At 58.1% G+C, this 57,671-nt stretch carries 55 protein-coding genes (2 of these 55 only partly in view); 27 read left to right on the forward strand and 28 right to left on the reverse strand.

The window, feature by feature from the left end; genetic code table 11:
• The 5 genes in view from rng to J122_RS05470 are tightly spaced (at most 29 nt apart) and all read right to left on the reverse strand, a layout consistent with a single transcriptional unit that may run on beyond the window.
• A protein-coding gene (gene rng / locus J122_RS05450; protein ID WP_061331537.1) for a ribonuclease G crosses the window boundary here: on the reverse strand, positions 1-573 show its beginning. It extends 909 nt beyond the left edge of the window; only the first 573 of its 1,482 coding nucleotides appear in the window; it begins with the start codon at positions 571-573; its stop codon lies off the left edge, out of view.
• Positions 570-1,172, reverse strand: coding sequence for a Maf family protein (locus J122_RS05455; protein ID WP_061331538.1), 603 nt, complete (start codon positions 1,170-1,172; stop codon positions 570-572). The genes rng and J122_RS05455 overlap by 4 nt, the downstream gene beginning before the upstream one ends.
• A 4-nt stretch (positions 1,173-1,176) precedes the next feature.
• Entirely contained in the window at positions 1,177-1,653 is a 477-nt protein-coding gene (gene mreD / locus J122_RS05460) for a rod shape-determining protein MreD (RefSeq protein ID WP_061331539.1), read from the reverse strand.
• Positions 1,653-2,519 carry a rod shape-determining protein MreC gene (gene mreC, locus J122_RS05465; RefSeq protein WP_082780525.1) on the reverse strand — a complete coding sequence of 289 codons (867 nt, stop codon included), beginning with the start codon at positions 2,517-2,519 and terminating at the stop codon, positions 1,653-1,655. The genes mreD and mreC overlap by 1 nt, the downstream gene beginning before the upstream one ends.
• Positions 2,520-2,548: 29 nt before the next feature.
• The gene (locus J122_RS05470; protein ID WP_058092032.1) at positions 2,549-3,592 is read right to left on the reverse strand and encodes a rod shape-determining protein; all 1,044 of its coding nucleotides are present in this window, start codon (positions 3,590-3,592) and stop codon (positions 2,549-2,551) included.
• A gap of 398 nt (positions 3,593-3,990) precedes the next feature.
• Here J122_RS05470 and gatC point away from each other — a divergent pair, with 398 nt between their 5' ends.
• From gatC to gatB, 3 genes are all read left to right on the forward strand, one after another.
• Complete coding sequence (gene gatC, locus J122_RS05475; protein WP_058092033.1) at positions 3,991-4,278, forward strand: Asp-tRNA(Asn)/Glu-tRNA(Gln) amidotransferase subunit GatC; 288 nt, start codon at positions 3,991-3,993, stop codon at positions 4,276-4,278.
• Between the two features lie 69 nt (positions 4,279-4,347).
• Complete coding sequence (gene gatA, locus J122_RS05480) at positions 4,348-5,805, forward strand: Asp-tRNA(Asn)/Glu-tRNA(Gln) amidotransferase subunit GatA (RefSeq protein ID WP_058092034.1); 1,458 nt, start codon at positions 4,348-4,350, stop codon at positions 5,803-5,805.
• A 22-nt stretch (positions 5,806-5,827) separates the two neighbouring features.
• Entirely contained in the window at positions 5,828-7,279 is a 1,452-nt protein-coding gene (gatB, locus tag J122_RS05485; protein WP_061331540.1) for an Asp-tRNA(Asn)/Glu-tRNA(Gln) amidotransferase subunit GatB, read from the forward strand.
• A 429-nt stretch (positions 7,280-7,708) separates the two neighbouring features.
• Here the strand turns inward: gatB and rimO are convergent, their stop codons facing one another.
• The gene (rimO, locus tag J122_RS05490; RefSeq protein WP_061331541.1) at positions 7,709-9,049 is read right to left on the reverse strand and encodes a 30S ribosomal protein S12 methylthiotransferase RimO; all 1,341 of its coding nucleotides are present in this window, start codon (positions 9,047-9,049) and stop codon (positions 7,709-7,711) included.
• Between the two features lie 306 nt (positions 9,050-9,355).
• Between rimO and J122_RS05495 the strand changes: the two genes are divergently transcribed.
• The 7 genes from J122_RS05495 (at position 9,356) to J122_RS05530 (ending at position 15,496) form a co-directional block, all read left to right on the forward strand.
• Positions 9,356-9,778 carry a PilZ domain-containing protein gene (locus J122_RS05495; protein WP_061331542.1) on the forward strand — a complete coding sequence of 141 codons (423 nt, stop codon included), beginning with the start codon at positions 9,356-9,358 and terminating at the stop codon, positions 9,776-9,778.
• A 164-nt stretch (positions 9,779-9,942) separates the two neighbouring features.
• Complete coding sequence (gene cysD / locus J122_RS05500; protein ID WP_286250991.1) at positions 9,943-10,857, forward strand: sulfate adenylyltransferase subunit CysD; 915 nt, start codon at positions 9,943-9,945, stop codon at positions 10,855-10,857.
• 1 nt (position 10,858) lies between these two features.
• Positions 10,859-12,517, forward strand: a complete 1,659-nt coding sequence (gene cysN, locus J122_RS05505) for a sulfate adenylyltransferase subunit CysN (protein ID WP_061331544.1) — start codon at positions 10,859-10,861, stop codon at positions 12,515-12,517.
• 75 nt (positions 12,518-12,592) lie between these two features.
• Complete coding sequence (locus J122_RS22625) at positions 12,593-12,919, forward strand: addiction module protein (protein ID WP_197463815.1); 327 nt, start codon at positions 12,593-12,595, stop codon at positions 12,917-12,919.
• A 511-nt stretch (positions 12,920-13,430) separates the two neighbouring features.
• Positions 13,431-14,447: a nucleoid-associated protein gene (locus J122_RS05520; RefSeq protein WP_061331547.1), complete on the forward strand. Its 1,017-nt coding sequence runs from the start codon at positions 13,431-13,433 to the stop codon at positions 14,445-14,447.
• A 270-nt stretch (positions 14,448-14,717) separates the two neighbouring features.
• On the forward strand, positions 14,718-15,017 hold the full coding sequence (locus J122_RS05525) for a nucleotidyltransferase domain-containing protein (RefSeq protein ID WP_061331548.1): 300 nt from the start codon (positions 14,718-14,720) through the stop codon (positions 15,015-15,017).
• The gene (locus J122_RS05530; RefSeq protein ID WP_061331549.1) at positions 15,014-15,496 is read left to right on the forward strand and encodes a hypothetical protein; all 483 of its coding nucleotides are present in this window, start codon (positions 15,014-15,016) and stop codon (positions 15,494-15,496) included. The genes J122_RS05525 and J122_RS05530 overlap by 4 nt, the downstream gene beginning before the upstream one ends.
• On the opposite strand, the gene trmH is transcribed toward J122_RS05530, so the two are convergent.
• Complete coding sequence (gene trmH, locus J122_RS05535) at positions 15,493-16,227, reverse strand: tRNA (guanosine(18)-2'-O)-methyltransferase TrmH (RefSeq protein WP_061331550.1); 735 nt, start codon at positions 16,225-16,227, stop codon at positions 15,493-15,495. The genes J122_RS05530 and trmH overlap by 4 nt on opposite strands.
• Positions 16,228-16,566: 339 nt before the next feature.
• On the opposite strand from trmH, the gene miaB reads away from it, so the two are divergent.
• The 5 genes from miaB (at position 16,567) to lnt (ending at position 22,293) form a co-directional block, all read left to right on the forward strand.
• Entirely contained in the window at positions 16,567-17,913 is a 1,347-nt protein-coding gene (gene miaB, locus J122_RS05540) for a tRNA (N6-isopentenyl adenosine(37)-C2)-methylthiotransferase MiaB (RefSeq protein ID WP_061331551.1), read from the forward strand.
• Positions 17,914-18,448: 535 nt separating this feature from the next.
• Positions 18,449-19,435 carry a PhoH family protein gene (locus J122_RS05545; protein ID WP_061331552.1) on the forward strand — a complete coding sequence of 329 codons (987 nt, stop codon included), beginning with the start codon at positions 18,449-18,451 and terminating at the stop codon, positions 19,433-19,435.
• Positions 19,432-19,905 carry an rRNA maturation RNase YbeY gene (gene ybeY, locus J122_RS05550; protein WP_061331553.1) on the forward strand — a complete coding sequence of 158 codons (474 nt, stop codon included), beginning with the start codon at positions 19,432-19,434 and terminating at the stop codon, positions 19,903-19,905. Before J122_RS05545 ends, ybeY begins: the two co-directional genes overlap by 4 nt.
• Entirely contained in the window at positions 19,902-20,747 is an 846-nt protein-coding gene (locus J122_RS05555; protein ID WP_061331554.1) for an HlyC/CorC family transporter, read from the forward strand. Before ybeY ends, J122_RS05555 begins: the two co-directional genes overlap by 4 nt.
• 19 nt (positions 20,748-20,766) lie before the next feature.
• Entirely contained in the window at positions 20,767-22,293 is a 1,527-nt protein-coding gene (gene lnt / locus J122_RS05560) for an apolipoprotein N-acyltransferase (protein ID WP_061331645.1), read from the forward strand.
• Here lnt and J122_RS05565 read toward each other — a convergent pair.
• Positions 22,283-22,828 (reverse strand): zinc ribbon-containing protein, encoded by a 546-nt coding sequence (locus tag J122_RS05565; protein WP_061331555.1) that lies wholly within the window; start codon positions 22,826-22,828, stop codon positions 22,283-22,285. The two genes, lnt and J122_RS05565, sit on opposite strands and share 11 nt — an antisense overlap.
• A gap of 266 nt (positions 22,829-23,094) precedes the next feature.
• Between J122_RS05565 and leuS the strand changes: the two genes are divergently transcribed.
• From leuS to J122_RS05590, 5 genes are all read left to right on the forward strand, one after another.
• A complete protein-coding gene (gene leuS, locus J122_RS05570) occupies positions 23,095-25,680 on the forward strand; it encodes a leucine--tRNA ligase (RefSeq protein WP_061331646.1) in 2,586 nt (861 codons plus the stop codon).
• 1 nt (position 25,681) lies between these two features.
• Complete coding sequence (gene lptE / locus J122_RS05575; RefSeq protein WP_061331556.1) at positions 25,682-26,260, forward strand: LPS assembly lipoprotein LptE; 579 nt, start codon at positions 25,682-25,684, stop codon at positions 26,258-26,260.
• The gene (holA, locus tag J122_RS05580) at positions 26,257-27,270 is read left to right on the forward strand and encodes a DNA polymerase III subunit delta (protein ID WP_061331557.1); all 1,014 of its coding nucleotides are present in this window, start codon (positions 26,257-26,259) and stop codon (positions 27,268-27,270) included. Before lptE ends, holA begins: the two co-directional genes overlap by 4 nt.
• A 113-nt stretch (positions 27,271-27,383) precedes the next feature.
• Positions 27,384-27,647: a hypothetical protein gene (locus tag J122_RS05585; protein WP_061331558.1), complete on the forward strand. Its 264-nt coding sequence runs from the start codon at positions 27,384-27,386 to the stop codon at positions 27,645-27,647.
• Positions 27,648-27,837: 190 nt separating this feature from the next.
• Positions 27,838-28,473, forward strand: coding sequence for an endonuclease (locus J122_RS05590; RefSeq protein ID WP_061331559.1), 636 nt, complete (start codon positions 27,838-27,840; stop codon positions 28,471-28,473).
• Positions 28,474-28,737: 264 nt separating this feature from the next.
• On the opposite strand, the gene J122_RS05595 is transcribed toward J122_RS05590, so the two are convergent.
• The 8 genes from J122_RS05595 to bioB all read right to left on the reverse strand — a co-directional run bounded on the left by J122_RS05595 (position 28,738) and on the right by bioB (position 38,129).
• Positions 28,738-30,528, reverse strand: a complete 1,791-nt coding sequence (locus J122_RS05595; RefSeq protein WP_061331560.1) for an acyl-CoA dehydrogenase C-terminal domain-containing protein — start codon at positions 30,526-30,528, stop codon at positions 28,738-28,740.
• 220 nt (positions 30,529-30,748) lie between these two features.
• Positions 30,749-32,548, reverse strand: coding sequence for an acyl-CoA dehydrogenase C-terminal domain-containing protein (locus J122_RS05600; protein WP_061331647.1), 1,800 nt, complete (start codon positions 32,546-32,548; stop codon positions 30,749-30,751).
• A 258-nt stretch (positions 32,549-32,806) separates the two neighbouring features.
• Positions 32,807-33,526: a putative metalloprotease CJM1_0395 family protein gene (locus J122_RS05605; RefSeq protein WP_061331561.1), complete on the reverse strand. Its 720-nt coding sequence runs from the start codon at positions 33,524-33,526 to the stop codon at positions 32,807-32,809.
• Positions 33,527-33,542: 16 nt separating this feature from the next.
• Entirely contained in the window at positions 33,543-33,788 is a 246-nt protein-coding gene (locus tag J122_RS05610) for a flagellar basal body rod C-terminal domain-containing protein (RefSeq protein WP_061331562.1), read from the reverse strand.
• 49 nt (positions 33,789-33,837) lie between these two features.
• Complete coding sequence (bioD, locus tag J122_RS05615) at positions 33,838-34,542, reverse strand: dethiobiotin synthase (protein WP_061331563.1); 705 nt, start codon at positions 34,540-34,542, stop codon at positions 33,838-33,840.
• 320 nt (positions 34,543-34,862) lie between these two features.
• Entirely contained in the window at positions 34,863-35,690 is an 828-nt protein-coding gene (gene bioC, locus J122_RS05620; RefSeq protein WP_061331564.1) for a malonyl-ACP O-methyltransferase BioC, read from the reverse strand.
• Positions 35,687-36,874, reverse strand: coding sequence for an 8-amino-7-oxononanoate synthase (gene bioF, locus J122_RS05625; protein ID WP_061331565.1), 1,188 nt, complete (start codon positions 36,872-36,874; stop codon positions 35,687-35,689). The genes bioC and bioF overlap by 4 nt, the downstream gene beginning before the upstream one ends.
• Before the next feature lie 196 nt (positions 36,875-37,070).
• Positions 37,071-38,129: a biotin synthase BioB gene (bioB, locus tag J122_RS05630; RefSeq protein ID WP_061331566.1), complete on the reverse strand. Its 1,059-nt coding sequence runs from the start codon at positions 38,127-38,129 to the stop codon at positions 37,071-37,073.
• Positions 38,130-38,180: 51 nt separating this feature from the next.
• Between bioB and J122_RS05635 the strand changes: the two genes are divergently transcribed.
• Positions 38,181-38,909, forward strand: coding sequence for a ComF family protein (locus tag J122_RS05635; protein ID WP_061331567.1), 729 nt, complete (start codon positions 38,181-38,183; stop codon positions 38,907-38,909).
• 193 nt (positions 38,910-39,102) lie between these two features.
• Here J122_RS05635 and J122_RS05640 read toward each other — a convergent pair whose 3' ends face one another.
• On the reverse strand, positions 39,103-40,227 hold the full coding sequence (locus J122_RS05640; RefSeq protein WP_061331568.1) for an NAD(P)/FAD-dependent oxidoreductase: 1,125 nt from the start codon (positions 40,225-40,227) through the stop codon (positions 39,103-39,105).
• A gap of 125 nt (positions 40,228-40,352) precedes the next feature.
• Between J122_RS05640 and J122_RS05645 the strand changes: the two genes are divergently transcribed.
• Genes J122_RS05645 through cmoB form a run of 5 tightly spaced genes read left to right on the forward strand, consistent with a single transcriptional unit; the run spans position 40,353 to position 43,955 of the window.
• Positions 40,353-40,775 carry a hypothetical protein gene (locus J122_RS05645; RefSeq protein ID WP_058092060.1) on the forward strand — a complete coding sequence of 141 codons (423 nt, stop codon included), beginning with the start codon at positions 40,353-40,355 and terminating at the stop codon, positions 40,773-40,775.
• Between the two features lie 5 nt (positions 40,776-40,780).
• Entirely contained in the window at positions 40,781-41,800 is a 1,020-nt protein-coding gene (locus tag J122_RS05650; protein WP_061331569.1) for a serine/threonine protein kinase, read from the forward strand.
• Positions 41,801-41,821: 21 nt separating this feature from the next.
• Positions 41,822-42,190 (forward strand): hypothetical protein, encoded by a 369-nt coding sequence (locus J122_RS05655; protein ID WP_061331570.1) that lies wholly within the window; start codon positions 41,822-41,824, stop codon positions 42,188-42,190.
• Complete coding sequence (cmoA, locus tag J122_RS05660; RefSeq protein WP_061331571.1) at positions 42,183-42,941, forward strand: carboxy-S-adenosyl-L-methionine synthase CmoA; 759 nt, start codon at positions 42,183-42,185, stop codon at positions 42,939-42,941. The genes J122_RS05655 and cmoA overlap by 8 nt, the downstream gene beginning before the upstream one ends.
• Before the next feature lie 21 nt (positions 42,942-42,962).
• Positions 42,963-43,955 (forward strand): tRNA 5-methoxyuridine(34)/uridine 5-oxyacetic acid(34) synthase CmoB, encoded by a 993-nt coding sequence (gene cmoB / locus J122_RS05665; protein WP_061331572.1) that lies wholly within the window; start codon positions 42,963-42,965, stop codon positions 43,953-43,955.
• Positions 43,956-44,024: 69 nt separating this feature from the next.
• Here cmoB and J122_RS05670 read toward each other — a convergent pair whose 3' ends face one another.
• From J122_RS05670 to J122_RS05720, 11 genes are all read right to left on the reverse strand, one after another.
• Positions 44,025-45,320, reverse strand: a complete 1,296-nt coding sequence (locus J122_RS05670; RefSeq protein WP_061331573.1) for an adenylosuccinate synthase — start codon at positions 45,318-45,320, stop codon at positions 44,025-44,027.
• Between the two features lie 74 nt (positions 45,321-45,394).
• Positions 45,395-46,576 carry an ATP phosphoribosyltransferase regulatory subunit gene (locus J122_RS05675; protein ID WP_061331574.1) on the reverse strand — a complete coding sequence of 394 codons (1,182 nt, stop codon included), beginning with the start codon at positions 46,574-46,576 and terminating at the stop codon, positions 45,395-45,397.
• A 174-nt stretch (positions 46,577-46,750) separates the two neighbouring features.
• Positions 46,751-47,626, reverse strand: a complete 876-nt coding sequence (gene hflC, locus J122_RS05680; RefSeq protein ID WP_061331575.1) for a protease modulator HflC — start codon at positions 47,624-47,626, stop codon at positions 46,751-46,753.
• 3 nt (positions 47,627-47,629) lie between these two features.
• Positions 47,630-48,820 carry an FtsH protease activity modulator HflK gene (hflK, locus tag J122_RS05685; protein WP_061331576.1) on the reverse strand — a complete coding sequence of 397 codons (1,191 nt, stop codon included), beginning with the start codon at positions 48,818-48,820 and terminating at the stop codon, positions 47,630-47,632.
• An 84-nt stretch (positions 48,821-48,904) separates the two neighbouring features.
• Entirely contained in the window at positions 48,905-50,200 is a 1,296-nt protein-coding gene (gene hflX / locus J122_RS05690; protein ID WP_227510115.1) for a ribosome rescue GTPase HflX, read from the reverse strand.
• Positions 50,201-50,292: 92 nt separating this feature from the next.
• A complete protein-coding gene (gene hfq, locus J122_RS05695; RefSeq protein ID WP_058092070.1) occupies positions 50,293-50,544 on the reverse strand; it encodes an RNA chaperone Hfq in 252 nt (83 codons plus the stop codon).
• A 34-nt stretch (positions 50,545-50,578) separates the two neighbouring features.
• Positions 50,579-51,625, reverse strand: a complete 1,047-nt coding sequence (gene miaA, locus J122_RS05700) for a tRNA (adenosine(37)-N6)-dimethylallyltransferase MiaA (protein ID WP_061331578.1) — start codon at positions 51,623-51,625, stop codon at positions 50,579-50,581.
• 7 nt (positions 51,626-51,632) lie between these two features.
• Positions 51,633-53,528 (reverse strand): DNA mismatch repair endonuclease MutL, encoded by a 1,896-nt coding sequence (mutL, locus tag J122_RS05705; protein WP_061331579.1) that lies wholly within the window; start codon positions 53,526-53,528, stop codon positions 51,633-51,635.
• Positions 53,529-53,548: 20 nt separating this feature from the next.
• Positions 53,549-54,880 carry an N-acetylmuramoyl-L-alanine amidase gene (locus J122_RS05710; RefSeq protein WP_061331580.1) on the reverse strand — a complete coding sequence of 444 codons (1,332 nt, stop codon included), beginning with the start codon at positions 54,878-54,880 and terminating at the stop codon, positions 53,549-53,551.
• The gene (gene tsaE / locus J122_RS05715; protein WP_058092074.1) at positions 54,877-55,374 is read right to left on the reverse strand and encodes a tRNA (adenosine(37)-N6)-threonylcarbamoyltransferase complex ATPase subunit type 1 TsaE; all 498 of its coding nucleotides are present in this window, start codon (positions 55,372-55,374) and stop codon (positions 54,877-54,879) included. The genes J122_RS05710 and tsaE overlap by 4 nt, the downstream gene beginning before the upstream one ends.
• The gene (locus J122_RS05720; RefSeq protein ID WP_061331581.1) at positions 55,371-56,933 is read right to left on the reverse strand and encodes a bifunctional ADP-dependent NAD(P)H-hydrate dehydratase/NAD(P)H-hydrate epimerase; all 1,563 of its coding nucleotides are present in this window, start codon (positions 56,931-56,933) and stop codon (positions 55,371-55,373) included. The genes tsaE and J122_RS05720 overlap by 4 nt, the downstream gene beginning before the upstream one ends.
• A 131-nt stretch (positions 56,934-57,064) precedes the next feature.
• Here J122_RS05720 and queG point away from each other — a divergent pair, with 131 nt between their 5' ends.
• Positions 57,065-57,671, forward strand: the 5' portion of a protein-coding gene (queG, locus tag J122_RS05725) for a tRNA epoxyqueuosine(34) reductase QueG (protein ID WP_061331582.1). It continues 488 nt past the right edge of the window; 607 of the gene's 1,095 nt are visible here — the first part of the coding sequence; its start codon is at positions 57,065-57,067; its stop codon lies beyond the right edge, outside the window.

Raw genomic sequence — 57,671 nt, forward strand, 5'->3', positions numbered from 1 at the left:
GGCCATATCGGCGATCAGGTCTTCAGCCGCCGCCGCTTCCGCTGCCGTGCGGATAATATAGCCACCCTGAACGTCGTCGCTCTGTTCAGCCGCCTCTTCAATCAGGGTCTTCAGCCGAGTGCGCTCGTTGTCGTCCTCAATCCGCTGGGAAATACCAATATGGCTGACCCCCGGCATAAACACCAGGTACCGGGAAGGAATAGAAAGCTGGGTCGTCAACCTGGCTCCCTTGGTGCCGATGGGGTCCTTGGTGACCTGAACCACGAGCGATTGCCCCTCACGCAACAGGGTGCGGATATCCGGCACGGTTTTCGGGCCATCCGAAGGCTCCTCCGGCCCGGACTGACTGCAGGCAACATCCGAAGCGTGTATGAATGCGGCCCGCTCCAGGCCAATATCCACAAACGCCGCTTCCATGCCCGGCAACACTCGAACCACCTTACCCTTGTAGATATTGCCAACAATACCCTTGCGGCTGGTCCGCTCGATGTAAGCTTCCTGAAGCATGCCGTTTTCGACCAACGCCACCCGGGTTTCCACCGGCGTAACGTTGATGAGAATTTCTTCGCTCATGTTTGGCTCTCCTTACAACTCGGCCAGTTCTGCCAGACCGGAAAACCGGCCTCTGCCAACAACCCGGCGGTTTCCAGGAGGGGCAAACCCACCACCGCGCTATAGCTGCCCTGCAATTCCTGGACAAAGATACCACCCAGGCCCTGAATGCCGTAGCTACCGGCCTTATCCATGGGCTCGCCACTATCAACGTAGGCCCGGATCTCGGCCTCGGACAGGCTTCGAAAGGTCACGTTAGTGACCGACAGGTGCGATTGGCAGACCTCTCCCCGCGCCAGCGCCACCGCCGTCATCACCTGGTGCTGCTGGCCAGACAACCGGGCCAGTGTGGCTTTTGCCTCCGCCGCATCGACCGGTTTCCCCAGAATCTTACCTTGCAAGACCACCGAGGTATCCGAGCCCAGAACCAGTGCGTCAAGATTCTCACCGGCCACTCTTAACGCCTTCTCACGAGCCAGGCGTTCCACATAATGCTCCGCCGACTCACCCTCGGCCACGGTTTCATCAATATCCGCGGGCTGCACCCGGAACGTCAGCCCGATTTGCTGTAGCAGCTCAGCCCGGCGAGGAGAGGCGGATGCAAGAATCAGTGTCTTCATGGTGCTAGCCCAGCTTCCGGTTCAGGCGGTCCAGCAGGCCACTGACAAAGGGCCAGGCGACCGCACTGGTTAATGCCGGCCACAGGTAACTGAACCCCACCGTATCTGCGCCCAGCAGTTGTTTGATGAAGTGCACCAGCATCTGATTGATGCCCAACAACAGGAAGACCATAAGGCACTGTTGCGGTAACGGGTACATTCTCAAGCGCTGATGGATGGTCAGCACCAGGAAAGCAATGAGTGCCATACCCAACGCGTTGGTGCCCAGGGGGGTGGCCTCAAGCACATCCAGTAATAGCCCGAGACACCAGGCCATCAGAATCCCAAACTGCGCCGGTGCACGGAAGGTCCAGTAAAAAACCACCAAACCCAGCCATTCCGGACGGAATTCAAACCAGCCTACCGGGAACAGGGATATACTCAACACCAGCGCAAGCACAACGGTCACGAAAAACAGCGGGTAGCTAATGACCGACAGCATCAGTTGGCCTCCTCTTCCGTGGTCTGCGGTTCCGCAGACTCGCGGCGCTCCCGGGACTCAGGCTGAAACACCACCAGCACAAGCCGGCTCTGGTTCAGTCTGGCCATGGGCCTGGCCCGAATCGTCACGAAGGGTTCCCCTGGTTCCTTGGTGATCTGGCTGACCTCAGCCACCGGATAGCCCCGGGGGAAACGGCCACCAAGGCCGGAGCTGACCAGGGTATCGCCTTCCCGTATATCGGCAGTATCCGGCACATGCACCAGATCCAGCTGATTGACTTCACCATTGCCCAATAACACCGAACGCAAGCCATTTCTGACCACTTCGACGGGCACCGCATGGCTACTGTCCGACACCAGCAACACACGGGAGGTGAACTGGCTGGTCTGCACTATCTGCCCCATCAAACCTTCGGCATCCAGTACAGCCTGCCCGGTGGTCACACCGTCGCTATGGCCTTTGTTGATGATGATCTCGTGGGAAAACGGATCGGGCGAGACACCCACCACTTCGCCCACGATCACCCGGTCATCCAACACTTCAGAGGAGTTAAGCAGCCGGCGCAACTCGTTATTCTCTGACGCCAACGCCGCATATTTCAGCGCACGCCGCTCGAGTATCAGCATTCGGGCCTTGAGTTCTTCGTTTTCACTCTGGAGGTCTTCACGGCTGACAAAGAGCCCGGAGAACCAGTCACTGAATCGGTAGGGGGCATTACCCAGCCAGTATACCGGAGCCAGGCCGGTGGCGAGAGTACTGCGAACAGGTGTGAGCTTGTCAAAACGGGCATCGGCAGCGATCAACACTGCCGATACCAGAATCACAAGAAAGAGTCTGAAGCCGGGTACCGGCCCCTGGACAAAGATGGTTTTAATGGCTTAGCCCTCCCACGGGATTAACCCTCCTGGGAGAACATTCCGATGCCACCGCGATCAATGACTTCCAGCGCCTTGCCGCCACCACGGGCAACACAGGTCAGGGGGTCTTCGGCGATGATCACCGGCAGACCGGTTTCTTCACTGATAAGTTTGTCGAGGCCTCGCAGAAGTGCACCACCACCGGTAAGCACGATTCCGCGCTCAGCGATATCAGACGCCAGCTCAGGTGGAGACTGCTCAAGCGCGCTTTTGACGGTTTGCACGATCTGGGCAAGTGATTCCTGCAACGCGTCGAGAATCTCTTCGCTGTTCAGGGTGAACGCACGGGGCACACCTTCTGCCAGGTTGCGACCACGCACATCAATCTCGCGGATATCCAGGCCTTCATAGGCGCAACCGATTTCATGTTTGATCCGCTCGGCGGTGGAATCGCCGATCAGGCTGCCATAGTTGCGGCGCACATAGGTAACGATGGCTTCGTCGAACTTGTCGCCGCCAACCCGCACCGATTCAGCGTAAACGATGCCGTTCAGGGAAATAATGGCGATTTCCGTAGTCCCACCACCGATATCGACAATCATGGAGCCGCTGGCTTCTTCAACCGGCAGGCCTGCACCAATGGCCGCGGCCATGGGCTCTTCAATCAGGAACACTTCACGAGCACCCGCGCCCAGGGCAGACTCACGGATGGCCTTGCGCTCCACCTGTGTGGACTTGCTGGGCACACACACCAGTACGCGGGGGCTGGGAGTAATAAAACTGTTTTCGTGCACTTTATGAATGAAGTGCTGGAGCATTTTTTCGGTAACAACGAAATCCGCAATCACACCGTCTTTCATTGGGCGGATGGCGGTTATGTTGCCGGGGGTACGGCCGAGCATGCGCTTGGCTTCGGAACCCACAGCAGCCACCATTTTCTGGGAGCCGCTGGTGCGGATGGCAACAACGGAGGGTTCGTTGAGTACGATTCCGCGTTCACGCACGTAGATTAGGGTGTTGGCGGTGCCCAGGTCGATGGACAGGTCGCTTGAGAAGATGCCTCGGAGTCTTTTGATTAACATTCGTGTTGTTTCAACCTGAGAGTTGCGGTTGCGGATGTAGAAGAATCACGCAACTTTAGCAGTGAGGCCATTCTCAGGCAAGGCAACATCAGGGCTCTCAGCTTACCATTCTCACATTTTCGGTACTGTTTCGGGGCCAATCTTGGTTGTGATTCTGCTAATATGTCGGGCTTGTTTTCTCTGGGTGCAAGGATGCCTTGGGGAGGGGCTTTCCAAAAAACGCTCCTTTGGCACATCCCTGTGGCGCTTCGGCTCCGCCATCCATGGCTCCGCAGATTTTTGGAAAGCCCCTCCCCAAGGCATCCCCGGACAGCTGAAAAGCGCCAAAATCAGCCAGTTAGAGTCGTTCGGGCTCTTTAGGATTAAATTGTTTTCACACACGCTTTAATGGAGGCAACGTGAGCATTTCCCGCGAGGACATCGAGAAAGTTGCCGTGCTCGCCCGCATCAAGGTGGACGGCGAGCAGGTTTCGGCTCTGGAGAAGGATCTGGGCAATATCCTGGATCTGGTGGATCAGTTGAGTGCAGCGGATACCGATTCCGTGGAGCCGATGGCGCATCCACTGGATGCCGTACAGAAGCTGCGGCCGGATGTGGTTACCGAGACCAATCAGCGGGAGGCGTTTCAGGCAATTGCGCCGGCGACCGAGGATGGGTTGTACCTGGTACCCAAGGTCATTGAGTGAGTTTTCGGGCCACTGACATTTCCGTGTAACCGGCAGGTTGTCTGACGATCACATATTTCGGGATTGATGATGCATAACAAATCCGTAGCAGAACTTTCCAGGGAACTGGAGAGCGGCAAGATTTCCAGTGTGGAGCTGACTCAGCAGTTCCTCGACCGTCTGAAACAGGAAGACGGCAAGTACAACAGCTTTATTACCATCTCCGACGAGCATGCATTGGCCGAGGCGAAAGCGGCGGATGAGATGCGGGCGGCGGGTAAGGCCACGGTGTGGACCGGGGTGCCCTTTGCTCACAAGGATATTTTCTGTACTAACGGCATTCGCACTACCTGCGGCTCAAGGATGCTGGAGAACTTTGTGCCACCCTACGACGCCACAGTGACGGCGAACTTCAAGGCGGCCGGTGCGGTGTGTCTGGGCAAGACCAATATGGATGAGTTCGCCATGGGCTCGTCTAACGAGTCCAGTTTCTACGGCGCGGTGACCAACCCCTGGGGCCTGGCCAGCGGTGACAAACGGGTGCCGGGTGGTTCTTCCGGTGGTTCTGCCGCTGCCGTGGCGGCGCGGCTGGTGCCGGCGGCGACGGGTACGGATACCGGTGGTTCTATCCGCCAGCCGGCGGCCCTGTGCGGCATTACTGGCCTGAAGCCGACTTACGGCCGGGTGTCTCGCTATGGAATGATTGCCTTTGCTTCCTCTCTGGACCAGGGCGGGCCGATGGCGCGCACCGCCGAAGATGCGGCGCTGATGTTGAATGTGATGGCGGGGCACGATCCGAAGGATTCCACCGGCATCGACCGGGAAGTTCCGGATTACACCGCTACCCTGAACGAGCCGCTGAAAGGCCTGAAGATTGGCCTGCCGAAGGAATACTTCAGCGACCAGCTGTCTCCGGCCATGGAAGAGCAGGTTCGCAACGCGATTCGCGAGTATGAAAAGCTGGGCGCGACGGTAAAAGAAGTGTCACTGCCCAACGCGAGGCTGGCCATTGCTGCTTATTATGTGATCGCTCCGGCGGAGGCTTCTGCCAACCTGTCCCGGTTTGACGGTGTGCGTTATGGCTACCGCTGCGACGATCCGAAAGACCTGATGGATATGTACACCCGCACCCGGGCGGAAGGTTTCGGGAATGAGGTGAAGCGCCGGATTCTGGTGGGGACCTACGCCCTGTCCGCTGGTTACTTTGATGCCTATTACCTGAAGGCCCAGAAGGTTCGCCGTCTGATCCAGCAGGACTTCATCAATGCGTTTAAGGAAGTGGACGTGCTGATGAGCCCGGTGTCTCCGACACCTGCGTTCAGGCAGGGCGAGAAGAACACCGACCCGGTGTCCATGTACCTGGAAGACGTGTTCACCATCGCCATCAACCTGGCAGGCATTCCGGCCATGTCGGTTCCGGCGGGGTTTGTCGACGGCTTACCGGTGGGGCTGCAGATCATCGGGGATTACTTCTCTGAGGCCCGTTTGCTGAATGCTGCCCATCAGTTCCAGCAGGTGACCGACTGGCACCAGCGTGAACCCCAATAAGCCCGGATTAGGAGACGAACACATGCAGTGGGATATCGTGATCGGGCTGGAAATTCACGTTCAGCTCGCCACCCAGACCAAGATTTTCTCCGGCTCCAGCACCGCCTACGGTGCCGAGCCCAACACCCAGGCCAACGCCGTTGACCTGGCCATGCCCGGTACCCTGCCGGTACCCAATGAACAGGCCTTCCGTTATGCGGTGATGTTCGGCCTGGCCACCAACGCCGAAATCGGCCGCCGCTCGGTCTTCGAGCGCAAAAACTACTTCTACCCGGATCTGCCAAAGGGCTACCAGACCACCCAGCTGGCCCAGCCGATTGTCGGCCCCGGCTATGTGGACATCGACCTGGCCGACGGCAGCACCAAACGGGTACGCATTCACCACGCGCACCTGGAAGAAGACGCCGGTAAATCCCTGCACGAGGATTACCACGGCATGTCCGGCATTGACCTGAACCGGGCCGGCACGCCGCTGATCGAGGTGGTGACAGAGCCTGACATGAACAGCGCCGACGAAGCCGTAGCCTTCGCCAAGAAGCTCCATAGCCTGGTGACTTCGCTGGGGATCTGTGATGGCGATATGTCTCAGGGCTCCATGCGCTTTGATGTGAACATCTCCCTGAAGCCGAAAGGCTCTGACACCCTGGGCACCCGCACGGAAACCAAGAACCTGAACTCCTTCCGGTTCATGGAGCAGGCCATCGCCCATGAAGTAGAGCGGCAGATGGATATCCTGGAGGATGGCGGCCGCATTGTGCAGGAAACCCGCCTGTACAATGGCGACCGGGACGAGTCCCGGTCCATGCGCACCAAGGAAGAAGCCAACGACTACCGCTACTTCCCCTGCCCTGACCTGTTGCCGGTAGAAATTGACGACGCCTTCATCGAAGACGCCCGCGCCCGCCTGCCGGAACTGCCCGATGCCCGCAAGGCCCGCTTCAAGGAGCAATACGGCCTGAACGACTACGATGCCGGCGTGCTGTCTGGCGACGCGAAGTTGTCTGCGTTTTTCGAGGAAACCGTGGAACACGGCAAAGACGCCAAGCTGGCTGCCAACTGGATTCAGGGCGAATTCTCCGCCCGCCTGAATGCCGATGAGAAATCTGTGGCCGAAGCTCCGATTTCAGGCGCACAACTGGGCGCACTGGTCACCCGCATTGCCGACAACACGGTTTCCTCTGCCGGGGCGAAGAAGGTCTTTGAAGCCTTGTGGTCAGGTGAGAACGACGACGTAGATGCGATCATCGACGCCAAGGGGCTGAAGCAGGTCTCCGATACAGGCGCTCTGGAAGCCATGGTCGACGAGGTGCTGGACGGTATGCCAGATCAGGTGGCCCAATATCAGGGCGAGGAAGATCCTAAGAAGCGCAAGAAGATGCTTGGCGGTTTCATGGGGCCTTTGATGAAAGCGTCCAAGGGCCAAGGCAATCCCAAACTGTTCAACGAGATTCTTGTTCGCAAGCTTGGTGGTTAAGTTTTGGCTTTGGTGTGGGCCATTTTGTTTCGGCCCTAGCCTTCGGGATTGGGAGGAACTGCCTTGGCGGGTAGAACCTCCCAAAAAACGCCCGTGAATACGTCCCTGTAGGGCTTCGTCGCGCCATCCCTGGCGCTCCAGATTTTTGGGAGGTTCTACCCGCCAAGGCACCCCAACTGCGGAGGTGTCATCGTGAAGACACACAATCTGCCTGCGACCGCCCCCAAGACAGCAAAAGCACTTCTAGACTATACCCGCCAAGGCTGGGAGGGCGTGTTTGGTGGCCCTTCCCAAAAATCTCGGAGGCCATGGATGGCCGGAGCGAAGCGCACATGGATGTGCTCGTAGCGTTTTTTGGGAAGGGCCACCAAACACGTCCTGCTCCCAAACTGGCAGGCTAGGGCCGAAGCCCAAAAACCGCGACAGAAGTCAGACCAAGCGAGCCCAAAGGTCATGTTCGTCGGCGTGCTCTACAACAGCCTGCACAATCTGGCCAGGGACCAGGTCGGTTTCGTCGTTCAGGTAAACCATGCCATCAATCTCCGGCGCATCCGCCTTCGAACGACCAATCGCACCCTCTTCATCAATCTCGTCGATGAGCACGTCAATCGTCCTGCCGATTTTCGCCTGCAAGCGGGCAGCTGAGATCTCGGCCTGTTTCGCCATAAAGCGGGCCAGCCGCTCTTCCTTGACCTCTTCCGGTACGGCACCTTCCAGCTCATTGGCCCTGGCGCCTTCAACCGGGCTGTAGGTAAAGGCACCCACGCGGTCCAATTGCGCCTCGTCCAGCCAATCCAGCAGATACTGGAAATCTTCCTCAGTTTCACCGGGGAAGCCGACAATAAAGGTCGAGCGAATGGTCAGTTCCGGACAGATTTCACGCCATGTCTTGATGCGCTCCAGGGTCTTGCTGTCGTGGGCCGGGCGCTTCATGGCCTTGAGCACTTTCGGGCTGGCGTGCTGGAACGGGATGTCCAGGTACGGCAGGATCTTGCCTTCAGCCATCAGCGGGATGATGTCGTCCACATGGGGGTACGGATAGACGTAGTGCAAGCGAACCCATACGCCCATCTCACCCAGAGCCTCACATAGGGACTGCATCTTGGTTTTCACCGGGCGGCCCTGCCAGAAACCGGTGCGGTATTTGATATCCACACCGTAGGCGGAGGTGTCCTGGGAGATCACCAGCAGCTCTTTAACGCCAGCGTCTACCAGTCGTTTCGCCTCATCCATCACATCACCGATCGGGCGACTAACCAGTTTGCCGCGCATGTCCGGGATGATGCAGAAGGTACAGCTGTGGTTACAGCCTTCGGATATCTTCAGGTAGGCATAGTGCCTTGGCGTAAGCTTGATGCCCTGCGGGGGTACCAGATCCACGAATGGGTCGTGGTCTTTCTTCGGCGGTACATACTGGTGTACCGCTCCCACAACTTCTTCATAGGCCTGAGGACCAGAGACCGCCAGCACACCTGGATGGGTCTCGCGAATCTTCTCCGCTTCCACGCCCATACAACCGGTCACAATCACCTTGCCGTTTTCGCTGATGGCTTCGCCGATGGCATCCAGGGATTCCTGCTTGGCCGCATCGATAAAACCACAGGTGTTAACCACCACAATGTCGGCATCGTTGTAGGTGGGCACGACCTCGTAACCATCCAGCCGCAATTGAGTCAGGATACGCTCTGAGTCTACCAGGGCTTTGGGGCACCCCAGGCTGATAAAGCCAACTTTTCCGCCCTGAGCAGTGTCTTGTATTTTCTCGGTCATAAAGTTCCGCAGGAATCCCGGAGCCTGGCTCCAAATGTGTGTAGGCGGCGATTTTAACTCACTGGGATATCATCTGCAGCTCTGCACTTCCCACATATGCCACCAAAAAACACGTACAAACGCGAAATGACGCACCAAAATGTGACGCCGTGTTCAGAAAGTTTTAATAAAGCTGCAACAATATACGCACTTACCTTGCTGATCACTTTTTAAGCAGCTACAATTTCAAGCGCTTAAGCGTTCTTCTGGAAGGCAATTATGGGAAAGGCAACGTCGTTCGATACTACTCGCGCCAGAAAAATTAAAATGAAACCTGCACCCGCTAAACAGAATCTCAGAAATCAGCAGCGAGTCGATGTGTCGACCGAGATTACTGTTGAGAAAAGCGACGGCTGCTGCCTGACCTGCAAGGTCTCTAACCTGTCACGTGCCGGTGTTATGATTTCCTGTGATCAGGACGTTGTTCAACAGCTCATTCCCGGCATGCGTGCGCCGGCCCCCGGTCACTGGATTGGCGTGAAAACCCGTTTCACCGTGCCTGTGCTTCCAACGCAACCAGTCACTGTGCTTGCAGATGGCAATATCGTGCATATGCGGCGCATCTCCCGAAATGAATTCCAGATAGGTATCCAGTTCAGTGAATTTGAGGGCAACGGGTTTGATTACATCGACCGCTATGTTGCCAAACTGCTGTCTGACGCCCGAACAGCGAATTACGACACCCACTGAAACCACCGACACCGGCTCAGCACGCCCGGAGTCCCCGGCACGTTGGGTTCGGCGCCATATTATTAGAACTTAAAATTCTTACCAGAAATCTTCTTATACCCTGCCGCCGCCTGATATAGTTGGTCAACCGATTTACAGCCATCACACAGCCCCTGCGGCAATGGATGACCATGACCACATACAACCTCACTCATCTCAAACAGCTGGAAGCCGAAAGCATCCACATAATCCGGGAAGTGGCGGCCGAGTTCGACAACCCGGTCATGCTCTATTCTATCGGCAAAGATTCTGCCGTGATGCTGCACCTTGCCCTGAAGGCCTTCTACCCTGGGAAGCTGCCTTTTCCGTTACTGCATGTTGATACCACATGGAAATTCCGAGAGATGATTTCGTTCCGGGACAACGTGGCGGAGAAGTTTGACCTCGACCTGATTGTGCACATCAACGAAGAAGGCGTGAAGCAGGGTGTCGGACCCTTCACCCACGGCAGCGCCAAGCACACCGACATCATGAAAACCCAGTCCCTGAAGCAGGCCCTGAACAAGTACAAGTTCGACGCCGCATTCGGGGGCGCCCGCCGGGATGAGGAAAAATCCCGCGCCAAGGAGCGGGTATACTCCTTCCGCGACGAGCACCACCGGTGGGACCCGAAGAACCAGCGCCCGGAGCTCTGGAACATCTACAACGGCAAGGTTAACAAAGGCGAGAGCATTCGTGTGTTCCCGCTCTCCAACTGGACCGAGCTGGATATCTGGCAGTACATCTACCTTGAAAACATCGATATCGTACCGCTGTATTACGCGGCGGTGAGACCAGTGGTAGAACGCGATGGCACCCTGATTATGGTGGACGACGACCGCATGCCGCTGAAAGAAGGCGAGAAGCCTATGATGAAGTCAGTGCGCTTCCGTACGCTGGGCTGCTACCCGCTGACCGGCGCCATTGAATCCGAGGCCAACACCCTGCCCGACATCATCCAGGAAATGCTGCTGGCCACCAGCTCAGAGCGGCAAGGAAGGGTCATTGACCACGATTCAGCCGGCTCCATGGAACAGAAAAAGCGGGAAGGGTACTTCTGATATGTCACACCAGTCTGATTTGATCGCCGATGATATTCTGGCTTACCTGAAGCAGCACGAGAACAAGGAACTCCTGCGCCTGCTCACCTGCGGCAGCGTGGATGACGGCAAGAGCACACTGATTGGCCGGCTGCTGCACGACACCAAGATGATCTACGAAGATCATATGGCAAGCCTGAAGACTGACAGCGCCAAGATGGGCACCACCGGTGAGAAGCTGGACCTGGCCCTGCTGGTGGACGGCCTGCAGGCCGAACGGGAACAGGGCATCACCATTGACGTGGCGTACCGCTATTTCAGCACCGACAAGCGCAAATTCATCATCGCCGACACCCCGGGCCATGAGCAGTACACCCGTAACATGGCCACCGGCGCCTCCACCGCGCAACTGGCGATCCTGATGATTGATGCCCGCCACGGCGTGATGACCCAGACCCGCCGGCACTCCTTCATCGCCTCCTTGCTGGGCATTCGCCACATTGTGGTAGCGGTAAACAAGATGGACCTGGTGGACTTCAGTGAAGATCGCTTTAACGAGATCCGTGAAGACTACCTGGCGTTCGCCAACAAATTGGGCCTGAAAGATATCCGTTTTGTGCCGATTTCCGCCCTGGATGGCGACAACGTGGTGAACAAGAGCGACAACACGCCCTGGTTTACCGGCCAGCCGCTGATGGAAATCCTGGAAACTGTGGAAGTTTCCCGGGACAAGAACCTGGAACACTTCCGCTTCCCTGTGCAATATGTCACCCGCCCCAACCTGAACTTCCGGGGCTTCTGTGGCACTATCGCCTCGGGCGTTATTCGCCCGGGCGACACGGTGATGGCCCTGCCCTCACGCCGCACCAGTAAGGTCAAGGAAATCGTCACCTTCGACGGCAACCTGAGCGAGGCCTACATCGACCAGGCGGTCACCCTGACCCTGGAAGATGAAATCGACATCAGTCGCGGGGATATGCTGGTAAAGGCAGAAGACGAGCCCGAGGTGCACAACCGGTTCAATGCCAACATTGTGTGGATGACCGACGCGCCGCTGGAAACCGGCCGCCTCTACGACATCAAGCTGGGGCCCACGTTTACCTCTGGTACGGTGAAGAGCATTCATCACCAAACCGACGTAAACACCCTGGAGCAGAACCCGAACCCAAGCCAGCTTCAGCTGAATGAAATCGGCCTGTGCGAGCTGACCCTGAACCAGCCCATCGCGTTTGACGCCTACCAGCGCAACCACGCCACTGGCAGCTTCATCGTCATCGACCGGCTGACCAACGTAACCGTTGGCGCCGGCATGATTGCAGGCCTGACCGATGGCCTGGATTCCCTGGACCCGGTTACAGTGGAAGAGCGCGAGCGCCGCCTGGCGCAGAAGCCGGCGATCATCGCCTGCACCGGCAAGCAGGCCCCGCAACTGGCCCTGGCCGTGGAGCGGGCGCTGTTTGACCAAGGCAAGACGGCGGTCGTGGTGACTGAAGAAAACACCGGTGACGCCGACGAACGCCGCCGCGTAGCCCAGCTGCTGACCTCCCACGGCCTGGTGGCTGTGGCCGTAAACCTCGGGTCTGACATTGCCAATGCCAGCGTTTCAGCTGATTCGGAGGCGGATATTCCGGCTGCCGTTGCGGGGCTTCTGCAGGAGTTGGCTCGGAGTCAGCGGGTCTGAGGTCTGAGATTGGCCGCTTGCACTGATTCCCCTACCTTGGCGGGCGGGCTTGCCGGGGTGGGGGAGAATTTTTCTTTGGAAAAACAACTCGCTTCGCTCAGACATCTTTTTCCGGCAGAAAAACCCTCCCCCACCCCGGCGCCGACAGAGATTTGGAGTGGTACACTGAAAGATAGTTTTCAGGTATGGAGCGGAAGGATGGCTGCTATTAATCAGATGACCGACCTTGAGAAGGTTCAGGCTATGGAACAGCTTTGGCAATCTTTGACGGTAAACAACTGCATGCCCGAGCCGCCCGAATGGCATGGCAGGGTACTCGCAGAACGCGCCCAAGCCGTTGAAGAAAGTAAAACTCAATACACCTCGCTTGCAGCCTTGAAGGAACGTGGTCCACGGCGATGAAACACAGGGAAGTAAGGCTCACGGACGGAGCACTTCAGGACATCGACAACGCTGTAAGCTTCTACAACCAAATTGAGTACGGACTCGGCAGATATTTCTTCGATTCAATCCTTACTGATATAGAGTCACTCGAATTCTTTGGTGGACTCCATCAGCGGCATTTTGGCCACTACGCGAGCCCCGCAAAACGCTTCCCTTTTGTTATTTATTACAAAGTTGACGAAACATTCGTCGATGTTCGCGCCGTTCTCGACACACGAAAAAATCCTGCAAATACAGCCCAACACCTCAAAAGATAGCCATCGAAACCAGGACAAGGATATGCCGGTCGCGGGGTGGTGGTTTATTTTTCTGCCGGAAAAAGATGTCTGAGCGAAGCGAGTTGTTTTTCCAAAGAAAAATAAACCACCACCCCGCGACCTGCCCCCAATCTGGAAAGCTAAAAATGAATCCCACACCAATCCATGGCAAAATCCCCCGCCACCAGAGTTAACCACAGGAGCTGAACACCATGGCCATCAAACACCTGCGCACCGCCTTCGCCAGCCAGTACCAGCCGGGCCAGCCCGCCCGCCTTGTTGCCGGCGAAGCCCTGCAGGAGCCCGGTGGCGATTACGAAGCCCTGCACAAACAGATGAAGCGCCTGTTCAACAGCAAACCCGGCAAGAAATACGGCCGCTTCTCGGACGACATCGGCGAATGCCCCTTCAGCGCCTGGCTCAAAGACTACCTGGAAGACAAACAAACCTTCGCCGCCATGACCGACCGCCTGTTCGGCCAATGGCAGGAACTACTCAACGGCAGCCAGGAGGAATTCGACGGCCACCTGATGGTGGTGCATGACGCCCTGGCAGATTCGGAAGTGGTGTACCTGTTCATCCTCGAAACCGACGGCGCCATGCGTTTTGACGGCAGCCAGAAACTGGACTCAACGGACGTGTTGAGCCTGTCACGCCTGAACCTGGCGGTTCGAATCGAGCTGGATGAGTGGCGCAACGAGAACACCAGCGATAACTACATGACCGTGGTCCATGCCCGCGGCACCGGAGACCCCGGCGAGCTATTCCTTCGCCTTTGCGCCTTCACCAACAGCGTGGATGTGGAAAAGGAAACCATGACCTTCCTGGACGCGGTGGAAGCCTTCGCCAAATCCAGCGAACCGGAAAAAGCCGGTGAAGTCCGTGCCAAAGCCTACGAGTTCTGCAAAGACCAGCATGCCCTGGGCGAGCCTGTGGCCATCGAGGCCCTGTCCAACTACCTGGACGAAAGCCAGCCCGAGCGTTTCAAGGAATTCGCCAGCAAGAACGCGGAAATGCCCGAAACCGGCGTGCTGCACCCGGACCATCGCAAGGTCAAGAAACTGGTGCGTATTGCCGGCTCTGGTGGAGGTATGAGTGTGTCATTCTCTTCAGATCTGGTGAACCAGGCGGTGTACTACGACCGTGACAAAGATGCCTTGACCATCACCCGACTGCCCAAGGCTTTGCGGGAGCAGTTGCAGCGGTATCTGGAGGCTCGCGAGGACTGAGGAGTTGGCATCGTTTTCGTAGCCTGCCGGTTATGGGGGCGGGTCGCGGGGTGGGTGAAGCTTTTTTCTTTGGAAAAACAACTCGCTTCGCTCAGACATCTTTTTCCGGCAGAAAAAAGCTTCACCCACCCCGCACCGGCATTGCTCCATTCTGAACGCTTAGGTTTCGGCTTCTATGTGGAACACTACGAAGATGGTCAGTCTGATCGGGAAAGTCTATGCTTGTCTCCATGATTAGATATTGACGGAGTTAACAAGGGGCGCATCACGGTGAGGTTAACGTCTGAAGAAGTACTTGTTATCAAGGCCTCGGTCAGGGAGATTTTTGGCCCGGACGCCAGAGTGACCCTGTTTGGATCGCGCGCCGATGACACAGCCAGAGGGGGCGACATCGACCTGCTGGTCACTATCGACGAAGTCGCAGACCACCCTGCCTGGTATGTGGCCAGACTTCAGGCGAAAATCATCAAACAGCTAGGTGACCGAAAGATTGATGTTCTATTGGATGCTCCAAATCTTGAGCGAGCCGTAATTCACCAGATTGCCCGGGCACAAGGAATTGCTCTGTGAAAGTATCACCAGAAACACAGGAAAGGCTCCGATTTTTGAGCCGAGTAATTGAAAAGGAAATCAAGCACCTGAACTACGCTGCGCAACAGGTCTTTGATCCGGGCTTACCCTTTCAATCTGTTGAAAAGCTGGACTCAAACCCGGAGCTGGCCATGAAGGTCGAAGCCTTCACCAGCCGCTTTTGCCGTCTGCAAGACACTCTGGGAGATAAACTACTTCCCGCGTTGTTGATTGCCCTGGGCGAACCAAAACAGGCACTGCTATTCAACCTCGAAAAAGCTGAGAAGTATGGCTGGCTTGGATCTTCTGAACAGTGGATTGCAATCCGGCAATTGCGCAACCAAATGATCCACGAGTACATCGAGAACGCTCAGACATTATTTGATGCACTGACCACGGCGCACTCCAAGATCAGCGTGCTGACACAACTTGCCAGCGAGCTCGAGAAGCAAGTCGGAGTATTGGTCCATAAACACTAGCTGGCGTCAATATTCTCCGGTTGGTCATCCCACCGGGGTCGATTTGCTCTCAGCTTTCTGACTTCCTGCATCCACCCTACCCCGTCGATCAGTTCGCCGGTTTCGTGGTCGATTGGCGGATACGGCAGATTGCGGTCGTCGCAGTAGCGCTTAACCGTCGGCTGGCACCAGCAGAACAGCAGGCGGTTGTATTCCTCATCCGGCATCCGCCGCTGGTCAAACATACCCGCCAGCTTCCGCTGACGCTGGGCCTCGGAAAGGATAATCGAACAGGCTGAAGACACATTCAGCGACTCCACCATCCCCATCATCGGAATCACAATATGCTCATCCGCCTGCTCGGCGGTCACCGGGTTCACACCATCCACTTCGTTACCCATGATAATGGTGCACGGCACGGTGTAATCCACCTCCCGAAAATCCACCGCCCGGTCTGACAACTGCGCGGCATAGAGCTTGTGGCCCTGCGCTTTGAGCTCGGTGACGGCATTATCCATGGTGGGATGGGTGTGGGTTGTTACCCAATGAAAGCTGCCACCGGCTGTCTTACGAAATGCCCGAAAACCCTCCTTGGGCCAGACCACGTGCATATTGGCCAGGCCAAAGGCATCGCAGGACCGGATGATGGCCGACAGGTTTCTGGGTTTGTGCACCTGATCCGTCAACACCCGCAGGTCGGGTTGGCGGGTGTTGAGGACTTGTTTGATTCGGGCGAGGCGTTCGGGGGTCATCGTTTCGTTCACTCTATTGCGATTTCGCCAGACCCACACCATGTCTCACTTTGCGTGGAATCCAGCACTTATGTTCGGGGAGGGTTGTGGCAGTGGCTTTCCAAAACCTTGCGGAGCCATGGATGGCGGAGCAGAGCGTACAGGGAAGTATTCACAGCGTGTTTTGGAAAGCCACTGCCACAACCCTTCTTTCACCCGAACAAAAAGGGCGAAGATGATAACACAGCAAAACCCGAGACAACGGTGGTTGATGTTTAAGCACCCCGTTATAATGTGCAGTCCATTTTTGTCAGCGCCCCACACCACCCCGGCGCCAACACACCAAACTACGTGAGACCCATGGCCAAGAAGCTGTTCATCAAAACCCACGGCTGCCAAATGAACGAGTACGACTCTGCCCGCATGGCAGACCTGCTCAAAACCGGCGAAGCGGTTGAAATGACCGACACCCCGGATGACGCCGACATCCTGCTGCTGAACACCTGCTCCATCCGCGAAAAAGCCCAGGAGAAAGTGTTCCACCAGCTCGGCCGCTGGAAACGTCTCAAAAGCAAAAAGCCCGATATGATCATCGGCGTCGGCGGCTGCGTCGCCAGCCAGGAAGGCCAGGCCATCCTCGACCGGGCCCCTTACGTAGACATGGTCTTCGGCCCGCAAACCCTGCACCGCCTGCCAGACATGATCACCGAAGTGCGCACCAAGGGTAACGGCGTAGGCGTGGTCGACGTCAGCTTCCCGGAAATCGAGAAGTTCGACAACCTGCCCGAGCCCGGCGCCGACGGCCCCTCTGCGTTTGTCTCCATCATGGAAGGCTGCAGCAAGTACTGCACCTTCTGCGTGGTGCCCTACACCCGCGGCGAAGAAGTCAGCCGCCCGGTGGACGATGTCATCGCCGAAGTGGCCCATCTGGCCGCCCAGGGCGTTCGGGAAGTGAACCTGCTGGGCCAGAACGTCAACGCCTACCGCGGCGACACCCACGACGGCGACCAGATGGACCTGGCAGAACTGATCGAAGTGATCGCCACCATCGACGGCATCGACCGCATCCGCTACACCACCTCCCATCCGGTGGAGTTCAGCGACGCCCTGATCGAAGTCTACGAGCGGGTACCGGAACTGGTCAGCCACCTGCACCTGCCGGTACAGAGCGGCTCCGACCGCATCCTCGCGGCCATGAAGCGCGGCCATACAGCGCTGGAGTACAAATCCAAACTCCGCCGCCTGCGCAAGATCCGCCCGGACATCAGCTTCTCCTCCGACTTCATCATCGGCTTCCCGGGTGAAACCGATAAGGATTTTGAGGACACCATGAAGCTGATCAACGACATCGGCTTCGACATGTCCTTCAGCTTCATCTACAGCGCCCGTCCGGGTACGCCGGCCTCTGACCTGCCGGACGATACGCCGATGGAGGTCAAGAAACAGCGCCTGAGCATTCTGCAGGATCGACTGAACCAGAACGTCATGGATATCAGCCGCAAGATGGTGGGCTCTACCCAGCGGATTCTGGTGACCGGACTGTCCAAGAAAGACCCTGGCGAGTACGCTGGCCGCACCGAGAACAACCGCATCGTTAACTTCCGCCACGAGAATCCTGAGGTGGTTGGGCATTTCATCGACGTGGAAATCGTCGAGGCCTACGCCAACTCACTTCGCGGTGTGCCTGTTGGTTCTGAGTTTTACTGAGCTTTGGCTCCCATGGTTTCTGGTTTTGGGGGCTTGGTGACAGGGTGAGGGTGCCTCCCAAAAAACGCCCCGCAAGTACGTCCGTGTAGGGCTTCGTCGCGCCTTCCCTGGCGCTCCAGATTTTTGGGAGGCAACCTCACCCTGTCACCGGCAAACTTCTCGATGGCATGCCGGATAAATGACTATCCACTCCCGATTTTTGTGGGGAACACCTGACTACTCACTTGCTGGCCTTGGCAGTAGCATGCGAACCATTGCTAGTGACTTCCTGGCGCCCTGGCCAAACTTCTTGGGCTACACACTCTTGTTTTTCACACAGCCGGCCTGCACATTAGTCAGACAGGCGAAGGGCTGGTGAGGCTTTCCAAAAATCTGGAGCGCCAGGGACGGCGCGACGAAGCCCTACACGGATGTACTTGCGGGCGTTTTTTGGAAAGCCTCACCAGCCCTTCAGCCAAACACCAGAATCAAGCAGCGAACTCCCCCGAATTCAGCTCCCAAATGAGCGGGGAAGATCCAACGAAACGGAGCAAGATTGAACACTCACGATACCAGACAATTTGACCTGCACCCGGTAAACCAGCGTCGGCTGGCGACCCTGTGCGGCCAGTTTGACGAACACCTGAAGATGATTGAAAAGCGCCTGCAGGTAAAAGTCGGCCGGCGTGGACACCACTTCCGGGTGGAAGGTCACACCGAAAACGTCGCCGCCGCCACCGAAGTCATCCGGCACCTGTACCGGGAAACCGAAGCCAGCGAAGATATTCCACCGGATACCGTGCACCTGTTTATCCGCGAAACCGGCCTGGAGCGCCTGCCGGATGACGTGCCCTACGACGAAGGCCAGATAACGGTTATCAAAACCCCGAAGCTGACCGCCAAACCCCGTGGTCAGAATCAGCAAAAGTATGTGCATAACATCCGCACCCACGATATCAATTTCGGCATTGGGCCGGCAGGTACCGGCAAGACCTGGCTGGCCGTAGCCTGTGCGGTAGAGGCACTGAAAGACGAACAGGTGAAACGCATCCTGCTGGTACGCCCGGCGGTGGAAGCCGGCGAGAAACTGGGCTTTCTGCCCGGCGACCTGGCCCAGAAAGTGGACCCTTACCTTCGGCCTCTGTACGACGCGCTCTATGAAATGCTCGGCTTTGACCAGGTAACCCGACTGATCGAGAAAAGCGTGATCGAGATTGCACCACTGGCGTTCATGCGTGGCCGTACCCTGAATAACTCGTTCATCATTCTGGACGAAAGCCAGAATACCACCCGGGAGCAGATGAAAATGTTCCTCACCCGGATTGGCTTTGGCTCCACGGCGGTGATTACCGGCGACACCACCCAGGTGGACCTGCCGCGCGGGCAGAACTCCGGGCTGATTCATGCCGCCAGCGTGCTCAGCAAGGTCCCCGGTATTGGCTTTACCCGCTTTGAATCAAATGATGTGGTTCGCCATCCGCTGGTTCAGCGCATTGTGGAAGCCTACGACTCGTTCGGTGACGGGGGCTCAACCAACCCATGAGCAAACTGACCGTGGATTTCCAGGTAGCTTATGAAAGCACCGGTGTACCCGACGAAACACAGTTCCAGGTCTGGGCTGAAAAGGCATGGCTGGGCGAGGATCCGTCTGAAGTGACGATCCGTATTGTTGGTAACGAGGAAAGTCAGGACCTGAATCACCAGTACCGGGGCAAGGACAAGCCCACCAATGTTTTGTCCTTCCCATTTGAAGCACCACCGGGTATAACGGTGCCATTGGCCGGAGATCTGGTGATTTGCGCGCCGGTTGTTGAAAAGGAAGCGCAGGAACAGCATAAAGAACCTGTCGCCCACTGGGCCCATATGGTGGTGCACGGTATGTTGCACCTTCAGGGCTACGATCATATTGAAGATAACGAAGCCGAGGCCATGGAAGCCCTCGAAGTCCGGCTGCTTGCGCAGCTTGGATTTGCTAACCCTTATGAAGCAGAGGAAACGGAACCAGACTCATGAGCGACGATCAGTCGAGTCGCAGCCAGGGCGGCAAGTCCTGGCTGGAGCGTATATCACAGGCCTTCTCCAGCGGGCCTGAGTCCGTTGAGGACGTGCTGGAGATACTTCGGGACGCAGAGTCCCAGGAAATTATTGACGTCGATTCCATGAGCATCATCGAAGGTGCCATGCAGGTCATCGACATGCGGGTGGATGAGATCATGATCCCCCGTTCCCAGATGATCACCGTCAAAGCCTCCCAGGATCCGAAAGAATTCCTGCCGGAAATCATGTCATCCGCCCACAGCCGTTTCCCGGTCATCGGCGAAAGCCAGGACGACGTGATTGGCGTACTGCTGGCGAAAGATCTTCTGCCGCTTGCCATCAATAACGAGCTGAACTGGACCAGTATCCGGGAGATCCTGCGGCCACCCACGTTTGTGCCCGAAAGCAAACGGTTGAACCAGTTGCTCAAAGAGTTCAAGGAAAACCGCAACCACATGGCCATTGTGGTGGATGAGTATGGCGGCACCGCCGGCCTGATCACCATCGAGGACGTGCTGGAGCAGATCGTGGGCGAGATCGAAGACGAACACGACTTCGACGAAGAAACCCACATCAAAGCCCGTGGCGACGGCACCTACGCCGTGAAAGCCGTCACACCGATTGAAGACTTCAACGAATTTTTCGAGACCGTAATGGATGAAGAAGAGTTCGACACCATCGGCGGTCTGGTACTCAAAGAGTTTGGTCACCTGCCCAGACGGGGAGAAACGGTTGAATTCGGCGGCTTGCAGTTTACTATTGCCAACGCCGATAACCGAGTCATCCGTTTGTTGCAGGTAACACGAAGTGAATCATGAATCCGGCCTTCGCCACCCCCTGAGCCTCCGATTTATCGACCACCCCTGGTTTGGCCCGACAATCCTGGTGATTGCCGGCGCACTCCAGACCCTCACCTTTTCGCCTTTTCATTTGTGGTGGCTTGGCCCCCTCTCTGTTTTTCTGATTGTCCTGGTAACACTCCACCAGGCCTCAGAAAAACTGTTTCGCGCCGGATGGTTTATCGGCCTTGGCCTGTTCGGTTCGGGCGCAAGCTGGATTTACATCAGCATCAGCGAGCACGGGAACACCTCAGTGCCAGTGGCTGTCCTGCTGATGGTCCTGTTTATAGCAGGGCTGGCGCTGTTCCACGGCCTTGCCTTCTGGTTCTGGGGCAAACTGGCCAAAGAAAGCATGATCCGGCGCCTGCTCCTGTTTCCGGCCATCTGGGTTCTGGGAGACTGGCTACGGGGCTGGTTACTTACAGGCTTTCCCTGGCTATACCTCGGCACTGCCCATACGGACGGACCACTTGGCGGTCTGGCCCCCCTCACAGGCGTACATGGCATCACCTTCTGGATCGCAGTCACGGGTGCGTCTGCCTATGCCATCTGGTGGCTTGTGCTGTCCGGGCACCGCAAATCAGCAGCGGCCACCGCAGTACTCACTCTGCTGCCCTGGTTCCTCGCGCCGGCCATGAAACAAGCCGACTGGACTGACCTGAGCGAACAGCCGGTCACCTTTGCCGCCATGCAAGGCAACATTCCCCAACAGATCAAATGGGACCCGGATTTCCTGCGGGACCAGATTGTGGCGTACCTGGGCATGACCGAGGCCCACTGGCAGCGCGATCTTATTTTATGGCCGGAAACCGCGATACCGATCCCCCAGGACCAGGCAGGCAAGGTGCTTGATCACATCCACGAAGAGCTCGGCGATGAAAGCACGCTGATCACCGGCATTCCCTGGTACGGCTACAGCGATCGTATCGACGACTTCACCTTCCACAACAGCATCATGGCCATTGGCGGCGGTGAAGGCATCTACCACAAGCAGAAGCTGGTGCCATTTGGCGAATACGTACCGCTTCAGGGAATCCTGCGTGGGTTGATTGGCTTTTTCGATCTGCCCATGAGCAGCTTCACCCCCGGGCCAAAATACCAGTCTCCACTGGTGGCCAACGGCATCAACATCATGCCGTACATCTGCTACGAAGTAGCCTATCCGGACTTTGTCGCCTTCAATGCCCGTAACTCCGGCTTGTTGTTAACCATCAGCAACGATGGCTGGTTCGGTGATTCCATTGGCCCGTTGCAACACCTTCAACTGGCCCGTATGCGCGCCCTGGAAACCGGCCGCTATATGCTCAGGGGCACGAATAACGGCGTTACCGCGATCATCAACGAAAAGGGCGAGATCACCGAACGGATTCCGCAGTTCCAACGGGCAGTACTGACCGGTGAGGTCTTCCCCGCCACCGGCAGCACGCCCTACATGCAGACCGGTTCTTGGCCGGTGCTGACCCTGGCGGTGATCCTGATCGTGTTTGTGCGGGAACGGGTAATCCCGAAAAATCCTACTCCTTAGGTGGCCAGCGGCTGGTTACCCGCTCGAAGTAATGGGAACCGCAAGCCTCGCAAGGGTGCAAATGGCTGGTTTTGGTCAGGCACACCATGTGGTTGCAATTCATGCACCGGAACATACCGGCGGTGGCCACTTCGCCCGAGATATAGTGGCTTATGTCCTGGTTCTCCAGTTTCTGTTTGAGTTCCAGGGTGTCCACCAGGGTTTTGTCGGCCACCGAAAGCAGTCGATCCGCCAGGGTGTGCTCCAGTAACGAGATATCCAGCTGCAACCATTCTTTCAGCCCCTCACCGGTTTCCTCGACAAAGTTCAGCAGGTGCTCCAGGTCCCGCTCGAGGTAGGCGCCGAGCAGGTCGGCTTCCTCACGGGTCATTTCCTCCAGTTCGTATTCAAACTCAACCGCTTTCTGAACTTCTTCCTCCAGGGTCTGAAGTGAGGTTTCCTGAAGCTCATGCAAACGGGTTTGTACCCGCTCCAGCATTCTGTCGTAAGCCTCAAGAGCTTTGCCTGAAAGGTGATTGCGTTCTGGTTCTGTCATATTCGTCCCGCCTGTTTTCCAGTTGTGGTGCAAGGGTCAGGATGTGGCATGGATGCTGCGCTCAAGCCCCCAGGGATGGGTTTACGGCGTGTCCCGGGAAGCCATCCCCGGCAGCAACCTGCACCAAACCCACGAATAACCTCCATACCGGAAGTCTGGCACAAGTCTGCGAAATTGGCAGACTACCTGTTAAGCCTTGGGTGCGTTAGAATGTTCGGCCCTTTCGAACCTCATTTTCACACAGGGTACTTTTGGTAATGGCAGGAATGGACGAACAATACAACCCACGTGATGTAGAGCAGACCGCCCGCGACTTCTGGGAAACCAACGAAACCTTCAAAGTGAAGGAAGAGCCCGGCAAGCCCAAGTACTACTGCCTGTCCATGTTCCCCTACCCCAGCGGCAAACTGCACATGGGCCACGTTCGCAACTACACCATCGGCGACGTGATTTCCCGCTACCAGCGCATGCAAGGCAAAAACGTCATGCAACCCATGGGCTGGGACGCCTTCGGCCTGCCCGCCGAGAACGCCGCCATTGCCAACAAATCCGCCCCCGCCAAGTGGACCCGGGCGAACATCGAATACATGAAGAAACAGCTCAAGCAACTGGGCTTTGGTTACGACTGGGGCCGCGAGCTGGCCACCTGCGATCCCGAATACTACCGCTGGGAACAGTGGTTCTTTGCCCGTCTTTACGAAAAGGGCCTGGTGTACAAGAAAATGTCCACCGTAAATTGGGACCCCGTCGATCAGACGGTTCTGGCAAACGAGCAGGTGGTGGATGGCCGCGGCTGGCGCTCCGGCGCCCTGGTTGAGCAGAAGAAGATTCCCCAGTGGTTTATCCGCATTACCGATTACGCCGAGGAACTGCTGAACGACCTGGACCAGCTGGAAGACTGGCCCGAGCAGGTCAAGACCATGCAGCGGAACTGGATCGGCAAGTCTGTAGGTACTGAGCTGACCTTCCCGCTGAAAGACCGGGAAGACGGCCTGACCGTTTACACCACCCGTCCGGATACCCTGATGGGCGTCAGTTACATGGCGGTGGCAGCAGAACACCCGCTGGCCAAGGCTGCGGCTGAACGGCACAGGGATGTCGCTGAGTTTGTCGAGCAGTGCCGCAACAGCAAAGTGGCCGAAGCAGAACTGGCCACCATGGAAAAGAAGGGCATCGACACCGGGTTCAAAGCCATTCATCCGCTGACCCAGGAAGAGGTACCGGTGTGGGTCGCCAACTTTGTACTGATGGACTACGGCACAGGCGCACTGATGGCCGTTCCCGGCCACGATGATCGTGACCACGAGTTTGCCCTGAAGTACAAGCTGGCGATCAAACAAGTGATTGCGCCCAATGACAGCCGCGACATCGATGTACAGGAAAATGCCTTTACCGAGAAAGGTGTGCTTGTATCGTCCGGCAAATACAGTGGACTGACCAGCGAGGAAGCCTTCGACGAGATCGCGAAATACCTTGAAGACAACGGTATCGGCAAGCGCACCGTGAACTACCGCCTGCGTGACTGGGGTGTGTCGCGTCAACGGTACTGGGGCGCGCCCATTCCGATGATGACGCTGGAAGACGGCACGGAGATGCCGGTGCCGGATGACCAGCTACCGGTTCGCCTGCCGGAAGATGTCGAAATGGACGGCGTTCAGTCACCGATCAAGGCCGACCCGGAGTGGTGCAAAACCGAATATAACGGTCAGGCGGCCACCCTGGAGACCGATACCTTCGACACCTTCATGGAGTCGTCCTGGTATTACGCGCGCTTCTGCAGCCCCAACTACGACAAGGGCATGCTGGACCCGGCTGCGGCCAACTACTGGCTGCCGGTGGATCAGTACATCGGTGGTATCGAGCACGCCATCCTGCACCTGTTGTACGCCCGCTTCTTCCACAAACTGCTGCGGGACGTTGGCCTGGTAGACAGCTCGGAGCCGTTCAATCGCCTGCTCTGTCAGGGCATGGTGCTGGCTGAGACCTACTATCGGGAAGATGATTCCGGCAAGATTACCTGGATTGCCCCGGCCGATGTCACGGTCGAACGGGACAACAAAGGACAAGTGGTGAAGGCGGTCCACAATGAAGACGGCCAGCCAGTTCAGATCGGCGGCGTCACCAAGATGTCCAAGTCCAAGAACAACGGCATCGACCCTCAGGCCATCATTGACCAGCATGGCGCCGACACCGTTCGTCTGTTCATGATGTTTGCTGCGCCGCCAGAGCAGTCCCTCGAATGGTCTGACAGCGGCGTGGAAGGCGCACACCGCTTCCTCAAGCGGCTGTGGCGCCTGGTCAATGAGCAAACCGCTGGTGGTGAAGTACCCGCCCTTGAGACTGGCAGCCTGAACAGCGCCCAGAAGGATCTGCGTCGCAAGACCCACGAAACCATTGCCAAGGTCAGTGACGACATCAGTCGTCGCCTTACCTTCAATACGGCGATCGCCGCTGTGATGGAACTGCTGAACGAAGTCAGCCGACTGACAGACAACGAGCCCCAGAGCCTCGCCGTTCGCCAGGAAGCACTGGAGGTGGCGGTTCTGGTGCTGTCGCCCATCGTGCCACACATCAGCCATACTCTCTGGCAGGCCCTTGGCCACTCAGAACCCGTGGTTGATGCCAGCTGGCCGGTTGCCGATGAGAGCGCCATGGTCCGCAGTGAGATTGAGGTTGTGCTGCAGGTCAACGGTAAAGTACGGGCAAAAGAAAGCGTGCCCGCAGACATCGGCAAGGCGGACCTGGAAAAACTGGCGCTGGAGAACGAAAACGTCATGCGCTTCACCGATGGCAAAACCGTGCGCAAAGTCATCGTTGTACCCGGCAAGCTGGTTAACGTGGTGGCTAACTGATATGCCTTCGGTGCCCTTTTTTCTGAAAGCCCTCCGACTTCCGTTACTGGCAATGCTGGCAACCGCCACGCTTGCCGGGTGCGGTTTTCAGTTACGGGGCACCTCACCGGTGCCGGCCTCCCTCCAGCCACTGGCGGTAGACTGCCCCGATTCGCTGCCCGGACGGTTCTGCCAGTCGGTGCGGGATCAACTCAGGCTGGGGGGCATTGATCTGCAGGATGCCTCATCGGCGGACTACGTGCTTCGGCTGAGAAGCTACCAGCAGGACCGCCGGGCATCCGCCATTACCGCTCAGGCCGCCGCGGCAGAGTACATACTGCGACATCAAGTCACTATGGAGTTGCTGACCGCAGACCGGATCCCGCTGATCGCGGCAACCGATCTGACCACCAGCGAGACCTATCGTTACGATGAAACCAATGTGCTGGCCAAGCAACGGGAAGAAGAAGAACTCCGGCAACAGCTCGGGGATCGACTGGCACAACAGGTACTCTTCCGGTTGGCGCCGATGAGCCAGGAGCGGATTGACGCGGCCATCGCAGAGTACGAAACAAGCCAGAAGCAAGCCGACGCGCCATGAAGACCCAGCCCGGCCAGCTCCCCCAGTTGCTCAAGAAAGGTCTGGCTCCGGTCTACCTGATTTCCGGTGACGAGCCCCTGCTGGTGCAGGAATGCTGTGACCTGATTCGAAAGACGGCCCGGGACGCCGGGTATCAGGATCGCCTGACCTACCACGCCGATCATCAACTGGACTGGAATGCCGTTGCCGATGAATGCAACGCCCTGTCCCTGTTTGCTGAAAAGCGGCGCATTGAAATTCACCTGCCAACGGGCAAGCTGGGTGATGGCCGAAAGGTTCTTGAACAGGTTCTTGAGGCACCGCCTGAAGACGTTATCCTGCTACTCATCAGCGCCAAACTCGACGCCGCAGAAACCAAACGCAAGTGGTACAAGGCTCTGCAAGGCTGCGGTGTCCATGTACCGGTCTGGCCGGTTGAGCCCGATAAATTTGCCGGCTGGCTGCAACAGCGGGCCAGCGGACAAGGCCTGAGCCTTACCCGCGGGGCCCTGGGGATGCTCACGGAGCGGCTTGAGGGGAATCTTCTGGCTGCCAGCCAGGAACTGGACAGGTTGGCGTTACTGACGGCTGGCAAAACCATCGACGAAGAGACTATCGAGCAAGCGGTCCAGGACAGCGCCCGCTTCAATGGCTTTGAGTTGGTCACCGAGTTACTCGCCGGTAAAGCCGCCCATGCGGGAAAGATCATCGGAATCCTGCAGCAGGAAGGTGAAAACCCACTGGGTTTGTTGAGTGTGCTGGTGCGAGACCTGCACATCATCATCGAACTGAAAACTGCCCTGCCCCCGGGCGACAATCCTTCGGGCTTCCTGAAAAAACGCGGGGTGTTCCAGCCCCGGCGAGCGTCTGCTATCCAGCAGGCAGCCCGCCGGCTGAATATGCGTCAACTGCACGGCGCCATCAGCCTGTGCAACGCCACAGACCGATCTGCCAAGGGGTTTGATGGTCTTACCCCCTGGCATCACCTCAGGGATTTGTCGGCGGTTCTTGCCGGTGCTCACCCTAACTGATCCAGGTCAATCCAGTGCGAACCTGCGCAAAACCCTGACTTTCACCCTCTTGACAGTTTTTTACATTCCGGCGCATTGTAGACTTCCCAACTCATCAGGGAAGGAGAATCGCTATGAGTCTGCAAGACGAATTCAACAAACTGTCGGAAAAAATCAAGCAGTACCGTGACGAAGCCCGTGTGCAACTGCACCTGGCCAAGGAAGATGTAAAAGATGAATGGGACGACCTTGAACAGGACTGGGATCGCTTCCGCCAGAAACTGGATCAGGTTGTCCATGACGCGGAGAATGCCAGCCATGAGGCGAGAGACACGGCTCGCCAATGGGGAGAAGATCTCAAGACCCGCTATCAGGACATCCGCAACAAAATGAAATAGATTGTTAACGCGTTAACAATTTACAACATGAACGATCCGCACAGGGGCTTCTCTATTTGAGCCTCTGTGCCATACTTCACAGAAAAGAGTGAACACTCCGTCATACTTTTGTCAGATTGTTCATTTTGCCATCAATCACTCGTCGCGATGGCCACGGTATGCGCCGTGCAATGTGAGGTATAACGGCCCTATGAAAAAAATAACGTTAGTTCCCATCACGCTTATACTCGCCCTCTCAACAACCTTGGTTATTGGCCAGAATACCCGTTTCAGTGATCCAGAGACGGTCGTGAAAGATCAGTTCTGGGGCAATCTCTATGCAAACGGCGGAACGTCGTTTTTCTGTGAAGCGCCGTTCACCAGCAAGGGGTTTGTGATGACGGATGGCTATGTCTATCCGCCGGCTGATATCCGCAGCGCGCTGAATTGCGGCACCACAAGCCAATGCAAGCAGGATAATCAATACCGTCAGATTACGTCGGATCTTCACAATATGGTGCCGGTTCGTTCGCGGGTCGAGATGCGGAGGCGGAATGCCCGCTATGAGAATCTGGGCGATGCGACGCGGGCGGATGACTGTGGTATTCGGGAGAGTGCACAATTCTTTGAGCCGCCGGAGCATGTGAAGGGGGATGTTGCCCGCACGATGGCTTACATGGTGGATACTTATGGGCTGCCTTGGCTTGGGGCGACGTCGGTGTTCCAGGAGTGGAATGAGCTGGATCCGCCGGATGATCGGGAGTTGGCGCGGCATCAGCGTATTGCCGAGATTCAGGGTAATGAGAATCCGTTTGTGGTTAATCCTGGGTTGATTAATCGCCTCTAAACTCTCAAAAAGTGCAAGCGCTGGTCAGGGTGGAGCTTTCCGAAACACGCTGTGAATACGTCCTTGTACGCTCTGCTCCGCCATCCCTGGCTCCGCAAGGTTTCGGAAAGCCCCACCCTGACCACCGCCCGGACTCTTGCGATCAGCTGAGCAAGGTTTCAGAAGGGCCTCCCCACATGCCAGCCGATAGACTTCAGTTCGCTATCAACAAAAAAGCAGGCCACTTGGGCCTGCTTTTTTGCTATCTGGAGTAACGAATCTGAATCAGATTTCGTTAGCCGCCAGAGCCATCATTGCATCGCTACCACTGCGGATGCCTTCGGCCAGAGACACGGTCTTTGGCAGCAGGCGGTCGAAGTAGAAGCGGGCTGTTTTCAGCTTGCCGGTGTAGAAGCCGGAGGTATCGCCCTCGGCTTTCGGGGCGGCGGCTTTGACGGTTTTGGCCCACATGTAAGCCAGGGCGGTGTAGCCGAACATGTCGAGGTAGTCGACGGCGGCGGCGCCGATGGCGTTGGGGTTGTCGCCGGCTTGTTTGATGACGTGTTCGGTGACGTCAGACAAGCGCTCCAGAGAGGCTGCCAACGGCTCCAGGTAGGGCTTCAGGGCGGCATCGCCAGTGTTCTCTTCGATGAACGAGGCGACGTCCTGCACGAACAGTTCGTACAGCTTGCCCTGGCTGGCAACCACTTTACGACCCATCAGGTCCATGGCCTGGATCCCGTTGGTGCCTTCGTAGATCTGGGTGATGCGGCAGTCGCGTACCAACTGCTCCTGGCCCCATTCGCGGATGAAGCCGTGGCCACCAAAGACCTGCTGGCCGATGATGGTGGTGTCCAGGCCCCGGTCGGTCAGGAAGGCTTTGGCGACGGGAGTCAGCAGGGCAACCATGCCTTCGGCGTGCTTGCGCTGTTCGTCGTTGTCGGAGTACTTGGAGATGTCCAGCCACTGGGCTACGTAGGTGGAGAAGGCACGGCCACCCTCTACGTAGCTCTTCATGGTCAGCAGCATGCGGCGCACGTCTGGGTGTACCAGGATCGGGTCAGCGGCTTTTTCGGGCTGCTGGGCACCAGTGGGAGCGCGGCTCTGGATACGCTCGTTGGCGTATTCACGGGCGCTCTGCAGGGAGGCTTCGGCGGCGCCGATGCCCTGAATGCCAACGCCCAGGCGCTCGTAGTTCATCATGGTGAACATGGCGGCCAGGCCTTTGTTCTCTTCACCAACCAGCCAGCCTTTGGCGCCGTCGAAGTTCATCACACAGGTAGCGGAGGCCTTGATACCCATCTTTTTCTCGATGGAACCACAGCTGAACTGGTTGCGCTCGCCCAGGGAACCATCATCGTTCACTATGAACTTGGGCACCAGGAACAGGGAGATGCCTTTCGGGCCCTTCGGCGCGTCCGGAAGCTTGGCCAGCACCAGATGGATGATGTTCTCAGCCATGTCGTGCTCGCCCCAGGTAATGAAGATCTTGGTGCCAGTCACGTTGAAGGAGCCATCGTCGTTCGGCTCGGCCTTGGTACGGATAATGCCCAGGTCGGTGCCAGCGTGCGGTTCGGTCAGGTCCATGGCGCCAGACCATACGCCAGAGTACATGTTCGGCAGGTATTTCTCTTTCAGCTCCTGGCTGCCGTGAGCATCCAGGGCCAGGCAGGCACCGGCGGTCAGCATCGGAGCCAGGCCGAAGGCCATGTTGGCGCCCTGCATCATTTCTTCAAACTGGGCCACCAGCGTTTTCGGCATGCCCATACCGCCGAAATCGGGGTTGCCGCCAAGGCCGTTCCAGCCACCTTCCACGATGGTCTGGTAGGCTTCTTTGAAACCTTCCGGAGTGGAAACTTCGCCTTCGTTCCACTTACAGCCCTGCTCGTCCGCTTCGCGGTTCAGGGGTGCCAACACGCCACTGGTGATCTTGCCCGCTTCCTCAAGGATCGCGTCTGCGGTGTCGGGATCTACGTTTTCTGCAATCTTGGGCAGTGATGCCCAAAGCGCTGGGGCATCAAATACTTCGTTCAGAACGAAACGCATGTCACGAAGGGGTGCCTGATAATCAGCCATGTAAAACTCTCCAGAAATTCAGTCAGTCACTTGGGGGACATGGAAAACGCCTTCTCGATGAAGGTCTGATAATCCCCCGCTCGGCTATGTGTCCGAAACAAGGTTGTTGTTCTATGGCGCGCTATTCTACCTCAAAACGCGCCCGGGACTCATGAAAAAAGCCCGCCTCCGGACGGAGAACGGGCTTTTTCAGTGCCATCAACCAGATAGCAACCCCGCCTTAGATGGCGAAGGCTTCTTCCGGCATATCCAGCAGGCTGTCAGAGCCGGCCAGCATGGTTTCTGCGTGGGTCTTGGTACGCGGCAGCAGACGCTTGAAGTAGAAGCGTGCAGACTGAACCTTGGCGTTGTAGAACATCTCCTCGGAGGTGCCGTCAGCCATCTTGTCCAGTGCGACCTTGGCCATACGGGCCCACAGGTAAGCGAAGACCGCGTAACCGGAGTACATCAGGTAGTCCACCGCAGCGGCACCGACTTCTTCACGGTTCTTCATGGCGGTCATACCAACCTTCATGGTCAGATCGCCCCACTCCTTGTTGATCGCAGCCAGCGGCTCGATGAACTCTTTCAACTGCTCGTTGTCGGCGTTCTCTTTGCAGAATACGTGAACCTGCTTGGTGAACACTTTCAGAGCTTCGCCCTGAGTCATCAGAACCTTACGGCCCAGCAGATCCAGCGCCTGGATACCGGTAGTACCCTCGTAGATCATGCCGATGCGGGAGTCACGTACGTTCTGCTCCATGCCCCACTCAGTGATGAAGCCGTGGCCACCGAATACCTGCATACCCAGGTTGGCAGACTCGTAACCGATTTCGGTCAGGAATGCCTTGGCGATCGGGGTCAGGAAGCCCAGCAGCGCGTCAGCGTGCTTACGCTCTTCTTCAGTTTTGCCGCTGTGAACCACGTCCACTTGCTGGCCCGCCAGGTAGATCAGGGCGCGGGCGCCTTCAGCGACAACCTTCTGGGTCAGCAGCATGCGGCGCACGTCCGGGTGCACGATGATCGGATCTGCGATGCCGTCCGGGTTCTTCGGACCGCTCAGGGAGCGCATGGCCAGACGATCCTTGGCGTAGGCCAGGGAACCCTGGAAGCCAAGTTCAGCGGCACCCAAACCCTGGATAGCGGTACCGATACGGGCCGTGTTCATAAAGGTGAACATACAGTTCAGGCCCTTGTTCTCAGGCCCGATCAGCCAGCCCTTGGCGCCGTCGAAGTTCATCACACAGGTAGCGTTACCATGGATACCCATCTTGTGCTCCAGGGAACCACAGGATACCGCGTTACGCTCTCCGGCAGAGCCGTCTTCGTTCGGCAGCTGCTTGGGAACGATGAACAGGGAGATGCCCTTGGTGCCTTCCGGTGCGCCCGGCAGACGTGCCAGTACGATGTGGACGATGTTCTCGGCCATGTCGTGCTCGCCGGCAGAGATAAAGATCTTGGTGCCAGTGATGCTGTAGGTGCCGTCTGCGTTCGGCTCGGCCTTGGTGCGCAGGGTGCCCAGGTCAGAACCACAGTGCGGCTCGGTCAGACACATGGTGCCGGTCCACTCGCCGCTGATCAGCTTGGTCAGATACGTCTGCTTCTGCTCTTCGGTGCCGTGCTCTTCGATGGTGTTGGTGGCACCGTGGCTCAGGCCAGGATACATGCCCCAGGACCAGTTGGAAGTCCCTACCATCTCACTGACCACAAGGCCAATAGAGTGCGGCAAGCCCTGACCACCGTAGTTGGGGTCAGCCGTCATGGACGGCCAGCCGCCTTCAACATATTGCTGGTAGGCTTCTTTAAAGCCGGTCGGGGTTTTTACACCGTCTTCGCTCCAGGTACAGCCTTCCTGGTCACCCACCTGGTTCAGCGGAGACAATACCTGCTCACAGAACTTTGCACCTTCCTGGATGATGGCATCGACCATATCCGGAGTTGCATCTTCGGCACCTTCCAGATTGGCGTAGTGCTGCTCGCTGTTCAGCAGCTCGTTCATTACGAATTTGATATCACGCAGGGGCGCTTTGTACTCAGGCATGGAATCCACCTCGGTTTTCGGACTCGGCTGAAACAGATAACAGCCATTGGCCTTGGGTTTGCTCAGACACTGCGACACATCGCATCACAGCCTTAATTAAACACTTGTTTGAAACATACGTTTTGCGACACAGAATTGTCAATAGCCTTGGCTAAAAATTGTGTTGCATTGTGTGTTCACCAAAGCGGAAAACACCGCCACAACAACGATGGGAACCCCCCGGAGCTGACGGGTTGAGAGATGGAACAGTCAGGTAATTCAGGCAAATAAAGACGTTGGCTCGCCGAACACGCCTTCGGCACCCTGCATGGCAGAAACGCTGCGGTAGGTTTCGTCGGCCTGGCGGGCAATGCCAGACTGGCCTTGGGCTGCCTCGTCCCGAGCCGATTCGGAACCAGGCGTTGGCTCACGCTCGCCTTCACCGGCCGCCAGCTCAGACTGCGCCTGTAACATGGTCTGCATGGCCTGGGCCGCCACCGCACGATCCTGCGCTGAGGGTTGTGCCGGCGCCATGGCGGCCGCTCGCACCACACGCATTTTCTCGATAGTTGCCTGCGGATCGCCGGCGACCGGGGAGACATCGATGGGGACTTCACCGCCCACGGCGTACTGGGCACCGTCAGGGCCGCGCTGATAGGTAAACGACATAGCTCCGGCGTACTGACCGCCGACCGCCTGGTGCGCCGCCTCATGGGCCCGAACTTCCCGGTCCCTGGCTTTCAGCTCGCTCAGCTGTTTAAGCTCGGCCTCCGTGAGCCCCTGCAGGTCGGCCTTTGCATCCGCGTCACCATCGACAAATCGGGAGGCTGATCTGGCGTCGGAGGACTGCTCAACACCCCGGGTACGATCATCAGCATCGGTAGAGAAGCCTTCACCGGGCGTTGTCGAGGAAACACCACTCGGCGGAATGCTGCCAGTCGCCGACGCGTCACCGGAAACCACCGGATAAACAGGGGGAATCGAGGAAAGGATATTCACGGCTCAGTAGTCAGGGTCAGGCGCGGATGTCCAGGAGTGTTCCCAGAGTTTCGTCAGCCGTCTTCACAACCTGTGCGGACGCCTCGACACTGCGCTCGTAGAGCGTCATTTCAATCAGTGGCTCAGCCAGATTACCCACACCCTCAGCAGAACCCTGAGGGCCGTCAACACCGCCACGGGCAATCTTCCGGGCCGCATTTTCCATGCCCGCCATGCCATCCTGGATACCTTGGATACCAAGAGAAAGGGTGTTGTTGATCATGTCCAGGCCACCTATGACAACAGATTGACTTATTTACTCACAGATTTGGTCAAATTTCAATCAACGGGCGAATATTCAGGAATCTTGCCAGGACTTTCGGCAACTGGTCAGCCGGAGTGCCATCCAACCACGGCAAAACACCCAGGCATGGTGCCCCGAGGTGCGTTGTCAGATAGTTAAGGGTGTCCTGCTCACAACTCATGACATTCTCTTCGGGATGATTGGCTACCCAGCCTGCCACGAACAGACCATCGGCCCTGATGGCCTCCGCGGTGAGCATGGCGTGGTTAATACAGCCAAGTTTCAGGGGCACGACCATTACCACATCCAGCCCCAGCTCCCGGGGCACCGCTGCGTAGGTTTCCCGATCGTTGAGGGGAACCCGCCAGCCACCAGCACCCTCAATCAGCATCAGGTCAGCGGGCCGAATCTGCAGGCCACGGCAAAAGCCCACAAGGCGCTGGGCCGTGATGTTCTTGCCCGCCTGTTGCGCCGCAACGTGGGGGGCAATGGCCGGCTCCAGTGCTATGGGGTTGAGGGCATCGTAGGGAAGCTCTTCGGTAATGGCGGCTTGCAACATCAGGGCGTCTTCATTACGCAGTCCATCTGGGGTCTGCTCGCACCCTGAGGCAATGGGTTTCATCGCCAGCGTGCGCTTTCCCAGCTGCCGCGCGGCCTCCAGAATGGCAGCAGCAGCGATCGTTTTACCCACGCCAGTGTCGGTGCCTGTTACGAAGTAGGTTTTTTTTGCCATTTTCTGGGGTTCCTGCTGCATCTGTTTGGGGTGCCAGGTGAGGGTGTGGTGCGTCTTTCCTAACCGACACTTTGGTGCTTGGCTGAGGGTGTGAGTACGGCTTTCCGGGACACGCTCAAGACCCCTACGGGGCCCGGCCAGCAATCAAAGATTGCTGTCGTTCGGCTGCGCATGAAGCTTTGCTTCATAAACGCTTGCCTCACCCATGTGCGCTTAGCTTTCGCCATCCATGGCGAAAGATAGTCCCGGAAAGCCGCACCCACGCCCTCACCTCAAACTTTTGTGTTTGCCGTCTTAATCTTGTCCCGTTTCTTTCCTTTCTAACGAGAGGTTTTAGTCCAGTACAGCCAGCCTGCGTGATAGCTGGCGAAGACCAGGCCGTCTTCCGTGCTCGGATAAGCAGCACACATCGCCTTGAATCGTCCCGGGGCGGTGATGGTTCTGCGGCGCTCTTCGCCCTTGAACACGGCACCGAGGTGTTTGAGCTCCCGGTTCAGGGCCATGGGGGAGTCATAGGGCAAAGCCAGGGTTGCCGTGTCCAAGGTGGAACCAGGGAGCTGCTGGCCGGTTAATCGCTTCCAGTCCGCATAGCGGGTAAAACGGTTTACATGGGGCTGGCCGGGGTCGGCGTAGGCCCAGGCTTGCTTGAGTTCTTCGAGGGTGCCTTCCAGCAAGGTGGAGATGGCGAGGATGCCGCCGGGTTTGAGGATTCTTTGGCATTCGGCCAGGACGGCTTCCGGTCGGGTGCTCCACTGGATCATCAGGTTGCTGTAGATCAGGTCGGTGCTGTTGTCTGGCAGCGGGAGCTGTTCGGCGTCTGCGTTGAGCCAGCGGATGGTCTCGGAGCTGCAGGCTTTAGCCTGCTGCAACATGCCGGGGGCCAGGTCTGCGCCGGTGATGGCGGCGTTCGGGTATTGGCTTGCCAGTTTGCGGGTGAACCAGCCGGTACCGCAGCCGAGATCCAGGATAGTTGCCGGCTTCAGGTTCTCCGGTATGTTGGCGAGCATGGTGTCGCCCATGGCTTTTTGCAGGCGGGAGGCGCTGTCGTAGGTCTGGCTGGCGCCGCCGAACCCCTGGGCAATGCAGGCTTTACTGCCGGTTCCGCCTTCGGCACGGGTTATTGCCGTCAGATCGCTGTAGGCGCTCATACCGCAACAGGCTCCTGAGCAGTCTGCTCCGGCAACAGGGAGCGGCACTGGGCCAAAGCTTGCAGCAATCGATCGAGTTGCTCTTCAGAATGCGCGGCGCTCAGGGTTACCCGCAACCGGGCCTCGCCTTCCGGCACCGTGGGCGGGCGGATGGCCGTGACCAGTATGCCCTGTTCCTCCAGTGCCCGGCTCAATGCCAAAGCTGCATGGTTATCCCCCACCATAATGGGCTGGATGGGCGTGTGCGACGGCATCAGTTGATAACCCAGCTGCTGCGCCCCGGAACGGAACCGGGCAATCAGTGCCTGCAAATGGGCGCGGCGAGCATTATCCTGCTCAATCAAATCAATACTGGCACAGCTTGCCAGCGCCACCGCCGGCGGCATGGCGGTGGTGTAGATGTAGGTTCGGGCCTTCTGCACCAGATAATCCATCAACACCTCCGGCCCGGCCACAAACGCACCGCTAGTACCCACCGCCTTGCCAAGAGTGCCAATCAAAACCGGCACCTCATCCTCAGACAACCCGGCCTCAAGCACACTGCCCCGCCCCTGGGGTCCAAGCACACCCAAACCATGGGCATCATCCACCACCAACAGGGCATCGTGGGCCTTACACACCCGGGCAAGTTCCTTCAGCGGCGCGATATCACCGTCCATACTGAACACACCATCGGTCACCACCAGCTTGTGCCCCGACGTCTCCGCCAACATCCGCTCCAACGCCGCCACATCCCCGTGCCCATAACGCCGAACACGAGCCCGGCTAAGGATGCAGCCATCAATAATCGACGCATGATTCAAACGGTCAGAAAAAATCGTATCCCCACGCCCTGCGAGTGCAGAAATCACACCCATGTTCGCCATGTAACCGGTGGAAAAAAACAGCGCCGAACTACGCCGGGTAAACGCCGCCAGCCGCTGCTCCAGCTGATGATGGGCATCATGGTGCCCGCACACCAGATGAGAAGCTGCCCCACCCAACCCGGTCTCGGCCAACGCGTCACGCAGCGTGGCGATATTGCCAGGGTGATTAGCCAGCCCAAGATAATCGTTGTTACAGAACGACAACAGCTCAACCCCGTCCGCCACCAACTCCGGCTTCTGCGGCCCGGAAACCAGGCGACGGGACCGGTACAAACCGTCCCGTTTACGCTGTTCAATCTCCAGGGCGAAATCACGCATAGAAAAAGTACCTAAATCAACTGCTGTTGTACGGAATCCACGAACGGCGTTTGGCTTGAAGGTCGGGTAAGGCTTTCCGGAACTATAAAGGGCCAGGGATGGCCCGTCCTAAGCGCACATGGACGTCTTGAGCGTGTTTCGGAAAGCCTTACCCGACCTTCACCCGCACCGCACAGAACGCCCAAAACCAGAAACCTCAGGCCGACTCCCGAGTAGCGTCATAAAACATGTGCCGAGTAGCCTCATACTCCACCGCCTCGGCCAACGCCTCAGTCTCCTGCTCCTCGGTAGCACACTGCTCCCGCTGCTCCGGCCGAATCCCCAGCTTGCGGAACAACTGCATATCCGCATCCGCCTCAGGATTAGACGTGGTCAGCAACTTCTCGCCATAGAAAATGGAATTGGCACCCGCCATGAAACACAACGCCTGCATCTGCTCATTCATCTGCTCGCGACCCGCAGACAACCGAACATGGGACGCCGGCATCATAATCCGCGCCACCGCAATCATCCGGATAAAATCAAACGGCTCCAGGTCTTCGACATTTTCCAGCGGTGTACCCTTCACCTTCACCAGCATATTCACCGGCACACTCTCCGGGTGCTGCGGCAGATTCGCCAGCTGAACCAGCAAACCAACCCGGTCATCCTCGTCTTCACCCATACCCATGATGCCGCCACAGCAGACCTTCATGCCGGCCTTGCGGACGTTATCCAGGGTATCCAGGCGGTCCTGGTAGGTGCGGGTCGTGATGATGTGGTTGTAATACTTCTCGGAGGTATCCAGGTTGTGGTTGTAGTAATCCAACCCGGCGTCGGCCAGCTCGCGCGCTTCTTCCTCTTTCAGCATACCCAGAGTCATGCAGGTCTCCATGCCCAGGGATTTGACCTGCTTCACCATATCGAGGACATAAGGCATGTCTTTTTTGGACGGACTGCGCCAGGCCGCCCCCATACAGAACCGGGAAGCCCCTTTCTGCTTCGCCGCCCGGGCTTCCGCCACCACCTTCTCAATCTCCAGCAGCTTTTCCTTCTCCAGCCCGGTGTTGTAATGGCCACTCTGGGGGCAATACTTGCAGTCTTCCGGGCAGGCGCCCGTCTTGATGCTCAACAGGGTGCTGACCTGCACTTCGTTTGGGTCAAAGTGCTCGCGGTGCACGGTCTGGGCCCGGAATAGCAAATCGTTGAACGGCAGATTGAAGAGGTCCCGGGCTTCCTGAAGTGTCCAGTCGTGACGCAGTGCTGTGGCGGTCATGGCAAAGTCCTGTTAACCTTCGCAAGGTTTTTGGTTTACGGATAAACCGAGATGATAAACGGACTGAAACCACTGTCAACCTTCATTGAGCGAAAGGTTAACAGCGTACAGAGTGGAGGCCGCTGCGTCAGCTGCCTGTCACCCCACGCACACCATGGGCTGTGCACTGGCTGCCGGGACGACCTGCCGGCCAATCGCTGGCATTGCCACAGCTGCGCCCTGCCCCTGGCGTTTGCCACTCCGGGTATGCGGTGCGGCGAATGCCAGACACTGCCCCCACCCTTTTCCCGATCGCTGATTCCCTGGCGCTACCAGTACCCGGTGGATGGCATGATTGGCCGCTACAAGTATCAGGGCCACCGCAAGTTTGCGCGCCCGCTGTTAATCGGTTTCGCCAGCTTTCTGGAACAGCACCTTGAGCCGGAGCAGAAACCGGATGTTCTGATTCCCGCCCCGATGCACTGGCTCAGGCGCTGGCAACGGGGCTTTAATCAGGCCCAGGACATTGCCGAGTTTGTTGGCGCCCGGCTGGACATTCCGGTCACGGCCGGGGTGGTGCGCCGGTCGCGAAGGGTGAAGGCTCAGCGGAGTCTGAACAGGGCTGCGCGACTGCAGAATCTGCGGGATGTGTTTGAGGTGCGCGGAGTGGTGCCCGAGCGGGTGGCGATTGTTGATGATGTGGTTACCACGGGGGCTACGGTCAGGGTTCTTGCCTCTGCGTTGAAGGAAGCGGGGGCTGGCGACATTCAGGTTTGGGCTTTGGCTCGGACTCCTGGCTAGGAGGTCCGGGAAACTGGTCGGGGACCTTTGTCTGGTGTCAGCAGCGATGAGGTCGCCCTTTCCGGGACACGCTCAAGGCATCCTGCTCGCTTAGGACGGGCCATCCATGGCCCTTTATAGTCCCGGAAAGGGCGACCTCATCGCTGCACTACCGGCTGCGTTGGTTTCCCCGACCACCAAAGGCAGTTCTCCCCTAAATCCTACTTTTCTCGTCTAATAGCAGTTTCACCTCTTCGGCTATTGCCAAGCATGATGTCAGTCCCGGTGATTCAATTCCAAACAGATTAACCAGGCCGGGCAGTCCGTGTTGTGCCGGGCCGTCTATGCGGAAATCGAAGAAATCGCCATCGGGTCCAGTAAGCTTCGGGCGAATACCGGCATAGGCGGGTTGAAGTCGGTCTGCATCCAGGCCTGGCCACCATTGCCGGATCCCGTCGGCAAAGGCGTGCACCCGGTCAGGATTCACCGTGTAGTCTTCCTCGGGAATCCATTCCACGTCGGGGCCAAAGCGGGCCTGGTTGGCAAGATCCAGGGTGAGGTGGACGCCCAGGCCTCCGGGCTCGGGCAAGGGGTAAATCAGGGTATTGAAGGGGTGTTTGCCGGAATAGCTGAAATAAACACCCCGGGCCAGCCACTGTTTCGGCCTGGCGGCATCGGGCAGGCCCAGCCATTGTCGGGCAAGCTTGGGGGCGCCCAAACCGGCGGCGTTGATTACCTCAGAAGCCTCAAGTTTTACACGCTGGCTGCCACCCAGGGTCAGGGTATGCTTCCCGCCGTCGGATTCTGCGGCCAGCACCGGGCTGTTCAACACCAGTTGTCCGCCAGCATCCTCCAGCTCCCCCAACAGCGATAGCATCAGGCCATGGCTGTCGATAATCCCGGTTTCCGGAGACCACAGACCGGCCCGGGCGTTGATGGCAGAGAGTTGTCGGGTTATGTCCCGGCCATCGCGAAGCTGCAATTCGACGCCATTGCCCGCCGCCTGTGCCTGGATGCCGGAAAGGCGGTCCGTCTGGGCAAGGTTGGTTGCGATGATCCACTTGCCGCATTTGCGATGGCCTACCTTGCGGCTGTCACAGTAGTCATACAACAGTTCACGGCCCCGAACGCAACAATGGGCTTTCAGGGACCCGTGGGGATAATAGATTCCAGCGTGGATAACCTCGCTGTTGCGGGATGAGATGCCCTCGCCGAAGCGGGAGGCCGCCTCCAGCACCAGGACCTCCCGGCCGGTCAGAGCCAGTTGCCGGCCAATGGCAAGGCCAACCACGCCGGCGCCAATCACCACCGTCTGTATGCTAAAACGCTCTTCGCTCACGATTTCTGACCATTTATCGATATCAAACGAGGAAATTACCGCAGATAACCGCTGACTGCATTACCTCTAACCCCAGAACCGTTATACTTCATCCTACGGGTACCAGGACGCACGGAGCAGGGATTATGTCAGACAGGAAGCAGTTCATTACCGTTATGGTGGTTGCCGCGCTGTTCGTTAGCTGGATTGGCTGGCGAGGGTTTGAGGTTATCAGCCTGAACGATCAATTGATGGCCGATAAAACCGTGGCCAGCTACCCATACCAGCACAGGGTGCTCCGGGTGGAAGGGGATACGGCGGTGATCAGCTCGCTGCGCTCCCACTCGGTCTCGACTCAGCAGGCATTGTCTGCGGTGTTCCCGAGCATGCGTCATCTGGCGGACACCCACCGGGACTGGCAAAGGGCGGAGCGTGAGTTGGCGCAGGTCCAGGCCCGGGCCGGCGATATTATTCTGGCAACCTCGGGCGTCAATCGTGTTCGCTGGGAACTGGACGAAAACTGGTATCATCTGCAATCCATGAAATCCCGATACAACACGGCCTTCTGAATTTTATGCAACATGAGCCTCCGGAACTGACAACGTCCACACATCCCTACGATCAACTCACCCCGGAAGTGATCCTGGACGCGCTCGAGGAAGCAGGCTTTGCCGTCAGCGGCCGGCTGTTCGCCCTGAACAGTTACGAGAACCGGGTTTACCAGATAGGGCTCGACGATGGCCCGCCGGTGATTGCCAAGTTCTATCGCCCAGGTCGCTGGAGCGAAGCCGCGATCCGGGAGGAGCATGAATTCTCGCTGGACTTGCAACAAGCCGACATTCCGGTGGTCGCGCCGTTGGTCATGCCCGGGGGCGATACCCTGGGCCAGCATCAGGCATTTCTGTTTGCGGTTTTCCCCCAGCGCGGCGGGCAGGCACCCGACACCAGCGTCACAGACACGCTGTACCGACTGGGCCAATGGCTGGGGCAGATCCATAACCTTGGGGCGCTGAAATCCTTCAACCACCGGCCGGGGTTTGACCTAATCCAGGGGTTGGAAGAGCACAATGCGCTGCTGGTCAACGGAGGCTGGGTGCCGGACGACCTGCGCCCGGCCTGGGACAGCCTGATCCCGGATCTGATTGCCGGCTGCCGCCAACGTATGGCAGACGCGGGAACCGTTGATACCCTGCGAATTCACGGAGACTGCCATGCCGGCAACATTCTGTGCCGGGACGAATCCATGCTGTTTGTAGACCTGGATGACTGTCGCACAGGGCCGGCCGTGCAGGACATGTGGCTGCTGCTTAATGGCGAAGCCTCCGAACGCGGGGCGCAGCTCGGCGAGTTGATTGAAGGCTATGAGATGTTCCGGGACTTCAACCGCCGGGAACGACATCTGATTGAGCCCCTGCGGTGTTATCGGCAGATCGCCCATTGCGCCTGGCTTGCCCGGCGCTGGGAAGATCCGGCCTTTCCACGGTTCTTCCCCTGGTTTGCCCAACCCAGATTTTGGTCAGACCAGATCCTGGCCCTTCGCGAACAACTTTCCGCACTTCAGGAACCGGCCATCAGCCTGCCCGGGCAATTCTGATCATCATTCAACGAGGTACCCATGAGCGATAACGACGAAGCCCGTTATACCGTCCGCAGCCTTATTTTGACCGGCATAGCCGCCATCATCGGCACCGTCCTGGTGTTAGAGGCCGCCGGCCGCATTGACCATACTGAACACAAGGACCATGTGCCGGTCGGCGACTTCAAGGCTATTCATATCCAGCCAGGTGACAGCTTCCGGATGTCCAGAAAGTCCTCTGAGCTGCACGCTGTGTGCGAGAATGGCTACCTGGCCATCGCCGCCGACGTTGACCCGTCATTCAGAGGCATCCTGGTGGATTACAAAAACCGGGGGGTGCGTTGCCAGCGGCCCTCTCCCACGGACCTGGCCCCAGCCACGGGTTCTGAAGAGGACGGCGATGAGTAAGGGCAAATCCGGGGCACCAGAACAGCTGACCGACCGCCTGTTCGCTACCGAACGCAACCCCGAGGATTTCCGGTTCGATGCTTCGGTGGCCAGGGTCTTTCCCGACATGATTCGCCGGTCGGTGCCCGGCTACACCACCATCATCCCGATGATTGAGGTGATCACCGAGCAGTACGTACAACCAGGCTCCCATTGCTATGATCTGGGTTGCTCGCTGGGCGCTTCCACCCTGGCCATGCGCCACGGCATTCCTCACCGCGACTGCAATCTGGTGGGTGTCGACAACTCCAGCGCCATGATCGAGCGTTGCGAGCACTACATCGCACTGGATGACCACGAACTGCCGGTTACCCTGCGCTGCGAGGACATTCTCGAAACAGAACTGAGCCGAGCCTCGGTAACCACATTGAACTTTACCCTGCAGTTCGTACCACCGGAGCAGCGGCTGGCCCTGCTTACCCGGATTGCCAAGGCAACCCTGCCAGGCGGCGTACTGATCCTGTCTGAAAAAATCCGCTTTGAATCGGAAACCGAGCAGGATATCCAGACGCGACTGCACCACGAGTTCAAGCGCGCCAACGGCTACTCCGACCTGGAAATAAGCCAGAAGCGGGCAGCCATCGAAAAGGTATTGATTCCGGAAACCCTGGCCGCCCACCGTGACCGGCTGATACAGGCTGGCTTTGATCAGGTACTGGTCTGGTACCAGTGCTTCAACTTTGTTTCCATACTGGCCCTCAAGAACCGTTGATCCCAGGACATAACCGACCCCATGGCACTTTTCGACTGGCGAGCGCACTTTCTCCCGTTCATCGACTTCCTGCAACAAACCGGGCATGAGCCCTGGGCAGAGCGGCTTACCCGCCAACTGGTTGCCCGCTTTGAAAACAATCCCCACGGCGACCTGCCCCGCTGGCAAAGCGCACTGGATCTGTTACCCGAGGTGCCCGGCGTTGCCGCTGACCTGAACCGTCCCGCCATTACCCTGTCGGCGCCCGACCCACTGAACCAAGCACAAAGTGAAAGTCTGGAACAGGGCCTGCGGGGCCTGATGCCCTGGCGGAAAGGACCGTTTGACTTCTTCGGCACCCATATAGATACCGAATGGCGCTCAGACTGGAAATGGGATCGGGTTGCCCCTCATCTGTCAGACCTCAAAGACAGAACCATCCTCGATGTTGGCTGTGGCTCCGGTTACCACTGCTGGCGCATGGCCGGGGCTGGCGCCGGCCGCGTTGTCGGCATCGACCCCGGTCTGCTGTTCATGTTCCAGTTTCTGGCGGTCAAGGGTTATCTGGGTGAGGTTCCGGTAGACCTGCTACCGGTGCGAATGGAGGACTTACCGGACAACCTGCAGATGTTCGACACCACCTTTTCGATGGGTGTTCTGTACCACCGTCGCTCGCCCCTGGACCACCTTCTGGAACTCAAGGGCACCCTCCGCCCAGGCGGCGAATTGGTACTGGAAACCCTGGTGGTTGACGGTCCGGAAGGCTTCAGCCTGATGCCGGAAGACCGCTACGGCCAGATGCGCAATGTCTGGTTCCTGCCCAGTTGCCCCACCCTCTTACGCTGGCTGGACAGGACCGGGTTTCGCAATGCGCGGGTGGTGGATGTCAGCGACACCACCACCGAGGAACAACGGCAGACGGACTGGATGCGTTTCAACTCTCTGGCCGATTTTCTCGACCCGAACGATTCGAGCAAAACCATCGAAGGCTATCCGGGACCCAAGCGCGCAACCATCATCGCCGAGAAGCCCTGACGTAATACCCGAACATAAAAAAACCGCCTGAGGCGTGACAGCCAAAGGCGGTTTTTTTGTTCTTCGAGCTTACTCTCCGAACGGATGGCGCAGAGTAATGGTCTCCACCCGGTCAGGGCCCGTGGAGATAATATCGATCGGCGCTTCAATCTGCTCCTCCAGGAAGCGGATGTAGGCCTTGGCATTCTCTGGCAGCTGGTCAACGGTGGTCAGGCCTACCGTGCTCTCGCTCCAGCCCGGCAGCTCCTCATACACCGGTTCAATATCCTTGTAGCTATCGCAACCAATGGGCGGACGGGTAATCTCACCATTCGGTGTCTTGTAGCCAACGCACACCTTCACCGTTTCCAGGCCGTCCAGCACGTCCAGTTTGGTCAGGCAAATGCCAGACACGCTGTTGATCTGGATGGCGTGGCGCAGGGCCACCGCATCAAACCAGCCACAACGGCGTGAGCGGCCGGTGGTGGTGCCAACTTCGTTACCTTTTACCGCCAGGTGCTGGCCCATGTCGTCAAACAGCTCGGTCGGGAAAGGACCTGAGCCAACACGAGTGGTGTATGCCTTGGTAATGCCCAGCACGTAGTCCAGGAACATCGGGCCAAAACCGGAGCCTGTGGCGGTGCCGCCAGCGGTGGTGTTGGACGAGGTAACGTACGGGTAGGTACCCAGATCGATATCCAGCAGAGAGCCCTGAGCACCTTCGAACAGGATGTTTTCGCCGCGCTTGCGGTAGTCGTGCAGAATATCGGTGACATCTGCAGACATGGGCAGGATTTCCTCACCCATCTGCTTCAATTCGGCCAGGGCCGCATCGATGTCTTCCGCCTCTTCCTTGAAATACTCGGTCAGCACGAAGTTGTGGTAAGACATGATTTCCCGCAGCTTCACTTCAAAGTCTGCCAGATTGCACAGATCACCCAGACGCACGCCACGGCGTGATACCTTGTCTTCGTATGCAGGGCCAATACCACGGCCAGTGGTGCCAATCTTTTCGTTACCCTTGGCGCGCTCGCGGGCCTGATCAATACGCACGTGGGTACGCAGGATGATCGGGCAGGCCAGGCTGATCTTAAGGCGATCGCGCACGGCCACACCGTTGGCTTCCAGTTCACGGACTTCTTTCAGCAGGGCCTCCGGTGACAACACCACGCCATTGCCGATCAGGCACTGGACATTCTTCCTGAGAATACCGGAAGGGATCAGATGCAGCGCTGTTTTCTTGCCCTCGATCACCAGTGTGTGTCCGGCATTATGGCCACCCTGAAAGCGCACCACCGCAGCTACTTTGTCGGTCAGCAGGTCAACAATCTTGCCCTTGCCTTCATCACCCCATTGGGTGCCCAGCACAACAACGTTTTTACCCATGATTCTCTCTCAATTCAGACGAGCCGAAGGCTCAAGTCCTGCACATTAATCCAGTGAAACCGACACCCGGCGACTCAGGCCAGTGCCTCAACAACCCACTTACCATCCTTTTTGACCAGCTGACGATCGCAGCCACGCTCGGCCGGATTGGTGTCAGTGTCATCGGGCAGGGCCCGTACCACGGTTTCGGTCATTCTCAGGCCGGAGATCACACCTTCAAGGGCTGAATCCGCCTCCGCAGGCGCCCAGATGGCACCAGACCTTTTGGACGGACGTTCCCCCAGCGACACCAGGGCCCGGATATCGAGACTGAATCCTGTGGCAGGGCGAGCCCGGCCAAAATCACTGCCGATGGCATCGTAACGGCCGCCTTTGCCCACCGCATCACCATGGCCGGGCACATAGGTCGCGAACACCAGCCCGGTGTGGTAGTTGTAGCCACGCAGTTCGCAGAAATCGAAGCCAAGACTGACCTCTGGATAATCCCTGGCCAGCATCTCTGCCACCCGCCCCAACTGATCCAGGGCCGCATCCAGGGCGGTCGAGGCGCCGCTGAGAATCGAGCGAGCCTCGTCAAGTGCTTCCACGCCCCCGCTGACCCGGGCAAGCTCACGCAGGCGTGCACCGCCCGAACCGGCAGGGCAATCGCCCAGGAGCGCATCCAGCTCAGGCACCGATTTGCGTGCCATGGCATCGAAGACGGCCGCTTCGGTGTCCCGATCAAAGCCTGCCTCGGTGATCAGGCTCTCGTAAATCGATACATGGGCCAGATCCATATGCACACGGCGCAGGCCCGCAACCCGGAGCGCTTCCAGCATCAGACTGATCACTTCAAGATCGGCGGCTTCCGAGGCACTGCCAAACAATTCGCAACCGGCCTGGATCGGCGTTCGGCCGGTCAGCATATGGCGCGGACGGGTGTGCAAGACATGGCCGGCATAACAAAGCCGGGTGATGCCTTCGTGCCCCAGGGTATGGGCATCGATGCGCGCCGCCTGTGGCGTCATGTCGGCGCGCACGCCCATCATGCGACCGGTCAACTGGTCGGTGAGCTTGAAGGTTTGAAGCTCCAGGTCGTGGCCCGTACCGGTAAAGAGGGATTCAAGGTATTCAATGAGCGGCGGGATAACCAGCTGGTAACCCCAGCGCTGGCAGGTATCCATTACATCCCGTCGCAGGGATTCGATCTGTCCGGCCAGCGGCGGCAAAATGTCTTCCACCCCGTCAGGCAGTAACCAGCGATCAGATACAGTCATGAGATTCTGTTGTCCGTTTTTCCCGCGCCGGCAAAACACTCCGGGGGAATGACTCAGGATTTAGGATGCCAGGGGCTGAAAACCCAAAGCAAAACCGGCGAAATTCTACACCGTTGGCAGACACAAAAAAACCGGAATACCGAGGTATTCCGGTTTTTTGATCTTCAGAGCCGATCAGTTGGCGCCCATCGGGTCCTTCAGGAAGCGCATGAATGCGCTGTCGGAATCGATCACCATGATGTCATCCTTGCCCGAGAAGGTATTGCGATAGGCCTGCAGGCTGCGATAGAAGCTGTAGAATTCCTCGTTGGAACCGTAAGCATCTGCGTAGATCTGCGCAGCTTCACGATCACCGGCACCGCGGGTCTGCTCGGCTTCAGCAAACGCTGTGGCCAGAATAACCGTCTGCTGGCGATCTGCATCAGCCCGGATACCCTCGGCCAGCTCCTGGCCCCGGGAACGGAATTCCTGGGCCAGCTTCTGGCGCTCAGCAGCCATCCGGCGGAAGACGTTCTCACTGACCTGCCCCGGCAGCTCAATCGCTTTTACCCGGATATCCAGGACTTCGATACCGAACTCTCCAACCACGTTGGAATTCACCCGGTCACGAAGCGTGTTCATAAGCTGATCCCGCTGGCCGGATACCACTTCGTGCATGGTGCGAACACCGAACTCATCCCGCAGGCCATTATCGACCCGAGACAGAATCAGAGACCGAGCCCTGAATTCATCCCCGCCCGTGGAGCGGTAGAACTGATCCACGTTACGGATGCGCCACGCCACGTAGGAGTTTACGTCCAAAGGCTTCTTTTCCACCGTCAGGTACTGGCGAGACGGCAGGTCCATGGTCAATACCCGGATATCGAACTCGCGGATCTGGTCAATCACCGGCACCTTGAAGTGCAGGCCAGCCGGAATGTCGGTCTGGACCAATTCACCGAACCGCAGTTTAACGCCCCGGTGGGTTTCCGGGATGATGTATACACTTGACAGCACAAGCAGGACAACAATCAGAGCGCCTGCAAGGCCCACAACAGCTTTGGGTCCCATAACTTATCTGCTCCTCCGAATGTTGGTGTCCTGACGCGAGCGCAGCTCTTGCAGCACCTGGTCCGTCAGCATGCCGATATCGGCCTGGTTGCTGCCGCCAGATGAGCGGGAGCCGCTTGATGAACCACCAGTGCCTTGCATCAGACGATCCAGAGGCAGGTACATCATGTTGCCGCTGCTCTCGGTATCGATGAAGATCTTGCTGCTGTTCGCCAGCACCTGTTCCACCGCCTGAATGTACATGCGTTCGCGGGTAACCGCCGGCGCAATTTCATACACTTCCAGCAGCTGAGTGAAACGAGAGCTCTCACCTCGGGCACGCTCAACCACTTCTTCCAGATAGGCGTTGGCTTCTTCAATCAGACGCTGGGCCTGACCACGAGCCTCCGGTACGATCCGGTTGCGGTAGGTTTCGGCTTCTTCCTTCAGACGCTGCTCGTCTTCACGGGCGCGCTGAACCTCACGGAAAGCGTCCTGGACCGCTGAGGGCGGTTGGGTGCTTTCAACGTTGACGCGGACCACTTCAAGGCCGGCGCCGTATTCACGCAGGAAGCTCTGCAAACGCTGCTCTACACGAATAGCCAGTTCAGCCCGGCCTTCTGTCAGCACTTCGTCCAGGGTGGAGCTGCCCACTTCATGGCGCAGGGCGCTGTCAGTGGCAAACGACAGGGCCTCGTTAGAATCCCTGACGTTGAGAACGTAGTCACGGGCGTTATTTACCCGGTACTGAACCTGAAGATCGACCGTGACCAGGTTTTCATCCATGGTCAGCATCTGGCCACTGGACTGGGCGGTACGGACGTTGGTTACCCCGACCTTATACACCCGATCAATCAACGGCACCTTGAACCGCAAACCCGGGTTCTCGGTGGTGCTGTATTCACCAAAACGGAGCACAACGGCACGTTCCTGCTCGTCTACGGTGTAGAACGACTGAAAAATGACGTAGCCGAGCGCCAGTATGGCGGCCAGCGCAATGACGGCACCAAACCCGCCAGCACTGCCACCGGAGCTGCTACCGCCGGAATTGCCTGAGTTGCCACCTTTGCCACCCAGCATCCTGTTCAGCTTTTCAAGGCCTTTTTTCAGCGCCTCATCCAGGTCCGGTGGCCCCTGATCATTGCCGCGACGACCACCCCCGGTTCCCCAGGGATCGTTGTCGTTACGGTTTCCACCCGGTTCATTCCAGGCCATAGTTCTCTCCGTTCATGTATTATCGAATGGCTGCAAATACTAGGGATTTATCAACGCCCCGGCAATAGCTTGCGGCTTTCGGACTCATCGAATCTCCAGCCTGAGCGCTTCTTCCCTGACGCCCGCCCGGCTCAGCAACTGCATCCAGTCCCGGTTTTGCAACCTCACCTCCAGCACTGTATCACCGGTCTCCCGGTGTTCTTCACTCAACACAGACCCAGCCTCGTGCAGAAGGGCGCGAAGCTTGCCATCGGCCGGCCCAAGCAACACAAAGTGATGCACAACGTCCTCCGCCAGCCGTTCAACCAGCGCATCGAACAGAAGCTCAAGACCCTGCCCGGTCACCGCAGACACCCAGGCCCGAACGGGCACACCATCCTCGTTCCGGTCTATCCTGGGCTCAAATCCATCCAACAGGTCAATCTTGTTGAACACCTGAAGGACCGGTATTTCGTCCGCACCGATCTCCGCCAGCACGCTCTCCACCTGTTCCATGTTGTCATCGCGACGCTCGTCGTGACAATCAATCACGTGCAGCAGTAACGTTGCCTGAGTGGTTTCTTCCAGTGTTGCGCGAAAAGCCTCTACCAGCTTGTGGGGCAAATGCCGGATGAAGCCGACCGTATCCGCCACTACGACCGGACCAATATCCGGAAGTTCCAGACGACGCAAGGTTGGGTCCAACGTCGCAAACAACTGATCAGCAGCATATACGCTGGCTGTGGTGATTCGGTTGAATAATGTGGATTTCCCAGCGTTGGTGTAGCCCACCAGGGACAAGGTCGGAATATCGGCCCGTTTGCGGGCACGGCGGCCCTGGTCACGCTGTTTGCGGACTTTCTCAAGCCGCTTGTGAATAGACTTGATGCGTTCCCGCAGCAATCGACGGTCGGTTTCAAGCTGGGTTTCACCGGGCCCCCGCAGACCGATACCGCCTTTCTGGCGCTCAAGGTGGGTCCACCCTCGAACCAGCCTCGTTGACATATGCTCCAGCTGAGCCAGTTCCACCTGGAGCTTGCCCTCGTGGGTACGGGCACGCTGGGCGAAAATGTCCAGGATAACGCCGGTACGGTCCAGCACCCGACACTTGAGCTCCCGCTCGATGTTGCGCTCCTGACTGGGCCTGAGGGCATGGTTGAAAAGCACCACGTCCGCCTCGCTGGCGGCAACGGCATCGCGGATTTCGTCAAGCTTGCCTTCGCCAACAAAAAGCCGGGGGTTGGGCTGCTTGCGGGAGCCTGTCACCATCATCACCGGCTCAACGCCGGCGGAGGTCACCAGTTCCCGAAACTCACCGGGGTCTTCGGTATCATCGTGGGCGGTGAATTCTATGTGAACGAGAACCGCCCGTTCTCCAACGTCAGGACGCTCAAACAAGATAGGTTAAACTCCATAAAAACAAACACCCGCGGCCATTCGAGCTCTCGGGCTGTCCTGGAACGCGGGTGTAGAAACCGGAAACTCCGGAAAGATCAGTCTTCAGACTCACCTTCACCTGCCGGGTTCTGCGGCGGAAGGCGCACATTGCGAGCAGGGACCACAGTGGAAATCGCATGCTTGTAGACCATCTGGCTGACGGTGTTCTTCAGCAGAATAACAAACTGGTCAAAGGATTCGATCTGGCCCTGCAGCTTGATGCCGTTGACCAGAAAGATAGAAACCGGAATGCGTTCCTTGCGCAATGCATTGAGGTAAGGGTCTTGTAAAGAATGCCCTTTTGACATGTGAGTTCTCCTGTTTATAAGTAAGTGCAGATCGTCATTTTTCTGATTTAAATGTGGTGCCAAGGCCGCTTTTTTTCAAGGCATTAACCACCACTTGCGGATCACCGGCGTTCAGCCAGTGAACATTCGGCCATTTTCGCAACCAGGTCAGCTGCCGCTTTGCCAGTTGTCGGGTGGCGGCCACGCCCTTGTCGACGAAAGTCTGGTAATCACAGCTACCCGTCAGGTAATCCCACGCCTGCCGATAGCCAACGCAACGCATCGAAGGCATGTCAGGACTGAGATCACCCCGCTTCATCAGTGCACGGACTTCGTCCAGAAACCCTGCATTAAGCATAGCCTGAAAACGAAGCCCTATACGCCGATGAAGCTCAGAACGCTCGGCTGGAGCCAAGGCAAACTGGAAAACAGTATACGGCAGGCTCGGGGTTTCGTCTGCCTGCCAACGGGTAAAATACGTGTAATCCTCAATACCTGACACCGCCTCCTGTTCAGAAGTTCCCGATTGCGCCTGCCAGATTTCAGAAATGGGTCTGCCCGTCAGGCGAATAACTTCCAGTGCCCGCATCAGCCGCTGGCGGTTATTTGGGTGGATTAGCCCGGCGGCAACGGGATCAAGGCTTGTCAGTTCCCGGTGCAGGTGCTCCCAACCGTGCTCTGCCGCCTCCTGCTCGATGCGCGCCCGCAACTCCGGGTTAGCGGAGGGCAAGTCGGACATACCGTGCAACAATGCCTTGAAATACATCATGGTTCCGCCAACCAACAACGGGATGCGGCCGCGGCGGGTGATATCTGCCATCTCGGCAAGCGCATCACGACGAAAATCCGCAGCGGAATAGCTGTCGGCAGGATCACAGATGTCGATCAGGCGATGAGGTGCTCTGGCCAGTTCTTCGGCATCAGGTTTTGCGGTACCAATATCCATACCCCGGTAAATCATCGCGGAATCGACACTGATGATGTCACATGGGAGCATGTCACAGAGGGCGATGGCCATATCGGTTTTGCCGGAAGCCGTCGGCCCCATCAGAAAGATAGCCGGCGGCAGCGCATGCCCCGGTTGACGCTCAGTGTCCGACATGGAGTGACTAACGCCCCCTCAGGAACAGTTTGTCGAGTTCTGACAGCGTGACCAGAGTCCAGGTGGGGCGGCCGTGATTGCATTGGCCGCTTCGCTCGGTGGCTTCCATGTCACGTAACAGCGAGTTCATTTCCGGAATGGTGAGTTGCCGGTTTGCCCGAACAGAACCATGGCAGGCCATAGTGCCCAGCAATTCGTGAGTGACGGCTTCTACCCGGTCGCTCTGCCCATGCTCAATCAGATCCGCCAGCACGTCCCGGACCAGTTGTTCGGTGTCGGCGCCCCGCAGCAGCGCAGGAATCTGTCGCACAGCCAGGGTCTCCGGGCCGATTCGTTCAATTTGCAACCCCAGGTGCTGCAACTCCTCACCGTGAGTTTCCGCCAGCGCCGCCTCTTTCTGGCTTACCGCCAGTGACAACGGCACCAGCAGGGGCTGGCTTTTCAGATCTTGCTCGGCCAGGGCGTGCTTCATACGCTCATAGGTGATGCGCTCATGGGCAGCATGCATATCAACAACGATCAGGCCAGCCCGGCTCTGGGCAAGGATGTAGATGCCATGTAGCTGGGCGATGGCATAACCCAGGGGCGGCTCTTCATCGGTGTCTCGTGGAGGCGTGACCGCAACCGGCTGGCTGGCATGGTCAGGCCGGGAAGCAACCCCCCCGCCCTCATTCAGGGATTGATAGAACGCCATCTGGTCACTGGCCTTCCATTCCTGCTGCGGCTGGGAAGCCGACCCAACACCAAAGCCGCCTCCGTTGGCATAACCACCAGCTACGGGCGGCGCCCGATCGGGGAGCGATGCCCCCATCCCAGCTGGATGACCGGCGGGGTTGGCAACAACTGCCTCTGGCTCGCGCCCGAAAGACTGAGCGACCGCACCGCGCAAATGATCATCCGGGCGAACATCAGCCAGAGCCCGGTGCAGGGTGCGGAAGATAAAATCATGGACCAACCGACCATCCCGGAACCGGACCTCGTGCTTGGTGGGGTGCACGTTGACATCGACGGTGGCGGGATCCACTTCCAGATAGAGCACAAAGGCGGGGTGGCGGTTGTTGTAAAGCACATCCCGGTAGGCCTGTCGCACCGCATGGGCGACCAGCTTATCCCGAATGACCCGGCCATTCACGAAGAAGTACTGCAGGTCCGCCTGGCTGCGCGAGAAGGTGGGCAATGCCACCCAGCCCCAGAGCCGCAGGCCGGTCGCTTCCGCGTCAATAATAACGGCGTTGTCTATAAACTGCTGTCCGCACAGCGAACCAATACGTCGCTCCTTGTCGACCTCCGACTCTGCTGGCCGCAGGCTCTGCACCACACGCTGGTTGTGGCGCAGGGTAAAGCCAGCATCAAATCGGCTCAGGGCCTGCCGGCGAATACACTCTTCCACATGATTGAATTCGGTTTTTTCCGTTCGCAGGAACTTGCGCCGGGCTGGCGTGTTGAAGAACAGGTCACGGACTTCCACGGTGGTTCCCACCGGGTGCGCGGCCGGAGAAAGACGGGCATCCATATCCCGGCCTTCCACCTCCACTCGGGCAGCGGCTTCCTGGGCTTCGGTGCGGGACGTGAGTGCCAGGCGCGAGACGGAACTGATACTGGCCAGGGCTTCACCACGAAAGCCTAATGTACCGACAGCTTCCAGGTCATCGAGGGTCAGGATTTTACTGGTGGCATGGCGGCTGAGGGCCAGCGGCAGGTCGGCTTCGTCAATACCCGAGCCATCATCACGCACCCGGATCAGCTTGACGCCACCCTGCTCCACTTCAATATCAACCCGGCTTGCACCTGCATCCAGCGCGTTTTCCACTAACTCTTTGACGACGGATGCAGGCCGCTCCACCACCTCGCCCGCAGCAATCTGGTTGGCGAGCCGGGGCGATAGCAACTGAATGTGGGGCATATCCGGGAACTACCTCTTGATCAGGATGAGGGGATGCGAATGGTTTGCCCTACCATAACACGATCATCGGTCATCCCGTTAAAGCGCATTAACTCGCTGACGGTGGTCTGGTTCTGCCGGGCCACACCAGACAAGGTGTCACCCCGCTGGATACGGTACCGGCTAACCTGCCCGCCACCTTTCTGATTTTCCTTCTGCCAGGCCAATAGCGTGCCCGGTGGAGGCGTTCGCTGAAAATACTCGTGAATACCGTCCATGATGGCGTTGGCCAGTCGATTGCGATACCACTCGGTGGCCAGGTTCTGCTCTTCTTTCGGGTTCGAGATAAACCCGGCTTCCACCAGTATTGACGGTATATCCGGAGACTTCAGAACCGCGAAGGCCGCCTGCTCAACACCGGGCTTGTGCAACTTGGCAACACCGCCCAACTGCCCCAGCACAGAGCTCCCCACCCCGAGACTGGCATTGATGCTGGCGGTCATGGAGAGATCCAGCAGAACACCCGCCAGCATATCGTCGCGACCGTCCAAAGACACGCCACCAGCACCGCCAATCAGATCAGAGCGATTCTCGCTCTGGGCCAGCCAGCGCGCGGTTTCACTGGTCGCTCCCCGCTGGGACAGGGCAAATACCGATGCGCCACTGGGTTGAGGTGTTCTGAAGGCATCTGCATGCACCGAGACGAACAGATCCGCGTTGTACTTGCGCGCCAGCAACGTGCGATTGCGCAACCCGATGTAATAGTCCCCGGTGCGGGTAAGTTTGGCGGTAAAGCCCGGCTGCTTGTTGATCAGATCCGCCAGGGTTTTGGACATTCTGAGCACAACATCTTTTTCCCGGGTACCTCTGGGGCCTATCGCACCTGGGTCTTCACCGCCGTGGCCGGGGTCGATCACGATGATGATATCCCGCTTGCCGGCTGAATCCTGAGTCACCGTGGGGCTGGCAGCCCGTTCGAGACGGCTGCCCTTCTCGTCAATCAGGTCGACCACCAGCCGGTGCCCGTATTGCTGATTGGGCTCCAACACGAAACTGCGGGGCTTGATGTCGCTTTTCAGATCGAGTACCACTCTGAGGTCGCTGCCATTGCGCGGTGCGCTGCGGATCCGCTCAATCGGACTGCCACTGAGGTCCACTTTGCTGAAATCCGCTTTCAGGGAGGTATTTTTCAAGTCGATTACCAACCTCGAGGGCCCGGATAGCGCAAACACGTTGTGCTCCACACTACCGGCAGTATCAAGGACGAGGCGCGTGTGGTCAGGCGCGGGCCAGAGCCGCACGCCTTCAATCTGGGTAGCAGCCTGAGCGAGGTTAGCCGCCAGAGCCACCATCAAACACAGAAAAAGTCTCATGAATCAGGCCCTATCAGCTCTATTTGATTCAACAGGGAGGCGCCGAACTCCGATCGGGCACGCAGTACTACCGACCGGCCTTCTCCCTGCCGTTCCAGGTGGATTTCAAGATCTGGCTCTGGCAGAACACCCTCTCCCCGCTCCGGCCATTCAATCAGACAGAAACTGCCGCCCGAAAAGTAATCGCGGATTCCCATGTACTCAAGCTCCTCGGGATCGCCCAGACGGTAAAGGTCGAAATGGTATACCGGCGGGTCCAGGTCTTCATAGGGCTCCACAAGGGTATACGTTGGACTTTTAACCGCTCCCACATGCCCGAGCCCTCTCATTACACCGCGGCTCAGAGTGGTTTTCCCCATGCCCAGATCGCCATCCAGGAACACCACAATGCCCTGATCGGATGCCTTCACCAGCCCGGCAAGCTCACCGCCCAAGCGCTCTGTTTCCGCTTCACTCTCCAGAAACAACCGGCGTTCATTGCCGAAAATGCTCATAACGCCTCCTGGTCGTCACGGCTGTTCACCTTTTCTGCTTCCCACAGCACCTTTGGCAAGGCGCTGATTACATCCGTGGGCGTCAGCCCCATATAGCCATAAGTCTGCACCGCCTGGTCCGCCGCGGCCAGATGCAGAGCCGCAGCCATTGTCGTGGCCTGCTGGGGGTCCTTCAGCTGTGCCAGCAACGCGCCGGCGATGCCGGATAAAACATCGCCCATGCCCCCGGTCGCCAGGCCCGGATTACCACCAGGAACAATCACCGGAAGTGCCGAGCCACTGGCGATAACGGTACCCGCGCCTTTCAGCAACACCACCCCGCCCAGCATGGTTTGCAGCCGGCGGGCTGCAGACACCCGGTCCGCCTCAACGTCAGCGACATCACAACCCAACAACCGCGCCGCCTCGCCGGGGTGTGGCGTCAGTATATGGCTATCAGACACCACGGGCACTCGCCCGGCCATCAGATTGAGCGCGTCGGCATCCAACACCCGCGGCAGCCCGCTTTGTTCAACCTGTTGCAGCATCTGCTGCCCCCAGGCCAGCTTGCCCATGCCAGGACCACACACAACCACATCGGCCCTGGCCAATAATGGCGGCAATTCTGAGCCATGGATCAACCCGTGCACCATCAAGGACGGGCAGCGGGCAAGCGCAGCCGTAACATGTTCCGGGCGGGTAGCCAGGGTAACCAGACCGGCCCCGGCCCGGGACGCCGCCTCGGCCGCCATGATACCGGCGCCACCAAAACCCCGGTCACCGGCAACCACCAACACGTGGCCAAAACGCCCCTTGTGGGCATCAAACGGACGGACAGGCAGCTGTTCCTTGCACTGGGCCCAGGACTGCAAGCGGGCAAGCGGCGGCTGGCCACTGCCAGAGATATCGTGGCCGGTATCAAGAGCCTCAAACACTACCTCACCGCAAACACCGGCACCGGCACCCGTGTACAAGCCAGCCTTGGCGCCAATGAAAGTCACCGTTACCTTGGCCTGAATCACATCACCCACTGAAGAGCCTGTTGTGGCATTCAGGCCGGACGGCAAATCCACCGCCAATACCGGCAAACCCGATTCATTAACCCGCCGAATCACACCTGCAAAGGGCTCCCGGGGCGAACCCGTCACTCCTGTACCCAGCATCGCATCCACCACCAGGGTTGCAGACGACAGATGTTTTTCCAATCCGTCTTCGCCCAGTTCGCCGATATCTTCAACACTGACACCTTCCGCACGGGCCCGGTTCAGCGCGTTAAGTGCGTCCCCGGCCAACTTACCCGTCGGTGCTACCGCAATGCACCGGGCGGCGATGCCATGCCTGTGAGCATTCGCAGCCACCAAGTAGCCATCGCCGCCGTTGTTACCAGCACCGCAAAGCACCAGAATCGACCCGGGGACAGGCCAGTGACGCAACAACTGGCGAAAGGCCGCCCGGGCAGCGGCCTGCATCAACTCAAAGCCATCAACGCCTTGCTGATCAATCAGGTAGCGGTCAATTGCTCGCACCGAGTCGGCGGAGTAGAGCGCTTCTGGTAGACTGCTTGCATTGCGTATTGGCATTCGCCAAAGCTCCAGCTAAAGAAACCGGTTTAAGAAAACTGGCCAGATACCTGTAAAGAATAGCAAAACAGGGAAAAAGGTCATAACTTAATCAAATTAAATCTTCGCAGGTTACACAGCCGACTTCTCCCATGACGTCAAACCCAGAGCTCCGCTCCGAGCGGCCCGAACATGAGGCACTGCATGCCCTGCCCGACCAGATCCGGGCCTGGGCCAGCGAGCTCGGCTTTGCCGACGCCGGTATCACCTGCGCTGATACCGGGCCCCACGCCGAACGCCTGCAACAGTGGCTGAAAGCCGGCTACCATGGCGACATGGCGTATATGGCAGACCACGGCGACAAACGCTACACCCCCGACTCACTGGTGCCCGGTACCACCCGCGTTATCTCAGTACGGATGGATTACCTGCCCGCTCCGGACAATCCGAAGCAGGTACTGACTAACCGCGAAACCGCCTACGTGACTCGTTACGCTCTGGGCCGGGATTACCACAAACTGATGCGCAAACGGCTGGCCACCCTGGCGGCAAAGATTGATTCCGCGGTCAGCGGCTACGACTACCGAGCCTTCGTAGACAGCGCACCGGTTCTGGAACGCGGGCTCGCCCAGCGGGCTGGGCTGGGCTGGATTGGCAAGAACAACATGCTGATTCACCCCAAAGCCGGTTCATTCTTCTTTCTGGGTGAAATCTTTACCAGCGCTCCGCTGCCGGTGGACGAAGCCTTTGACAGCCAGC

The sequence above is a fragment of the Marinobacter excellens LAMA 842 genome (assembly GCF_001574445.1).
Classification (GTDB): Bacteria; Pseudomonadota; Gammaproteobacteria; order Pseudomonadales; family Oleiphilaceae; genus Marinobacter; species Marinobacter shengliensis.

Bases quoted from the DNA above. Each gene is read 5' to 3' on its own strand.
- J122_RS05650 (WP_061331569.1), top strand. From the start codon at position 40,781: ATGCAACATGAGCCTCCGGAACTGACAACGTCCACACATCCCTACGAT.
- mutL (WP_061331579.1), bottom strand. From the start codon at position 53,528: ATGCCCCACATTCAGTTGCTATCGCCCCGGCTCGCCAACCAGATTGCT.
- tsaE (WP_058092074.1), bottom strand. From the start codon at position 55,374: ATGAGCATTTTCGGCAATGAACGCCGGTTGTTTCTGGAGAGTGAAGCG.
- J122_RS05655 (WP_061331570.1), top strand. From the start codon at position 41,822: ATGAGCGATAACGACGAAGCCCGTTATACCGTCCGCAGCCTTATTTTG.
- gatA (WP_058092034.1), top strand. From the start codon at position 4,348: ATGCATAACAAATCCGTAGCAGAACTTTCCAGGGAACTGGAGAGCGGC.
- leuS (WP_061331646.1), top strand. From the start codon at position 23,095: ATGGACGAACAATACAACCCACGTGATGTAGAGCAGACCGCCCGCGAC.
- miaB (WP_061331551.1), top strand. From the start codon at position 16,567: ATGGCCAAGAAGCTGTTCATCAAAACCCACGGCTGCCAAATGAACGAG.
- J122_RS05600 (WP_061331647.1), bottom strand. From the start codon at position 32,548: ATGCCTGAGTACAAAGCGCCCCTGCGTGATATCAAATTCGTAATGAAC.
- J122_RS05555 (WP_061331554.1), top strand. From the start codon at position 19,902: ATGAGCGACGATCAGTCGAGTCGCAGCCAGGGCGGCAAGTCCTGGCTG.
- cmoA (WP_061331571.1), top strand. From the start codon at position 42,183: ATGAGTAAGGGCAAATCCGGGGCACCAGAACAGCTGACCGACCGCCTG.
- hfq (WP_058092070.1), bottom strand. From the start codon at position 50,544: ATGTCAAAAGGGCATTCTTTACAAGACCCTTACCTCAATGCATTGCGC.
- bioB (WP_061331566.1), bottom strand. From the start codon at position 38,129: ATGACCGCCACAGCACTGCGTCACGACTGGACACTTCAGGAAGCCCGG.
- cysN (WP_061331544.1), top strand. From the start codon at position 10,859: ATGTCACACCAGTCTGATTTGATCGCCGATGATATTCTGGCTTACCTG.
- J122_RS05585 (WP_061331558.1), top strand. From the start codon at position 27,384: ATGAGTCTGCAAGACGAATTCAACAAACTGTCGGAAAAAATCAAGCAG.
- mreD (WP_061331539.1), bottom strand. From the start codon at position 1,653: ATGCTGTCGGTCATTAGCTACCCGCTGTTTTTCGTGACCGTTGTGCTT.
- miaA (WP_061331578.1), bottom strand. From the start codon at position 51,625: ATGTCGGACACTGAGCGTCAACCGGGGCATGCGCTGCCGCCGGCTATC.
- J122_RS05520 (WP_061331547.1), top strand. From the start codon at position 13,431: ATGGCCATCAAACACCTGCGCACCGCCTTCGCCAGCCAGTACCAGCCG.
- J122_RS05595 (WP_061331560.1), bottom strand. From the start codon at position 30,528: ATGGCTGATTATCAGGCACCCCTTCGTGACATGCGTTTCGTTCTGAAC.
- gatB (WP_061331540.1), top strand. From the start codon at position 5,828: ATGCAGTGGGATATCGTGATCGGGCTGGAAATTCACGTTCAGCTCGCC.
- J122_RS05645 (WP_058092060.1), top strand. From the start codon at position 40,353: ATGTCAGACAGGAAGCAGTTCATTACCGTTATGGTGGTTGCCGCGCTG.
- rimO (WP_061331541.1), bottom strand. From the start codon at position 9,049: ATGACCGAGAAAATACAAGACACTGCTCAGGGCGGAAAAGTTGGCTTT.
- holA (WP_061331557.1), top strand. From the start codon at position 26,257: ATGAAGACCCAGCCCGGCCAGCTCCCCCAGTTGCTCAAGAAAGGTCTG.
- J122_RS05675 (WP_061331574.1), bottom strand. From the start codon at position 46,576: ATGACTGTATCTGATCGCTGGTTACTGCCTGACGGGGTGGAAGACATT.
- hflK (WP_061331576.1), bottom strand. From the start codon at position 48,820: ATGGCCTGGAATGAACCGGGTGGAAACCGTAACGACAACGATCCCTGG.
- J122_RS05590 (WP_061331559.1), top strand. From the start codon at position 27,838: ATGAAAAAAATAACGTTAGTTCCCATCACGCTTATACTCGCCCTCTCA.
- cysD (WP_286250991.1), top strand. From the start codon at position 9,943: ATGACCATGACCACATACAACCTCACTCATCTCAAACAGCTGGAAGCC.
- lptE (WP_061331556.1), top strand. From the start codon at position 25,682: ATGCCTTCGGTGCCCTTTTTTCTGAAAGCCCTCCGACTTCCGTTACTG.
- J122_RS05610 (WP_061331562.1), bottom strand. From the start codon at position 33,788: ATGATCAACAACACCCTTTCTCTTGGTATCCAAGGTATCCAGGATGGC.
- hflC (WP_061331575.1), bottom strand. From the start codon at position 47,626: ATGGGACCCAAAGCTGTTGTGGGCCTTGCAGGCGCTCTGATTGTTGTC.
- J122_RS05565 (WP_061331555.1), bottom strand. From the start codon at position 22,828: ATGACAGAACCAGAACGCAATCACCTTTCAGGCAAAGCTCTTGAGGCT.
- cmoB (WP_061331572.1), top strand. From the start codon at position 42,963: ATGGCACTTTTCGACTGGCGAGCGCACTTTCTCCCGTTCATCGACTTC.
- J122_RS05635 (WP_061331567.1), top strand. From the start codon at position 38,181: ATGATAAACGGACTGAAACCACTGTCAACCTTCATTGAGCGAAAGGTT.
- J122_RS05670 (WP_061331573.1), bottom strand. From the start codon at position 45,320: ATGGGTAAAAACGTTGTTGTGCTGGGCACCCAATGGGGTGATGAAGGC.
- J122_RS05495 (WP_061331542.1), top strand. From the start codon at position 9,356: ATGAAACCTGCACCCGCTAAACAGAATCTCAGAAATCAGCAGCGAGTC.
- ybeY (WP_061331553.1), top strand. From the start codon at position 19,432: ATGAGCAAACTGACCGTGGATTTCCAGGTAGCTTATGAAAGCACCGGT.
- J122_RS05470 (WP_058092032.1), bottom strand. From the start codon at position 3,592: ATGTTAATCAAAAGACTCCGAGGCATCTTCTCAAGCGACCTGTCCATC.
- J122_RS05455 (WP_061331538.1), bottom strand. From the start codon at position 1,172: ATGAAGACACTGATTCTTGCATCCGCCTCTCCTCGCCGGGCTGAGCTG.
- bioC (WP_061331564.1), bottom strand. From the start codon at position 35,690: ATGAGCGCCTACAGCGATCTGACGGCAATAACCCGTGCCGAAGGCGGA.
- bioF (WP_061331565.1), bottom strand. From the start codon at position 36,874: ATGCGTGATTTCGCCCTGGAGATTGAACAGCGTAAACGGGACGGTTTG.
- trmH (WP_061331550.1), bottom strand. From the start codon at position 16,227: ATGACCCCCGAACGCCTCGCCCGAATCAAACAAGTCCTCAACACCCGC.
- J122_RS05710 (WP_061331580.1), bottom strand. From the start codon at position 54,880: ATGAGACTTTTTCTGTGTTTGATGGTGGCTCTGGCGGCTAACCTCGCT.
- J122_RS05720 (WP_061331581.1), bottom strand. From the start codon at position 56,933: ATGCCAATACGCAATGCAAGCAGTCTACCAGAAGCGCTCTACTCCGCC.
- bioD (WP_061331563.1), bottom strand. From the start codon at position 34,542: ATGGCAAAAAAAACCTACTTCGTAACAGGCACCGACACTGGCGTGGGT.